The 53885-nt window shown below is 67.4% G+C and carries 60 protein-coding genes, 1 tRNA gene and 1 pseudogene (2 of these 62 running past the window's edge); 24 read left to right on the top strand and 38 right to left on the bottom strand.

Annotated elements, in window-relative coordinates; genetic code table 11:
* The 4 genes from HLH48_RS07130 to HLH48_RS07145 all read right to left on the bottom strand — a co-directional run.
* Window positions 1-45: the beginning of a hypothetical protein gene (locus tag HLH48_RS07130; RefSeq protein ID WP_182996804.1), read on the bottom strand. The gene continues 705 nt to the left of window position 1, outside the view; 45 of the gene's 750 nt are visible here — the first part of the coding sequence; the start codon lies at window positions 43-45; its stop codon lies beyond the left edge, outside the window.
* Between the two features lie 193 nt (window positions 46-238).
* Complete coding sequence (locus HLH48_RS07135) at window positions 239-469, bottom strand: hypothetical protein (protein ID WP_182996805.1); 231 nt, start codon at window positions 467-469, stop codon at window positions 239-241.
* The gene (locus HLH48_RS07140) at window positions 466-810 is read right to left on the bottom strand and encodes a hypothetical protein (protein WP_182996806.1); all 345 of its coding nucleotides are present in this window, start codon (window positions 808-810) and stop codon (window positions 466-468) included. Before HLH48_RS07140 ends, HLH48_RS07135 begins: the two co-directional genes overlap by 4 nt.
* Window positions 811-971: 161 nt before the next feature.
* Window positions 972-1142: a hypothetical protein gene (locus HLH48_RS07145; RefSeq protein WP_182996807.1), complete on the bottom strand. Its 171-nt coding sequence runs from the start codon at window positions 1140-1142 to the stop codon at window positions 972-974.
* A gap of 180 nt (window positions 1143-1322) precedes the next feature.
* On the opposite strand from HLH48_RS07145, the gene HLH48_RS07150 reads away from it, so the two are divergent.
* Complete coding sequence (locus HLH48_RS07150; RefSeq protein WP_182996808.1) at window positions 1323-1586, top strand: helix-turn-helix domain-containing protein; 264 nt, start codon at window positions 1323-1325, stop codon at window positions 1584-1586.
* Window positions 1587-1590: 4 nt separating this feature from the next.
* Window positions 1591-2019, top strand: coding sequence for a type II toxin-antitoxin system PemK/MazF family toxin (locus HLH48_RS07155; protein ID WP_182996809.1), 429 nt, complete (start codon window positions 1591-1593; stop codon window positions 2017-2019).
* A 257-nt stretch (window positions 2020-2276) separates the two neighbouring features.
* Here the strand turns inward: HLH48_RS07155 and HLH48_RS07160 are convergent, their stop codons facing one another.
* The 5 genes from HLH48_RS07160 to HLH48_RS07180 form a co-directional block, all read right to left on the bottom strand.
* Window positions 2277-2840 (bottom strand): hypothetical protein, encoded by a 564-nt coding sequence (locus tag HLH48_RS07160; RefSeq protein WP_182996810.1) that lies wholly within the window; start codon window positions 2838-2840, stop codon window positions 2277-2279.
* 251 nt (window positions 2841-3091) lie between these two features.
* On the bottom strand, window positions 3092-3556 hold the full coding sequence (locus HLH48_RS07165) for a helix-turn-helix domain-containing protein (RefSeq protein WP_220795030.1): 465 nt from the start codon (window positions 3554-3556) through the stop codon (window positions 3092-3094).
* Between the two features lie 100 nt (window positions 3557-3656).
* On the bottom strand, window positions 3657-4964 hold the full coding sequence (locus HLH48_RS07170; protein ID WP_182996811.1) for a tyrosine-type recombinase/integrase: 1308 nt from the start codon (window positions 4962-4964) through the stop codon (window positions 3657-3659).
* Between the two features lie 402 nt (window positions 4965-5366).
* A complete protein-coding gene (locus tag HLH48_RS07175; RefSeq protein ID WP_264812742.1) occupies window positions 5367-7922 on the bottom strand; it encodes an ABC transporter permease in 2556 nt (851 codons plus the stop codon).
* Window positions 7919-8680, bottom strand: a complete 762-nt coding sequence (locus HLH48_RS07180; RefSeq protein WP_182996812.1) for an ABC transporter ATP-binding protein — start codon at window positions 8678-8680, stop codon at window positions 7919-7921. The genes HLH48_RS07175 and HLH48_RS07180 overlap by 4 nt, the downstream gene beginning before the upstream one ends.
* Before the next feature lie 64 nt (window positions 8681-8744).
* Here HLH48_RS07180 and HLH48_RS07185 point away from each other — a divergent pair, with 64 nt between their 5' ends.
* The gene (locus HLH48_RS07185) at window positions 8745-9365 is read left to right on the top strand and encodes an arylesterase (RefSeq protein ID WP_182996813.1); all 621 of its coding nucleotides are present in this window, start codon (window positions 8745-8747) and stop codon (window positions 9363-9365) included.
* A gap of 158 nt (window positions 9366-9523) precedes the next feature.
* Here HLH48_RS07185 and HLH48_RS07190 read toward each other — a convergent pair.
* The 6 genes from HLH48_RS07190 to mnmE all read right to left on the bottom strand — a co-directional run bounded on the left by HLH48_RS07190 (window position 9524) and on the right by mnmE (window position 15211).
* A tRNA-Lys gene (locus HLH48_RS07190) sits at window positions 9524-9599 on the bottom strand.
* 85 nt (window positions 9600-9684) lie between these two features.
* Window positions 9685-10578 carry a ParB/RepB/Spo0J family partition protein gene (locus tag HLH48_RS07195; protein WP_182996814.1) on the bottom strand — a complete coding sequence of 298 codons (894 nt, stop codon included), beginning with the start codon at window positions 10576-10578 and terminating at the stop codon, window positions 9685-9687.
* Complete coding sequence (locus HLH48_RS07200) at window positions 10575-11417, bottom strand: ParA family protein (RefSeq protein WP_272502294.1); 843 nt, start codon at window positions 11415-11417, stop codon at window positions 10575-10577. The genes HLH48_RS07195 and HLH48_RS07200 overlap by 4 nt, the downstream gene beginning before the upstream one ends.
* Complete coding sequence (rsmG, locus tag HLH48_RS07205) at window positions 11383-12012, bottom strand: 16S rRNA (guanine(527)-N(7))-methyltransferase RsmG (RefSeq protein WP_182996815.1); 630 nt, start codon at window positions 12010-12012, stop codon at window positions 11383-11385. Before rsmG ends, HLH48_RS07200 begins: the two co-directional genes overlap by 35 nt.
* Complete coding sequence (gene mnmG, locus HLH48_RS07210) at window positions 12012-13874, bottom strand: tRNA uridine-5-carboxymethylaminomethyl(34) synthesis enzyme MnmG (protein ID WP_182996816.1); 1863 nt, start codon at window positions 13872-13874, stop codon at window positions 12012-12014. The genes rsmG and mnmG overlap by 1 nt, the downstream gene beginning before the upstream one ends.
* A 14-nt stretch (window positions 13875-13888) precedes the next feature.
* Window positions 13889-15211: a tRNA uridine-5-carboxymethylaminomethyl(34) synthesis GTPase MnmE gene (gene mnmE, locus HLH48_RS07215; RefSeq protein WP_182996817.1), complete on the bottom strand. Its 1323-nt coding sequence runs from the start codon at window positions 15209-15211 to the stop codon at window positions 13889-13891.
* A gap of 111 nt (window positions 15212-15322) precedes the next feature.
* On the opposite strand from mnmE, the gene HLH48_RS07220 reads away from it, so the two are divergent.
* Window positions 15323-15796, top strand: coding sequence for a methylated-DNA--[protein]-cysteine S-methyltransferase (locus HLH48_RS07220; RefSeq protein WP_182996904.1), 474 nt, complete (start codon window positions 15323-15325; stop codon window positions 15794-15796).
* 35 nt (window positions 15797-15831) lie between these two features.
* Window positions 15832-16803 carry a quinone oxidoreductase family protein gene (locus HLH48_RS07225; RefSeq protein WP_182996818.1) on the top strand — a complete coding sequence of 324 codons (972 nt, stop codon included), beginning with the start codon at window positions 15832-15834 and terminating at the stop codon, window positions 16801-16803.
* A gap of 69 nt (window positions 16804-16872) precedes the next feature.
* On the opposite strand, the gene rho is transcribed toward HLH48_RS07225, so the two are convergent.
* The gene (gene rho, locus HLH48_RS07230) at window positions 16873-18183 is read right to left on the bottom strand and encodes a transcription termination factor Rho (RefSeq protein WP_182996819.1); all 1311 of its coding nucleotides are present in this window, start codon (window positions 18181-18183) and stop codon (window positions 16873-16875) included.
* Between the two features lie 223 nt (window positions 18184-18406).
* Complete coding sequence (gene corA / locus HLH48_RS07235; protein WP_182996820.1) at window positions 18407-19381, bottom strand: magnesium/cobalt transporter CorA; 975 nt, start codon at window positions 19379-19381, stop codon at window positions 18407-18409.
* Window positions 19382-19553: 172 nt separating this feature from the next.
* Here corA and trpB point away from each other — a divergent pair, with 172 nt between their 5' ends.
* The 6 genes from trpB to HLH48_RS07265 all read left to right on the top strand — a co-directional run bounded on the left by trpB (window position 19554) and on the right by HLH48_RS07265 (window position 25612).
* Window positions 19554-20807 carry a tryptophan synthase subunit beta gene (trpB, locus tag HLH48_RS07240; protein WP_264812744.1) on the top strand — a complete coding sequence of 418 codons (1254 nt, stop codon included), beginning with the start codon at window positions 19554-19556 and terminating at the stop codon, window positions 20805-20807.
* Entirely contained in the window at window positions 20804-21622 is an 819-nt protein-coding gene (gene trpA / locus HLH48_RS07245; RefSeq protein WP_182996821.1) for a tryptophan synthase subunit alpha, read from the top strand. The genes trpB and trpA overlap by 4 nt, the downstream gene beginning before the upstream one ends.
* 218 nt (window positions 21623-21840) lie before the next feature.
* Window positions 21841-22716, top strand: a complete 876-nt coding sequence (gene accD / locus HLH48_RS07250) for an acetyl-CoA carboxylase, carboxyltransferase subunit beta (protein ID WP_182996822.1) — start codon at window positions 21841-21843, stop codon at window positions 22714-22716.
* Window positions 22717-22725: 9 nt separating this feature from the next.
* Window positions 22726-24039, top strand: a complete 1314-nt coding sequence (locus HLH48_RS07255; protein ID WP_182996823.1) for a bifunctional folylpolyglutamate synthase/dihydrofolate synthase — start codon at window positions 22726-22728, stop codon at window positions 24037-24039.
* Between the two features lie 155 nt (window positions 24040-24194).
* A complete protein-coding gene (locus HLH48_RS07260) occupies window positions 24195-25160 on the top strand; it encodes a nucleoside hydrolase (RefSeq protein WP_182996824.1) in 966 nt (321 codons plus the stop codon).
* A gap of 134 nt (window positions 25161-25294) precedes the next feature.
* The gene (locus HLH48_RS07265; RefSeq protein WP_182996825.1) at window positions 25295-25612 is read left to right on the top strand and encodes a hypothetical protein; all 318 of its coding nucleotides are present in this window, start codon (window positions 25295-25297) and stop codon (window positions 25610-25612) included.
* Between the two features lie 39 nt (window positions 25613-25651).
* On the opposite strand, the gene HLH48_RS07270 is transcribed toward HLH48_RS07265, so the two are convergent.
* From HLH48_RS07270 to HLH48_RS07285, 4 genes are all read right to left on the bottom strand, one after another.
* Complete coding sequence (locus HLH48_RS07270) at window positions 25652-26158, bottom strand: peptide deformylase (protein ID WP_182996826.1); 507 nt, start codon at window positions 26156-26158, stop codon at window positions 25652-25654.
* 7 nt (window positions 26159-26165) lie between these two features.
* The gene (locus tag HLH48_RS07275; RefSeq protein WP_182996827.1) at window positions 26166-27164 is read right to left on the bottom strand and encodes an asparaginase; all 999 of its coding nucleotides are present in this window, start codon (window positions 27162-27164) and stop codon (window positions 26166-26168) included.
* 21 nt (window positions 27165-27185) lie between these two features.
* Entirely contained in the window at window positions 27186-27881 is a 696-nt protein-coding gene (locus tag HLH48_RS07280; protein ID WP_246387088.1) for a hypothetical protein, read from the bottom strand.
* 76 nt (window positions 27882-27957) lie between these two features.
* On the bottom strand, window positions 27958-28449 hold the full coding sequence (locus tag HLH48_RS07285) for a transcriptional repressor (RefSeq protein ID WP_182996829.1): 492 nt from the start codon (window positions 28447-28449) through the stop codon (window positions 27958-27960).
* Between the two features lie 154 nt (window positions 28450-28603).
* Here HLH48_RS07285 and HLH48_RS07290 point away from each other — a divergent pair, with 154 nt between their 5' ends.
* Genes HLH48_RS07290 through HLH48_RS07300 form a run of 3 tightly spaced genes read left to right on the top strand, consistent with a single transcriptional unit; the run spans window position 28604 to window position 31136 of the window.
* A complete protein-coding gene (locus tag HLH48_RS07290) occupies window positions 28604-29524 on the top strand; it encodes a metal ABC transporter solute-binding protein, Zn/Mn family (RefSeq protein ID WP_264812745.1) in 921 nt (306 codons plus the stop codon).
* A complete protein-coding gene (locus HLH48_RS07295) occupies window positions 29521-30330 on the top strand; it encodes a metal ABC transporter ATP-binding protein (RefSeq protein WP_182996830.1) in 810 nt (269 codons plus the stop codon). Before HLH48_RS07290 ends, HLH48_RS07295 begins: the two co-directional genes overlap by 4 nt.
* A gap of 2 nt (window positions 30331-30332) precedes the next feature.
* Window positions 30333-31136, top strand: coding sequence for a metal ABC transporter permease (locus tag HLH48_RS07300; RefSeq protein ID WP_182996907.1), 804 nt, complete (start codon window positions 30333-30335; stop codon window positions 31134-31136).
* A gap of 21 nt (window positions 31137-31157) precedes the next feature.
* On the opposite strand, the gene HLH48_RS23535 is transcribed toward HLH48_RS07300, so the two are convergent.
* Both HLH48_RS23535 and HLH48_RS07305 read right to left on the bottom strand, forming a co-directional pair.
* Entirely contained in the window at window positions 31158-31283 is a 126-nt protein-coding gene (locus tag HLH48_RS23535; protein WP_264812748.1) for a hypothetical protein, read from the bottom strand.
* Window positions 31284-31307: 24 nt separating this feature from the next.
* The gene (locus HLH48_RS07305; protein ID WP_182996831.1) at window positions 31308-31805 is read right to left on the bottom strand and encodes a flavin reductase; all 498 of its coding nucleotides are present in this window, start codon (window positions 31803-31805) and stop codon (window positions 31308-31310) included.
* Between the two features lie 106 nt (window positions 31806-31911).
* Here HLH48_RS07305 and HLH48_RS07310 point away from each other — a divergent pair, with 106 nt between their 5' ends.
* From HLH48_RS07310 to HLH48_RS07320, 3 genes are all read left to right on the top strand, one after another.
* Window positions 31912-32961, top strand: coding sequence for an enoyl-CoA hydratase/isomerase family protein (locus HLH48_RS07310; RefSeq protein ID WP_182996832.1), 1050 nt, complete (start codon window positions 31912-31914; stop codon window positions 32959-32961).
* Between the two features lie 52 nt (window positions 32962-33013).
* Window positions 33014-34435 (top strand): protein adenylyltransferase SelO, encoded by a 1422-nt coding sequence (locus tag HLH48_RS07315; RefSeq protein ID WP_182996833.1) that lies wholly within the window; start codon window positions 33014-33016, stop codon window positions 34433-34435.
* A gap of 93 nt (window positions 34436-34528) precedes the next feature.
* A complete protein-coding gene (locus HLH48_RS07320; RefSeq protein WP_182996834.1) occupies window positions 34529-35977 on the top strand; it encodes a sugar porter family MFS transporter in 1449 nt (482 codons plus the stop codon).
* Between the two features lie 45 nt (window positions 35978-36022).
* On the opposite strand, the gene HLH48_RS07325 is transcribed toward HLH48_RS07320, so the two are convergent.
* A complete protein-coding gene (locus HLH48_RS07325) occupies window positions 36023-36445 on the bottom strand; it encodes a TetR/AcrR family transcriptional regulator (protein WP_182996835.1) in 423 nt (140 codons plus the stop codon).
* An 11-nt stretch (window positions 36446-36456) separates the two neighbouring features.
* Between HLH48_RS07325 and HLH48_RS07330 the strand changes: the two genes are divergently transcribed.
* Window positions 36457-37389 (top strand): NADP-dependent oxidoreductase, encoded by a 933-nt coding sequence (locus HLH48_RS07330; RefSeq protein WP_182996836.1) that lies wholly within the window; start codon window positions 36457-36459, stop codon window positions 37387-37389.
* A 233-nt stretch (window positions 37390-37622) separates the two neighbouring features.
* Here HLH48_RS07330 and HLH48_RS23765 read toward each other — a convergent pair.
* A pseudogene (locus HLH48_RS23765) lies at window positions 37623-37829 on the bottom strand (aldo/keto reductase); the annotation flags it as partial.
* Between the two features lie 503 nt (window positions 37830-38332).
* Between HLH48_RS23765 and HLH48_RS07340 the strand changes: the two are divergent.
* Window positions 38333-39082, top strand: coding sequence for a sulfotransferase family protein (locus HLH48_RS07340; RefSeq protein WP_182996838.1), 750 nt, complete (start codon window positions 38333-38335; stop codon window positions 39080-39082).
* 77 nt (window positions 39083-39159) lie between these two features.
* On the opposite strand, the gene acuI is transcribed toward HLH48_RS07340, so the two are convergent.
* The 3 genes from acuI to HLH48_RS07355 form a co-directional block, all read right to left on the bottom strand.
* Window positions 39160-40161, bottom strand: a complete 1002-nt coding sequence (gene acuI, locus HLH48_RS07345; protein ID WP_182996839.1) for an acrylyl-CoA reductase (NADPH) — start codon at window positions 40159-40161, stop codon at window positions 39160-39162.
* 53 nt (window positions 40162-40214) lie between these two features.
* Complete coding sequence (gene acuR / locus HLH48_RS07350) at window positions 40215-40847, bottom strand: acrylate utilization transcriptional regulator AcuR (protein WP_182996840.1); 633 nt, start codon at window positions 40845-40847, stop codon at window positions 40215-40217.
* Between the two features lie 76 nt (window positions 40848-40923).
* Window positions 40924-41310, bottom strand: coding sequence for a winged helix-turn-helix transcriptional regulator (locus HLH48_RS07355; RefSeq protein ID WP_182996841.1), 387 nt, complete (start codon window positions 41308-41310; stop codon window positions 40924-40926).
* Window positions 41311-41410: 100 nt separating this feature from the next.
* Between HLH48_RS07355 and HLH48_RS07360 the strand changes: the two genes are divergently transcribed.
* Complete coding sequence (locus HLH48_RS07360) at window positions 41411-42430, top strand: zinc-binding alcohol dehydrogenase family protein (RefSeq protein WP_182996842.1); 1020 nt, start codon at window positions 41411-41413, stop codon at window positions 42428-42430.
* Between the two features lie 85 nt (window positions 42431-42515).
* The gene (locus HLH48_RS07365; RefSeq protein WP_182996843.1) at window positions 42516-42917 is read left to right on the top strand and encodes a cupin domain-containing protein; all 402 of its coding nucleotides are present in this window, start codon (window positions 42516-42518) and stop codon (window positions 42915-42917) included.
* A gap of 32 nt (window positions 42918-42949) precedes the next feature.
* On the opposite strand, the gene HLH48_RS07370 is transcribed toward HLH48_RS07365, so the two are convergent.
* The 7 genes from HLH48_RS07370 to HLH48_RS07400 all read right to left on the bottom strand — a co-directional run bounded on the left by HLH48_RS07370 (window position 42950) and on the right by HLH48_RS07400 (window position 46683).
* A complete protein-coding gene (locus tag HLH48_RS07370) occupies window positions 42950-43642 on the bottom strand; it encodes a DUF4410 domain-containing protein (RefSeq protein WP_182996844.1) in 693 nt (230 codons plus the stop codon).
* Window positions 43639-44013, bottom strand: coding sequence for a hypothetical protein (locus tag HLH48_RS07375; protein WP_182996845.1), 375 nt, complete (start codon window positions 44011-44013; stop codon window positions 43639-43641). The genes HLH48_RS07370 and HLH48_RS07375 overlap by 4 nt, the downstream gene beginning before the upstream one ends.
* Before the next feature lie 50 nt (window positions 44014-44063).
* Complete coding sequence (locus HLH48_RS07380; protein ID WP_182996846.1) at window positions 44064-44423, bottom strand: EF-hand domain-containing protein; 360 nt, start codon at window positions 44421-44423, stop codon at window positions 44064-44066.
* 72 nt (window positions 44424-44495) lie between these two features.
* Window positions 44496-45023 carry a glycine zipper family protein gene (locus HLH48_RS07385; RefSeq protein ID WP_182996847.1) on the bottom strand — a complete coding sequence of 176 codons (528 nt, stop codon included), beginning with the start codon at window positions 45021-45023 and terminating at the stop codon, window positions 44496-44498.
* A gap of 117 nt (window positions 45024-45140) precedes the next feature.
* On the bottom strand, window positions 45141-45593 hold the full coding sequence (locus HLH48_RS07390; RefSeq protein ID WP_182996848.1) for a periplasmic heavy metal sensor: 453 nt from the start codon (window positions 45591-45593) through the stop codon (window positions 45141-45143).
* Window positions 45593-46102, bottom strand: coding sequence for a hypothetical protein (locus HLH48_RS07395; protein ID WP_182996849.1), 510 nt, complete (start codon window positions 46100-46102; stop codon window positions 45593-45595). The genes HLH48_RS07390 and HLH48_RS07395 overlap by 1 nt, the downstream gene beginning before the upstream one ends.
* On the bottom strand, window positions 46099-46683 hold the full coding sequence (locus tag HLH48_RS07400; protein WP_246387091.1) for a sigma-70 family RNA polymerase sigma factor: 585 nt from the start codon (window positions 46681-46683) through the stop codon (window positions 46099-46101). The genes HLH48_RS07395 and HLH48_RS07400 overlap by 4 nt, the downstream gene beginning before the upstream one ends.
* A gap of 285 nt (window positions 46684-46968) precedes the next feature.
* Between HLH48_RS07400 and HLH48_RS07405 the strand changes: the two genes are divergently transcribed.
* A complete protein-coding gene (locus tag HLH48_RS07405; protein ID WP_246387094.1) occupies window positions 46969-48339 on the top strand; it encodes an ATP-binding protein in 1371 nt (456 codons plus the stop codon).
* Window positions 48340-48449: 110 nt separating this feature from the next.
* On the opposite strand, the gene HLH48_RS07410 is transcribed toward HLH48_RS07405, so the two are convergent.
* On the bottom strand, window positions 48450-50399 hold the full coding sequence (locus HLH48_RS07410; protein WP_182996851.1) for a S9 family peptidase: 1950 nt from the start codon (window positions 50397-50399) through the stop codon (window positions 48450-48452).
* A 335-nt stretch (window positions 50400-50734) separates the two neighbouring features.
* Here HLH48_RS07410 and HLH48_RS07415 point away from each other — a divergent pair, with 335 nt between their 5' ends.
* Window positions 50735-51316, top strand: a complete 582-nt coding sequence (locus HLH48_RS07415; RefSeq protein WP_182996909.1) for a DedA family protein — start codon at window positions 50735-50737, stop codon at window positions 51314-51316.
* Window positions 51313-52260: an SDR family oxidoreductase gene (locus HLH48_RS07420; RefSeq protein WP_182996852.1), complete on the top strand. Its 948-nt coding sequence runs from the start codon at window positions 51313-51315 to the stop codon at window positions 52258-52260. The genes HLH48_RS07415 and HLH48_RS07420 overlap by 4 nt, the downstream gene beginning before the upstream one ends.
* Window positions 52261-52342: 82 nt before the next feature.
* Here HLH48_RS07420 and trmB read toward each other — a convergent pair whose 3' ends face one another.
* Both trmB and metK read right to left on the bottom strand, forming a co-directional pair.
* Window positions 52343-53077 (bottom strand): tRNA (guanine(46)-N(7))-methyltransferase TrmB, encoded by a 735-nt coding sequence (gene trmB, locus HLH48_RS07425; RefSeq protein WP_182996853.1) that lies wholly within the window; start codon window positions 53075-53077, stop codon window positions 52343-52345.
* A gap of 19 nt (window positions 53078-53096) precedes the next feature.
* Window positions 53097-53885 carry the 3' portion of a methionine adenosyltransferase gene (gene metK / locus HLH48_RS07430; protein ID WP_182996854.1) on the bottom strand. It continues 399 nt past the right edge of the window, so 789 of the gene's 1188 nt are visible here — the last part of the coding sequence; its start codon lies off the right edge, out of view — the gene reads right to left on this strand; the stop codon is at window positions 53097-53099.

A 53885-nucleotide genomic window follows, 5' to 3' on the forward strand; every position in this document is an offset into this window, starting at 1 on the left:
TTCCGTCAGTCGCGCCGAGAGGGGCGGCGTTTCGTCTTCATCCATTTCCGCCCCACGACGGCCGCCCCCACGTATGATCGGGTGCGGCGCGGCGGGCCAGTCGTGGGGTCCCGGCGTTCGGCGGCCAAACCTAGCCGCGCCGGCGCTGAGCATCGCGCCGCTGGACAGCCGCCGCAAGCACAAAGACGGAACATCGCCGGCATGGCGGTGGGGGCGCATCAGATCGTCGGGGCGGCAATCATCTGTCCGCTGCCATGTCATTGATGATGGCGCAGCGTTGTTCAATCTGATGGCCGGCCCACGATACCGCGCAGCCCAGTGCGGAGAAATCGGCTTCGCTGGGTGAGCCGATCGTCTGCGCTGCCGCGTTTCCTGCCCACCGCAGGAGGGTGGCGAGGCTGGACAGATCATTGCTCACGCGCTCGATATTCTCGATGTGCTGAGCTGAATAGACGAACTTCCGCTTCATGAGCCGACCTCCATTCGCAGCAGGTCGGCGCAGAGGGACCAGGCCAGAGATTTCTGCACATCAATATCGGACGGCGGTTCGGAGGGCGGCATCATGGTTCCGTCCCGCCTGGTCCATTTCCTTTCGTCAATTTCGCGCATCAGGACGCGGGCTTTGGCTTGCAGACCGGACAGGCCATGTGCTGGCAGGTTGGCAACCCGTTCGGCATGCGCCCATATCCGGTCAATGGTCGCCTCCTGGTCCGCCATGAGCGCCGGCGGTGGGATCACCATACGGGTGGCCGGGTGGGTTTCCGAAGCCAGATAGGCGGCGAAATATCCCGCTGCCTCGGCCACCAGCATATCATCCGACCCCGCCGGGGCAGGCCGGGCAGATGCAGGCCTGAGCGGCCCGACAGCGGTGGCGACGGAGGCAATGCACCCCGACATGAGGTGCCGGCGGGACGGCACGATTGCGCCCAGGCCGGTCCTCGGGCGATGGCGGCCATCGTGGTGGAGGGCGGTCATCGCACTGTCTCCACCGCATAGGCATGGCCGGAGGCCACGGGATCGGAGGTGCCCAGGCCGACGACGGCCAGGGCGATCAAGAAGGGAACGATCAGCGCCACCAGGATATGGGCGCGTGGCTCCGCTGCCCGCGTGGACGCGGGTGTGCTATGGGCGTTCTCAGCCATTGCCGAACCTCAGCTTCGGTTGTGGTCAGGCTGGCTTCGGTGTTGGCGCACCGCTGTCAGCCGCTTTTGATTGGCAAAATGCCCAACCTCAATTAGGGTGATTGATCTAGGTTGTCACGTCAATCAAAAAGATTGAGGCTTGTGGAGATAACAACAGCACAATGCCGTGGCGCTCGCGCCATGCTCGGCATTAGCCAAACGGAACTCGCCGCAGCGGCCGCTGTTTCGCGGCAGACGGTGGTGGATTTTGAGCGTGGCGCACGTACGCCCTATCCGAACAATCTGACAGCCATTCGTGCGGCCCTTGAAGCCGCCGGCGTCGAATTCATCCCGGAAAACGGAGGTGGAGCGGGTGTAAGGCTGAAGAGGGGCGCGTACACTGTCCAGGCGGCGCCCGGCGGGAGCGATCCTGACGATTTGAAGGCCGGGAAGGCAGAAGTTTAGGCATATGGCGGTCGAGAAGGCACCTAACCTCGGGCAAATTGTCCTGTGTGATTTCAGCGCGGGTTTCAAAGAGCCAGAAATGGTGAAGCGCCGCCCGGTGGTTGTCATCAGCCCCCCGATATCCTGGCGCCCGGGCTTATGCACCGTCGTTGCCCTCAGCACCACGCCCCCCGATCCGGCCCGCCCCTATCATTGTCGGCTGGTGCTCGATCCGCTTCCGCCCAGCCCTTGGGATAGCCCGGAAGTATGGGTGAAGGCCGACCTTATCATGACCGTGGGGTTTCACCGGCTGGATTTGATCCGGTGCGGACGCAATCCAGCCAGCGGGAAAAGGCAGTATTATACGAAATGCCTTTCGAAAGAGCAGCTTGCAACCGTCAGGAAATGTGTCCTGCATGGGCTGGGGCTTTTCGGATTGACAAAGCACCTTTGACGCACAAATAAACCATTGTGCGCTGCTCTCCAGCCGCAAGGCGGATCAGCATCTAAGACCCCGTAAGGGGCCGCTGTACAACCGGGTCATAACAAGCCTATGTGCAGCGCGGAGCAAGGGCCGGCCCTCGGGTCGGCCCTTTGTCGTCTCTGGCACCTCCATGCTGAAATGGGATGCGACCCTGTTTCAACTATCTGGAATTTCCGGAGAGTTCAGACCGAGGGCGCGCAGGCCCAAGGCGGACTGAAGGGCGAAGATCATCCATCCGACGGGTGATGCGATGACGGCGCGATGGGAACATGGTCCAGAAAGGCCGCAGGAAGGCCGGAGCGGGCCATGGCGCGGTTCTGCGCTACCCGGCGTTCGTTTGCGCGTGCAACCCCTTCCTGCGCCGTCTGTAGCCGGCTGGTGAGGTGTTCGATGGCGTCCTGCCGCATATCCAGCATTTCGGGCCGCCAGATCGTGCGTTCGCGGGCCAGACAGGCTTCGGCTTCCAGCAGCTCGGCCGCGATCCGGTCCCGTTCGGCTTCGGCGTCCAGGCATGCTTGCTCTGCCCGCGCCAGGACCGTTCGTGCGGCGTGGACGATCCGCCAGGCGAGCAGGAGTTCCAGCAGCGTCGTGGTCTCGCCAGCGGCCAGACGGGCCAGATTGAGGTCGGGCCGCAGGATACCGGGCGGCACGCCCAGCATGGCCGCCACCGTCTCGACATGCCGACGCGGGACACGCTTCCACTCACTGACTGACTGGGGCGTGATGGCACCACAGGCCGCCGCGATTTGGCTGATGTCCCCCCACCGCCGGAAGATCGGATACCCCATCATCAGGCGCCACGGCGCTTCGGGGCCACGTTGCCTAGGGGGATTCGGAGGCGCTGACTGGCGGGCTGCGCTGGACATGAGCCCGTTGTCGCAAACCCGAGGCGCGGTGGTGCATGGCCATCGGTGGTGGGCAGGGCGTTATTCAGGAGCGGGGCCAACACAACCTGTAAGAAAGCCTTACAGGTTCGGCAGGGGCGGCTCCCGCTCAGGGTAAAGGACACAGGCATCCAGCAGGGCGACGAAGGCCATGTGGCTCAGTAACCCATGCCGAGTTCCTGAGCCTCCGCAGCCAGCGCATCCATGGCGTCATCCGAGGTCGTGTTGCGGGCTTCCATGTAGGCCAGGAGGTCCTGCAACTGGATGCGGCGGTGCGTCCCGACCTTCTTGAAGGGCAGTTTGTCCTGTTCCAGCAGGCTGACCAGATAGGGACGCGACACATTCAGCAGGTCCGCCGCCTGTTGGGTTGTCAGCTCGGCATGCCGGGGCATGACCGCGACCGACCGTCCTTCGGCGAGTTGGGCCATCATGTCCGTCAGAAGCCGGACGGCGGCTGCCGGCAGGACGAAGGTCTGCCGTTCACCCGTATCCGCCTGGGCATCCACCTGAACGCAACCATTGCCGCTGAGCTTGGCCAGGGCGCGACTGGCTTCCTGCGCCGCCAGGCGGTCGGCATCCGACACAAATCCGGGCTCTACAGCCTTCAGCATAGACATCGCCATGGTTCATCCCCTCCGGCCTCATGTATGGGTCAAATTGGCCTAAACGCAATAAACGAAAGAGCGATGAAGGATAGCGTTTCATCACCCGTCGCTGCCCAGGTCATGGCCGCAACGGCACCACATTGTCGGCCGTGCCACTGGCGGTTCCCGCCGATACGGCCAGCACATGCCGCGCCCAGCTATCCAGCGCCGCCGCCCGCTCGGCTTCGAATTCGTGACGCTGGTAGACCGCCGCCACGCCCTTGATGGCTCCACCCACATGGTTCAGCACGCGATCGGCGACATGGTGACCGATCCCCAGGCGCGCCATGACCGTCACCCCGGTCCGCCGCAAGTCATGCAACCGCCAATCCGGCCCTGGCGTGGGCTGGGCTTCTTTTCCCGCTGGGGTGTCCTCTGCTGCCGCCATCGCCTTTTGCAGCCGCACCTTGGCTTTGGAGAAGCCACTGATGGGCGTCCGGCCATTCGTGGTGAAGACATAGGGTGACAGAGAGCCGGTCTTCGGATCGGTCTGCCTGGGCAGGTCAGCAAGGACACGCCGGGCGGCTTCCGAGAGATGGACGATATGCGCCCGACCGTTCTTCGCCCGCGCGGCCGGCAACGTCCAGGTGGTCAGGTCAGGGTCCAGTTCGGCCCAGGTCATGGCTGCCACTTCGTCGCGGCGTTGCAGCGTCAGGGTCAGCAGGTGGACGAATGGGCCGAACGGGTAAGGCAGCCGGCCGGCGGCATTCCACAATGTCGCCAACTCCAGGTCCGTCAGCACGCGGTCGCGTGAAACCTCTTCGCCTTCCACGATCACGCTGGCGAAGACGTTGGCCGACACGAACTGCCGCTTCTGCGCCCAGGTGAACATGGCGCGCCCGTAGGCATGGAGCCGGCGAGCCATGATTGGGTGAGCTGACGCGATGTCATCCAGGCGCGCTTGGATTTCCCCCGTGGCGATTGAGCGGGCGGGGCGATTCTTCATGACAGCGAAGGCCGATAGCAGCCTGTCCGGCGCATCCTTGCGGTAGGAGGCGCTCTTCTCGCGTAGGGCCCCATCCCGCCATCGTTCGACCAATACCCGGAAGGTCAGGGCGTCGGCGGCGGTCTCAGCCTTCTGGCGCACTCGCTCTTCCTTTGCGGCCAGGGCGAGGGCCTTTCTTTCCCCAGCTGGATCGCCCCCTTCCCTCGCCCGGCCACGCGCGGCCTCGGCCATCTTCCGGGCCTGGGGCGGTGTCAATTCGCCGTATGGACCCAGGACCATGCGCCTGACGCGCCCGGCGAACCGATATTGGAACAGGATGACCTTTGATCCTGTCTCGGTCACCCGGACCGCGAACCCAGGCAGCGAATCGTCCATGAACATGGCGTCCCGCTTCCCCGGCGGGCAGGCCAAGGCGTCGATTTCCCGTTTTGTCAGCTTCATGCGACCGCCCGGAACACCTTGGAACACCTTTCAAAACCAAAGGTGTTCCGGTGTTCCTTGGAAAAAACACAATAAATACAATATATTACTATGTGTGGAACACCTAGAACACCTAGAACACCTATATTTAAGTGTTCCCCATATTCATTCATACGAGGGGCCTCCGCGTCGGTTTTCCGGACTCAATCCGGACTCATTTGAAAGCGTAATCCCGGCGATTCGTTGCATCTGGTTGCGTGAACCACCTTGGCAACCCATTGTTTAACCTGTTGTTACTGCGCCTCTTTGCGGCTGACTGCATCTTAGCAGTATTTCGGGACGCCTGAATGGCATTCAGGAGGTCGTCGGTTCGATTCCGATTGGCTCCACCAATCCTTCCGGCCCTTTTTTCCAGACAATCCTTCAGCGTGTCCTGCCTTGCAGCGGTTGCAGCGCGCGGTGCCAGACCAGCATCGCGCAGAGCGTCGTGGTTACCAGGGTTCCGGCCATCATGCTCCCTACCGCGGTCCAGTCCGCCGTCCATGGCAGGTGCAGGATCCGGCGCGTGACCAGCCAGGCGGCCGTGCTGCCCAGCAGGATGGCCGAGAGGCCGGCCGTCAGTCCCAGCAATGTGAATTCGATCAGCCAGATCGTGCGGATCTGGCGTGGGCCGGCCCCCACCGCCTGAAGAATGGCGGCGTTGGCGACCCGCTGTCGCCAGCCGGCGGCCAGGGTAGCCGCCAGGACCAGCGCGCCGGATGCCAGGATGATCGAGGCGGCGACGCTGAGCGCCGTGGCGATCTGCCCGGCCAGCGCGGCCAGGCGGGCCAGTACGTCGGCGACCCGGATGCCGGTGACGCCCGGCAGCGCGTCCGTGATGGCAGCCAGTGTCGCCGCGTCCTGATCGGCGCGGCCGTCGGTGGCCAGGGTGGCGACGAAGGTGTGGGGGGCGTGCGAGAGCAGGCCTGGCGAGGCGACGAACGCGAAATTGAGTTGGAGCGATCGCCACGCGACGGTGCGCAGGTTTGCGACCCGGACATCGATCGCGCGGCCCAGTACGTTCAGCCGGACGGTCGAGCCGACATGCACGCCCCAGCCCTGGGCCAGCCCGGCATCCAGCGACAGCAGGGGTGGCCCGCTATAATCGGACGGCCACCATGTGCCTTCGGCCAGTTTTGTGCCGGGCGGCGGCGTGCCCGCCACGGTGAGCCCGTGATCGCCGCGCAATGCCCAGCGGGTCTGCGGCGTGGCATCGACCTGTTCGGCCGGTACGCCGTTGACCGCGACGACGCGCGTGCGCATCGAAGGCAGTTGCTGGACCGCCCGAACCGATGGCTGGGCGCGCGCCAGAGTGTCGAACCGGGCCAGGTCGCCGGGCTGGATATCGATGAAATAGAAGGCGGGGGCGTCATGCGGCATCTGGTCGCGCAATTGCGCCATCATGGCGCCCTCGGTCAGCAGGATGGCCGCCATGGCGGACAGTCCGGCGCCCAGTGCCGTCACCATGTGCGTGGCGTTTGCCTGGCGATGGGCCAGGAGGGCCAGGGCGAGCCTCGGTACGCCGCGCGCCGTATCCAGCCTGGCCAGCAGCACCGATACGCCCTGGCGCAGTATCGTTCCTGCCAGGACCAGGATGGCGACGGCCGTCAGGACGACGGCCAGGAAACCCGCTGCGAAGGGCAGGCTGTCCGCCAGTTGGACGGTCAGGGCACCCGCCAGGATCACGCACGGGATCAGGACCGCGCCGACGCGCGGCGAGCGTATGTGGACCGACCCCCGCCGGGCCTGATCGCGGAACAGCGAGGCCGGGCTGGTTGCGCAGGCCCGCGCTAGCGGCAGGACCACCGAGAGCAGGGCGACCAGCACGCCGAACAGGCCGGCCGTCAGCACGGGTGGAAGGGGCGGCATCGCATGCGTCTCGATCGGTAGCAATCCGCCGAGCATCCGTGCGGCCAGCGGCGGGAGAAGCAGGGCCGCGACCATGCCGGCGGCGATGCCGAGGCCGCACAGGGCGGCGATCTGGAGACCGAATATACGCCGGATCAATGGCCCCGGGGCCCCCAGGCAACGCAGGATGGCGATGGTCCGCCCCCGTCCGTCCAGCCAGGAGGTGACGCCGGTCGAAACGCCCAGGCCCCCCAGCAGCAGGGCGCTCAATCCGATCAATGACAGGAACCGGGCCATCTGGTCCACGGTGCGGGTCAAGGCGGGGGCCGCGTCGGCTTCGCCGCGGATATGCCAGCCCTGATCGGGGAAGCGGGCGGCGATCGCGGCGGCCAGAGCGTGGGCCCTTGCCGGACGGTCGGTTGCCCGGCCGCCCAGCGCCAGGCGGAGCGCGTGGGTGACCAGTGCCCCCGGCTGCATCAATCCTGCCTGGTCCAGGGCCGATCGGGTGATCATGACCGTGGGGGCGAGCATCACCGTGGCCGCGCCGTCCGGGGTGCGGTCCAGGCTGCCCGCCAGGCGGAACCGAGCGGTGCCGATCCGCAGGATTGTTCCGGTCGTGAGGCCCAGCCGGTCGATGACCAGCGGGTCGGCCAGCAGGGCGGGGATGCCATTATCAGGCGCCAGGGCGCGATCCAGCGGTGCCTGGGGGGTGATGGCGAGCGTTCCGACCAGCGGATAGGCGTCATCGACCGCCGAAAGCTCGACCAGCATCCGGCTGTCTTCCCTGCCCGCGCCGCGCGGGGCGTAGAGCATCGAGCGCATGCGCGCCACGCGCGAGACGCGGGCGCCGTGGACGGTCGCGAAATCGGCCAGTTCGGGCGGCAGCGGGTCACTACTTTCGATCGACAGGTCACCGCCCAGCAGGGTGCGCTGTTCGCCGGCGATGCCGTCGCGGATCATGTCGCGCAGGCTGCCGACCGTGCCGATCGTGGCTACCCCCAGCGCCAGGCAGGCCAGTACGACGCGCATGCCGCCGATCCCGCCGCGCAGGTCGCGCCAGGCCAGCCGGGCGGCCAGGCGCCACCGGGTCACGATGCGGGCTCCCGCACCGGGAGGTCGGCCACGACGCGCCCGTCATCGACCCGCAGGCGGCGGTGGCACCGCGCGGCGAGGGCCGGGTCGTGGGTGATCAATATGAGCGTGGTGTTATAGCGCCGTTGCAGGCTGAACAGCAGGTCCATCACCGTGGCGCCCGTGCGGCTGTCCAGATTGCCCGTCGGTTCGTCGGCCAGCAGCAGGCGTGGCCGGGTAACGAAGGCGCGGGCCAGCGCCACGCGCTGTTGCTCGCCGCCCGAGAGTTCACCCGGCAGATGGTCAAGCCGGTGTGCCAGGCCCACCGCGTCGAGCGCCGCGCGGGCGGCGGTCGCGCCGTCGGGCCGGCAGGCCAGTTCCAGCGGCACCAGCACGTTTTCCAGCGCCGTCATGGTGGGAATGAGTTGGAACGACTGGAAGACGATGCCCATCGTCTGGCGCCGGAACCGTGCCAGGGCGTCCTCGCCGAGGTCGCCCAGCGTGGTGCCTGCGATGCGGATCATGCCGCGCGTCGGGCGTTCCAGCCCCGCCAGCAGCATCAGCAGCGATGTTTTGCCGGATCCGGACGGGCCGATCACCCCCAGGGCCTCGCCCTCGGCCACGCGCAGGCTGACATCGTGCAGGATCGTCAGTGCCCCGTGCCCGGCCGCGCCGTCCCGCCGTGGATTGACCGCATTGGCACGGGCCGGCACTGTCAGCCATAGGTCCTGTGCCTCGACCAGCGTCGTCCGTCCATCGGGGAGCCCGTCGCCGTCCATGCGTTTTCCTTCCCGCCGGGTATGGTCCTGCCTGCACGCTACACGGTGTGGGGATAGGGCCCGAATGATTTTTCCACTTCTGCTGGCCTGTCTGTGGGCCGTCTTCGCGCCATCCGTTTTCGCGGCCGATCGGCCGGTGCGGATTCTGGCGCTGGGTGATTCCCTGACCGCCGGATATGGGCTGGCGCATGCGGACGGATTCGTGCCGCGCCTTCAGGCGGCATTGGATGCGCGTGGCGATGCGATCACCATCCTCGATGGCGGCGTTTCAGGCGATACCAGCACCGATGCGCTGGCGCGGCTGGACTGGGCCCTGGGCGACAAGCCCGACGCGGTGATCGTGGAACTGGGCGGCAATGACGGGTTGCGCGGGCTGGACCCGGCACGGATGGAACAGAACCTGACGGCGATTCTCGACCGGTTGCGGCAGGCCCATCTGCCGGTGCTGCTGTCGGGAATGTATGCGCCGCCCAATATGGGCGCGGGTTACGGCCAGTCCTTCCGCGCGGTGTTCGAGCGGCTGTCGCACCGGCCGGGTATTCTGTGGGATCCGTTCTTCCTTGATGGCGTGGCGGCGCATCCGGCGTTGGAACAGGCGGACCATATACATCCCAACCCCGCCGGGGTGGCCGTGATCGTGGCGCGGATGGTGCCTTTGGTGGAGACATTGGCGCGTGGGACGTGAGCGTTCTTTTTTGAAAAAAGAACCAAAAAACTTTTGATTCGGTCAGGAGCTTTGTGCTTGGGACAGACGATGTTCCTGAACCGGTGAAAGTCTTTTTGTTTCTTTTTCTTCAGAAAAAGAAGAGCAGACCGATCTGTTCGGGATTTTCGGAGGCTCCATGGTGGGCGCACAAGGACTCGAACCTTGGACCCGCTGATTAAGAGTCAGCTGCTCTACCAACTGAGCTATGCGCCCATGGAGTGTCCCTCTCGGGTGACGCGCTTCTAACAGCGTCGGGATGGCAGGGCAAGCGGTTTTATCGAAAAAATGTTCTGCATTCTCAGTTATTCAGGCGTGCAAGCACGGTATCGAACTGATCCAGCGACTGATAAAGGATGCGGATCGCCCCGCCCCTGCCGTCGAAGGAGATCTGGACCTTCAGGCCCAGCCGGGTCGACAGGTCGCGTTCCAGGACCTGGATTTCTGGGTTCTTGCGTTCGGTGGCCGCGACCGGGGCTGGGGCCTCGGCCTTGCGGACGGCCTTCTGGACCAGGGCTTCGGTCTGGCGGACATTCAGTCCCTGCTCCAGCACCGTCTTCAGCGCCGCCACGGGGTCGGGGTGGCCCAGGAGCGCGCGGGCGTGGCCGGCTGACAGCCGGCCATCGCGCAGGGCGGCGCGGACAGGTTGCGGCAGGTTGAGAAGCCGCACCATGTTGGCGACGTGAGAGCGGGATTTGCCCAGCGCGCCGGCCAGTTCTTCCTGCGTCAGGCCGTAATCCTGCAACAGCCGTTGCAGGCCCTCGGCCTCTTCGACCGCGTTCAGGTCGGCGCGTTGCAGGTTTTCGACCAGCGCGGCGGCCATGGCATCGCCGTCATCGAGTGTGCGGATATGGACCGGGACTTCGTGCAGTGCCACGATCTGCGCCGCGCGCCAGCGGCGTTCGCCGGCGATGATCTGGTAATGGCCGGTGCGGTCGGGATGCGGGCGAACCAGGATCGGTTGCAGGATGCCGCGGGTGCGGATCGAATCCGCCAGTTCGGCCAGGGCTTCGGGTTCCATCACCTGGCGCGGCTGGAATGGCCCCGGCTCCAGCAGATCGACCCCCAGCGTGCCGGCGCGGTCCTGCTCCGTCCGGCCTGAGACGCGGGCGATGGCGGCCGGGGCCTGGTCGCCCAGCAGGGCCGCCAGGCCCCGGCCGAGGCGCGGACGGGACTGGTCTTTCTTCGTGCTCATGCCCGTGCCTTCTTCTTCCCGGGTGTCTTCAGGCTGTTCCGGGCGATCACTTCATCTGCCAGGGCCTGGTAGGCCATGGCGCCGCTGGATCGGCTGTCATAGGCCATGACCGAGCGCCCGTGGCTCTGCGCCTCGGAGATGCGGATATTGCGCGGGATCAGGGTTTCCATCACCTGTTCGCCGAAGAAGCTGCGCGCGTCGGCGGCGACCAGTTCCGACAGATTGTTACGCCGGTCGTACATCGTCAGCACGATGCCCGCGACATGCAGGTCGGAATTGAAGGCGCGGCGTACCCGGTCCACGGTACGGACCAGTTGGCTGATGCCTTCCAGCGCGAAGAATTCGCATTGCAGGGGCACGATCACGCCGTCCGATGCCACCAGCGCATTCAATGTCAGCAGGCCGAGGCTGGGCGGGCAGTCGATCAGGATGACGTCGAAACCGCTGCCGGCGCGGGAGAGCGCGTCGCGCAGGCGGAATTCGCGCCGGTCCGCCATGACCAGTTCAAGCTCCGCGCCGGCCAGTTCGGTGTCGGCGGCGACGATCCTGAGCCCCGGAATTTCGGTATCCTGGGACAGGTCGGCCATCGGAACATCGTCCATCAGCAGGGCATAGGTGCCCTGGCGCCTGGCGTCGTAGCCGATGCCCAGGCCGGTCGAGGCATTGCCCTGCGGGTCGAGATCGATCAGCAGGACGGACAGGCCATGTTCGGCCAGCCCGGCTGCCAGGTTGATGGCCGTGGTCGTTTTGCCCACGCCGCCCTTCTGGTTGGCGAGGGCGAGAATGCAGGAAGCGCGCGCGGCGTCAGGAGCCCGTTGCGCGTTCTGAGTGTCTGACACGCGTGATTTCACCCAGTTTGAGAATGGTACCGTCCGCGTTGGTGCGGCTTGGCAATCGGGATACAGCCATGTGCCAGTCGGCGGCGGCCGAGGTCAACTCATCGTCGACATTTCTGCCTTTGAGGAACAGGCAAAACCCGTCGGGCGCCAGGAGGCGGCTGCTCCATTCCAGCAATTGCGGCAGGGCGGCCAGCGCGCGGGCGGTGACGACCTGGACCGGCGGAATGTCGATGTCCTCGATCCTGCGCGCCAGTACGGTGACGCGCGCGCCCGCCGCCCGGGCGGCTTCGCGCAGGAAGGCGGCCTTGCGCTGGTCGGACTCGATCAGCGTGACGTCGGCATTGGTTGCGATGGCGATGATCAGGCCGGGAAAGCCGCCGCCAGAACCCAGATCGGCCAGACGCGCGCCAGGCGGGACCAGCGCGGCCAGTTGCAGGGAGTCGGCGATATGGCGGTCCCACAGATGCGGCAGGTCGCGGGGCGAGACCAGATTGATGCGGGCGTTCCAGCGGGTCAGGATTGCGGCGAACCGGTCGAGCCGGTGGCGTAGAGCCTCCGACATGTCGATGGGGCCTTCGCGTTTCACGTGAAACATCAGGCCACCTGCCTGATATGGGCCAGCAGTGCCATCAGCGCCGAGGGGGTGACGCCAGGGATACGTTGCGCGGCGCTGAAGCTGGCGGGCCGGGCCGAGGAAAGTCGTTCCTGCATTTCGCTGCTCAGGCCGCCGATATGGTGGTAGTCCAGGTTCGGAGGGAGCGTGATACGGGTTTCGGCTTCCAATTGCCGGATTTCACGCGCCTGGCGAACCAGATAGCCGCTGTAGCGGGCCTCGGTTTCGACATGACGGCGGATGCGTGGCGGGAGGTCGTCGAACCAGGGGGCGATCCGGGCCACCTGATCTGGTGTGGCGGCGGTTGCCAGCACGTCCAGCAGCGTGCGGCGGCGGCCGTCGGCCGAAACGGCGATACCGGCCTGCTGCAATCCGTCGGGCAGGAAGCTTTCCTGCCCCGCGCGATGCATGGCCTGGTCGATGGCGGTGCTGTCGGCCTGGAACAGGCGGGTGCGTTCGGCGCCCACGCAGCCCCAGCCGATACCCAGGCCGGTCAGGCGCAGGTCGGCATTGTCGGCGCGCAGGCTGAGCCGGTATTCCGAGCGCGAGGTGAACATCCGATAGGGTTCAGACACGCCCTGGGTTGTCAGGTCGTCGATCATCACCCCGAGATAGGCGGTGCCGCGATCGACGGTTACGCCCTGCCCGCCCCCCGCGCGCCGCGCCGCGTTCAGGCCTGCGAGGATGCCCTGGGCGCCGGCTTCCTCGTAGCCGGTGGTGCCGTTGATCTGGCCGGCGAGGAACAGGCGCGGCAGGGCGATCAGTTCCAGTGTCGGGGTCAGGGCGCGCGGATCGACGTAATCATATTCCACGGCATAGCCCGGCCTGACGATGCGGCAGCGTTCCAGGCCGGGGATGGAATGGATCATCTGTTCCTGAATATCCGGCGGCAGGCTGGTGGAGATGCCGTTGGGATAGACCAGATCGCCGCATTCGTTGCCCGGCAGGGCTTCGGGTTCGAGAAAGATCTGGTGGCTGTCGCGTTCGGCGAAGCGCACCACCTTGTCCTCGATCGACGGACAATAGCGCGGGCCGCGCCCGGCGATGGCCCCGCCATAGACGGCGGAAAGATGCAGATGGTCGCGGATCAGGGCGTGGGTTCGCGCCGTGGTGGCGGTGACCCGGCAGGAGATCTGCGGATTGTTTATCGCCGAGGTCAGGCGGCTGAACGGTTCGGGTTCGGCGTCGCCCTTGTCTTCGGCCAGATTGTCCCAGTCGATCGTCGTGCGGTCCAGTCGCGCAGGGGTGCCGGTCTTCAGTCGGCCCATCGGCAGGCCCAGGGCCTGCAAGCGCTCGCCCAGCGCCTGGGACGATGCTTCGCCGACGCGGCCGGCGGGGTGGCTGTCATGGCCGACATGGATCATGCCGCGCAGGAAGGTGCCGGCGGTCAGCACGACCGCGCCGGCGACAAGGCGGCGCCCGTCCTCGCACACCACGCCCGCGACCTGGCCGGCGGCATCGACGATCAGGTCGCCCGCCCCGCCTTCCGCGATGTCCAGGTTGTCGGTTTCGGCCAGCAGGTCCTGGATGGCGTGCCGGTAGAGCGAGCGATCGGCCTGGGCACGCGGGCCGTGGACGGCGGGGCCCTTGGAGCGGTTCAGCAGTTTGAAATGGATCCCGGCGCGGTCGGCGGCGCGGCCCATCAGCCCGTCCAGTGCGTCGATCTCGCGCACCAGATGGCCCTTGCCGATGCCGCCGATGGCCGGGTTGCAGGACATGGCGCCGATCGTGTCGCGCCGATGCGTCAGCAGCAGCGTGCGCGCGCCGGACCGGGCGGCCACCGCTGCCGCCTCGCATCCCGCATGGCCGCCGCCGATGACGATGACGTCGTATTTATCAGACACCTTTGTCCGCTCCCTTATTTGCCGATGCAGAACTGGCTGAAGACGGTATCCAGCAGATCCTCGACTCCGACCGCGCCGGTCAGACGCCCCAGCGCGCGCATCGCTAGCCGCATCTCTTCGCCCCGCATCTCGGGCCAGTGCATATCCAGTGCGGCGGCCAGATGGCCAGCGCTTTCTTCAATCGCCGCGCGATGGCGCGCCCGGGTCAAGGGCGGACCGGCCTGTGCGGCGGTCAGCGCGCGCGCGCGGTTGGCCAGGGTCTCGGTCAAGTGCGCCAGTCCACTGCCCGTGTGGACGCTAATGGTCTGGGTGTCGGGCCGGTTGGTCGTTGGAGGTGAGATGTCGATCTTGTTACGGACCAGGATGGCATCGGCCGGCAGGTTTACGGGTGGGGTATCGCCGTCGAACATGCCGATCACGCAATCGGCCTGTTTCACGTGAAACAGTGCGCGGCGTACGCCCTCGGCCTCGATTTCGTCGTCGGTTTCGCGCAGGCCGGCGGTGTCGATCAGGGTCACCGGCACGTCGCCAAGCACCGCGCGGACCTCGATCGCGTCGCGCGTGGTGCCGGCGCGCGGTGAGACGATGGCCACATCCCGCTCGGCCAGCCAGTTCAGCAGGCTGGACTTGCCGACATTGGGGGCGCCGACAATGGCAAATAGCAGGCCCCGGCGTAGCCGCTCGCCGCGTCCGCCATCGTCCAGATGGGTGCGCATCTCACGCGTCAAACTGCGCAACTCATCCAGCAGCGCCTGTTCGACGGCGGGTGGCAGATCCTCGTCGGGGAAATCGATCAGGGCCTCCTGATGCGCGAGCACGATGCGCAGTCGCGCCGCCCAGCCATCATACAGGCGGCTGAGCGTGCCGTCGGCCTGGTCCAGCGCCTGGCGCCGTTGGGCTTCGGTTTCCGCGTCGATCAGGTCCGCGATGCCTTCGGCCTCGACCAGGTCCAGTCGGCCGTTGAGGAACGCGCGACGAGTGAATTCACCCGGTTCGGCCGGGCGGGCGCCCAGCGCTACCAGCGCGTCGGCCGTGGCGGCGATGACGGCCGGCCCGGCATGGAGATGGAGTTCCGCGCTGTCTTCGCCGGTATAGCTGTCGGGGCCGGGAAACCACAGGACCAATGCCCGGTCGAGCAGGATCGGCGTGCCGTCGCCAGCGGTGTGCCGTAATCCGCGGAGCGTGGCCCGGCGCGGGGCCGGCAGCGTCCCGCACAGTCGGCGCAGCATTGCGTCGCATCCCGCACCGGTCAGGCGCATGACCGCGATGGCCGCGCGCCCTGCCCCGCTGGCGAGGGCGAAGATCGGTGCGTCGGGAGGGGTCCGTTCGGGGGGCATCGGATCTGTTCCTGTCGTCGGCCTGTGTGTGGTCGATCCTCTTGCATGTCGCAACCTGCGGCGGAAGAGTACAGAATGACGGACGAGGATCACAAAGGGACGGACGACCGCATGCCGCAACTTTCGATGCATTCGCCCATCGGCGACCTGACCCTGACCGAGGAAGATGGTGCGATCGTCGCACTGGATTGGGGGTGGGGCCGCGATCAGGACGAAACGCCGTTGCTGCGGCAGGCCTGCGATCGGCTCGACGCCTATTTCGACGGTGCGCCCGACGATTTCGCCGACCTGCCGCTTGCGCCGCATGGTACGCCGTATCGTCAGGCCGTATGGCAGGCATTGCGCGCGATTCCGTTGGGCGAAACCCGCACCTATCGCGATCTGGCCCGGCAGGTCGGCGGGTCGCCACGGTCCATCGGGCAGGCCAACGGGGCCAATCCGATTCCGATCCTGATCCCGTGCCATCGCGTCGTCTCCACCCAGGGGCTGGGCGGGTATTCCGGCGATGGCGGGCTGTCCGACAAGATCTATCTGCTGGACCTGGAGCGGGCCCCGATCCCCGCCCGAACGAGCCAGGATGCCTGACGCGGCCGGACGGTACAGCAAAAGGAAGACTGGCGATGTATAGGGCTATTCGCATCCATGGTTACGGCGGCCCCGAGGTCCTGCAACTGGAGACGTTGCCCACGCCCGTTCCCGGCCGGGGCGAGATCCTGATCCGGCAGGAGGCGATCGGCGTCAATTACATCGACATCTATTTCCGCACCGGCCTGTACAAGGTGCCCGCGCTGCCGGCCATCCTGGGCATGGAGGGAGCGGGAATCGTCCTGGCCGTCGGTGCCGATGTGACCGATTTCGAGCCCGGCGACCGTGTGGCCTATCCCACTTCCCTGGGCGGTTATGGCGAGTGCCGTACCATTGCGGCCGACCGTATCGTGCCGCTGCCGCCGGATATCCCGTTCGACGTGGCAGCCGGCGGCATGCAGCGTGGTCTGACGGCCCGTATGCTGCTGCGCGAGGTTTATGCGGTGCGCCCTGGCGAGACGATCCTGGTCCATGCGGCGGCCGGGGGTGTCGGGTTGCTGATGTGCCAATGGGCGCGGCATCTTGGCGTGCGAACGATCGGGGTGGTGTCGAGCGAGGAAAAAGGCGAACTGGCGCGGCGGAATGGCGCGTCCGATATCCTGATCGGGTATGACAATCTGGCTGCGCGGGTGCGCAAGCTGACCGATGGTGCCATGGTGCCGGTCGTTTATGACAGCGTTGGCAAGGATACGTTCGTTGCCAGTCTCGATTGCCTGGCGCCACGTGGGCTGATGGTCAGTTATGGCAATTCATCGGGCGAGGTTGCCGGCATTTCGGTCCGCATGCTGGCGACGCGCGGCAGCCTGTATCTGACACGACCGGGACTGACGACCTATATCGCCCAGCGCGGGGCCCTGCTGGGCGGGGCCAGGGACGTGTTCGATCTGATCGCGCAGGGGGTGTTGAGGGTGCATATTGGACAGCGCTTTGCGCTGGCGGATGCGGGGGCGGCGCAGACGGCGCTGGAAACCCGGGCGACGACCGGGAGTACGATCCTGCTCCCCTGACGGAAGATGGTTCTTTTCGTCGGGGAGAAGAACAGGAGCCGGATTGCGCCGGCCCCTGCCCTCTGGCCTTCAGGTATTCATCGCGTCGAAGAAATCCCTGTTGGTCTTGCTGTATTTCAGCTTGTCCAGCAGGAAGTCCATCGCGTCCATGGTGCCCATCGGGGCCAGGATGCGGCGCAGGACCCACATCTTCGACAGTTCCGAGCGCTCGACCAGCAATTCTTCCTTGCGGGTGCCGCTCTTGGTGATGTCGATGGCCGGGAAGGTGCGCTTGTCGGCCAGCTTGCGGTCGAGGATGAGTTCCGAGTTGCCGGTGCCCTTGAATTCCTCGAAGATGACCTCGTCCATGCGGCTGCCGGTATCGATCAGCGCCGTGGCGATGATGGTCAGCGATCCGCCTTCCTCGATATTGCGCGCGGCGCCGAAGAAGCGCTTGGGGCGTTGCAGGGCGTTGGCGTCGACACCGCCGGTCAGCACCTTGCCCGATGAAGGGACCACGGTGTTGTAGGCACGCGCCAGGCGGGTGATGGAATCCAGCAGGATGACCACGTCGCGCTTGTGCTCGACCAGCCGCTTCGCCTTCTCCAGCACCATTTCCGTGACCTGGACGTGCCGGGTCGCGGGTTCGTCGAAGGTCGAGGACACGACTTCGCCGCGCACCGAGCGCGCCATGTCGGTCACTTCCTCGGGCCGCTCGTCGATCAGCAGCACGATCAGGAAGACTTCCGGGTGGTTGGCGGAGATCGACGAGGCGATGCTTTGCAGCATCACGGTCTTGCCGGTGCGCGGCGGGGCGACGATCAGGGCGCGCTGGCCCATGCCGATCGGCGAGACCAGGTCGATCACCCTCGGGGTGAAATCCTTGGTCTGGCCCTTGCCGCCCTTGCCGCCCTTGCCACTTTTCTCGGGCTCGCCGCCGACCGCGTCGCTCTCGACTTCCATCTTCAGCCGACGCTCGGGATAGAGCGGCGTCAGATTGTCGAAATTGATGCGATGACGGACCGCCTCGGGCGGTTCGAAATTGATGGTATTGACCTTGAGCAGCGCAAAATAGCGTTCACCATCGCGTGGGGCGCGGATCTGCCCCTCGACCGTGTCGCCGGTTCGCAGCCCGAAACGCCGTACCTGGCTCGGGGAGATATAGATGTCGTCCGGGCCGGGCAGGTAATTCGCCTCGGGCGAGCGCAGGAAACCGAACCCGTCGGGCAGGATTTCCAGCGTCCCCTCGCCATGGATGGCCTGGTCGTTGTCGGCCAGCGTCTTGAGGATGGCGAACATCATGTCCTGCTTGCGCAGCGACGATGCGTTCTCGATTTGCAGGCTTTCGGCGTAGGCCAGAAGGTCCGCGGGGGTTTTGGCCTTGAGTTCGGCGAGATGCATTCAGGTTGCCTTGAATGGGCAGGTCATAGAAGGGGGGAAAACGATCGGCCTGGCGATCAGCGCATCAGTGCGCCTGCCATAAGAACCGGACAAACCGGAAAGCGGCCAGCAACGTTCCATGCGGAGGGATCGACCAGTGGGCGAACGCCCACCAGCGACGGCGGGATAGTAAGGACATTGCCGCCCATGGTCAAGGCATCTGCCAGGGGATGACGGGAGCCTGCTAGCGGCCCCGTGCCAGCCATCCCCGGTGCCTGAACCACAGCAGCGGGATAATGATCGTCGCGGCCATCAGGGCCAGCGAATACCAGTAGCCGTATTTCCATTTCAACTCGGGCATCTCGTGGAAGTTCATGCCGTAGATCCCGGCGACCAACGTCGGCGCGACGCCGATGAAACTGACCACGGTCAGGATCTTCATGCCGTTATTCTGCTCGATGCTGATGAAGCCGAGCGTGGCATCCAGCAGGAACTGGACCTTGTTGGAGATCTGGGACACGAAATCGTTCAGCGACACGATGTCGCGCGCCACCGTGCTCATCCGGTCGCGCAGCTTTTCCGACAGGTCGTGCTTCTTGTTTTCGCTGACGAAGATCGCGATCCGTTCCATGCCCAGCAGGCTGTCGCGTACCGACGATGCGAGATCGCCCGACCGCCCCACCCGGCGGAGCAGCGCCCGCAGCATCTGGTCGGCCCGGCCGGCCTGGCGCGGCTGGTCCGCCTGGAACACGTCGCGCGACAACGTATCCAGCGACTGGCCCAGATGCTCCAGAATGTCAGCCATGCGGTCGACCACCGCCTCCAGCAGCAGGACGGAGACCTCGTCTCCGCTGAAAATCTCCTTGCTGCCGGTGATCTGCTTCGCGATCAGGTCGAACGACGAGAATTCGGTGAAGCGGATCGTCAGCAGCCGGTCGCGCATCAGTACGAAGCCGACCGGCGAGACGAAGAAATCGTCCTGCACCCGGCGCACCAGCGGTGTCGACAGGTAGACGGCATCGTCTTCCATGAACAGGCGCGAAGAGCTTTCGATTTCCTCCAGGTCGGCGCGGGTCGGGATGCGCTGGCCGGTGATCCGGGCCGCCAGGGCCTGTTCATCCGGCGTCGGGTCCAGCAGATCCAGCCACGCGACGCCGGTGGCGTCGGTATCGGTAACGATCGGCCGTGGCGGCTGGCCGGGACAATGGGTAACAAACATGGATGCTGTCTTTCTCCGCTTCCCCGGCCTCGTTCCGGTATCGGGGGGGGCATCGCGCCTGTCAAATCGCCTGGTGCCTTCGGCGGGATGGTAACGAGAGGAGACTGGTAATTTTCCGTCATGCGGTCCAGAACACCCGATATCCTGTATCTAATCGGGTCCGGAGAATGACGTGAGCGCAGCACATACCAATGAAGCAGCATGCGGCACGGCGGAGACCCGGCCCAACAGCCTGCGCGCCGGTCCCGACCCGCGCGGCCGCTTCGGCATCTATGGCGGGCGGTTCGTGGCCGAGACGCTGATGCCCCTGGTCCTGGAACTGGATGCGGCCTATGCGGCCGCCAAGGCCGACCCGGCCTTTCGCAGCGAACTGGACTATTACCTGAAGGATTATGTGGGCCGTCCCAGCCCGCTCTGGTTTGCCAGGCGCCTGACCGAGGAACTGGGCGGTGCGCGCATCTACATGAAGCGCGAGGAACTGAACCATACCGGCTCGCACAAGCTCAACAACGTCATGGGCCAGATTTTGCTGGCCCGGCGCATGGGCCGCAGCCGCATCGTGGCCGAGACGGGGGCCGGCCAGCACGGGGTCGCCACCGCGACCGTCTGTGCGCTGTTCGGGCTGAAATGCACCATCTACATGGGGGCGACCGACGTCGAGCGGCAGAAGCCCAACGTGTTCCGCATGCGTCTTCTGGGGGCGGAGGTCGTTCCCGTGACCTCCGGCGCCGGCACGTTGAAGGACGCGATGAACGAGGCGATGCGCGACTGGGTGACCAATGTCCGCGACACCTATTTCCTGGTCGGGACGGTGGCCGGTCCCCACCCCTATCCGCAGATGGTCCGGGACTTCCAGTCGGTGATCGGCGACGAGACCCGGGTTCAGATGCTGGCGGCCGAAGGCAGGCTGCCGGATGTGATCGTGGCGGCCATCGGCGGCGGGTCGAATGCGATGGGCATCTTTCATCCCTTCCTCGACGACGCTTCGGTCCGTCTGATCGGGGTCGAGGCCGCGGGACGCGGTCTGAACAGCGGCGAGACCGCGGCCTCGATCCTGCGTGGACGGCCGGGCGTGCTGCATGGCAACCGCACCTACCTGCTACAGAATGAGGACGGGCAGATCGACGAGGCCCATTCGATCAGCGCCGGGCTGGATTACCCCGGCATCGGACCGGAGCATTCCTGGCTGGCCGATATCGGGCGCGTCGAGTATGTCGGCGCGACCGATGACCAGGCGCTGGAGGCCTTTCAGCTCTGCACCCGGACCGAAGGTATCATCCCGGCGCTGGAATCCGCCCACGCCCTGGCGCATGCGGCCGTCGTCGCGCCCACGCTCAGCCCCGAGACGCTGCTGGTGGTGAATATCTCCGGTCGGGGGGACAAGGACATCTTCACCGTCGCCGCACATCTGGGAGTGACATTGTGAGCCGCATCGCCCGCCGTTTCGCGGCCCTGAAGAAACAGGGGCGTGGAGCCCTGATCCCGTACCTGCAGGCCTGCGATCCGGATTACGATACCTCGCTGGCCCTGCTGCGCGCCATGCCGGGGGCTGGTGCCGACCTGATCGAGATCGGCGTGCCGTTCAGTGACCCCAGCGCCGATGGTCCGACCATTCAACTGGCGGCGCGACGCGGATTGAAGGCGGGATCCAGCATGGTGCGCGTGCTGGAAATGGTGGCCCGCTTCCGCGAGGACGATGGCGAGACGCCGATCATCCTGATGGGCTACCTGAACCCGATCGAGGCCTATGGCCATGCCCGCTTTTGCGCCGATGCCGCCCAGGCCGGGGTGGACGGGCTGATCGTTGTGGACATGCCGCCCGAGGAAGCCGACCTGCTGGATGGGCCGGCGACGGCGGCCGGGTTGGACCTCATTCGCCTGGTGGCCCCTACCACCGACGATGCGCGGCTGCCCGTGGTGTGCGGTCGGGCCTCGGGCTTTGTCTATTATGTCAGCATTACCGGAGTCACCGGCACCCGCACCGCCAGCAGCGACGAACTGGCGGCGGCCCTGCCGCGCCTGCGCGCCGCGACCGACCTGCCGGTGGCGATCGGGTTCGGCATCCGCTCGCCCGAACAGGCCGGCGCCGCCGTTCGCGCCGCCGATGCCGCCGTGGTGGCGTCGGCGTTGATCGCCACGCTGGAAGAGACGCTGGATGAGCAGGGGCGCGCGACCCCGGAGACGCTGCCGCGTGTGCTGGCGCAGCTTTCGGGGCTGGCTCGGGCCGTGCGGAACGCGTGAGGGCGTTTCTATTTTTTTGAAAAAAGAGCCAAAAAGCTTTTATCTGTTAACGAGTTAACTCCTTGAGTCCGGAATCGGGCCCCGAAGGTTGCCGGCCTTTGGCGGCGTTCGGGGGAGAGACCCGATCCTTGATGGAACCATCTGGCATTTGCCGTCTTCCGCTTGTAAGAAGGCAGGTTTCCGGGGCCGGTACGCGCCCTGTGTGATGGAGTGATGTGATGAGCTGGCTGACCGACTATGTCCGCCCCAAGATCCGCGGCCTGCTCAAGCGCGAGGTGCCGGACAATCTGTGGACCAACTGCGAATCCTGCAGCCAGATGATTCTGGTGAAGGATCTGCGGAAGAACCTGAATGTCTGCCCGCATTGCGGCCATCACATGCGCGCGACGGTGGCCGAGCGGTTTGCCTGGACGTTCGACGAGGGCGCCTGTACGCGCATCGACCTGCCGAAGGTCGTGGCGGATCCGCTCTCGTTCCGTGACCGCAAGCGCTATACCGACCGGCTGAAGGACGAACGCGCGAAGTCGCAACTGGACGAATCCATGGCCGTCGCCCACGGTAAGATCGGCGGCCACGATGCGGTGGTGGCCGTGATGGCCTTCGAGTTCATCGCCGGGACCATGGGCGCGGCGCTGGGCGAGGCCTTCGTGGCGGCGGCGCGGCTGGCGATCCTGCAAAAGGCGCCGCTGGTCGTCTTTACCGCCTCGGGCGGCGCGCGCATGCAGGAAGGCGTGATCAGCCTGATGCAGATGCCGCGCACCACGGTGGCGGTACAGATGCTGCGCGATGCCGGGCTGCCCTATATCGTCGTCTTGACCAACCCCACCACCGGCGGCGTCACGGCTTCGTTCGCCATGCTGGGCGACGTGCAGATCAGCGAGCCCAATGCCCTGATCGGCTTCGCCGGGCCGCGCGTGATCGAGGATACGGTGCGCGAGAAACTGCCCGAGGGCTTCCAGCGCGCGGAATATCTGCTGGATCACGGCATGATCGACATGGTGACCAGACGCGCCGACCTGCCGGCCATGCTGGGCCGCCTGATCGGCCTGTTGAACCATCGGCAGATCGCCGCCCCGCTGCGTCCGGCGGCCTGATTCACGCCGATGAGCATCTCGCCGAGCGCGTTGGGGCCGGAATTCGTCGGCCGGCCCGGCATGGTGCTGGAGCGGCTGAACCAGCTCTATCCGGCCCTGATCGACCTGTCGCTGGGCCGGCTGGAGGCCCTGCTGGGGCGGTTGGGCCATCCGGAACGGCGTCTGCCGCCGGTGATCCATGTCGCCGGCACCAACGGCAAGGGCAGTACCTGCGCCAATCTGCGCGCCATCGGAGAGGCTGCCGGCTGGCCGGTGCATGTCATGACCTCGCCGCATCTGGTGGACGTGACGGAACGTTTTCGCGTCGCCGGGCGCATCGTTTCGACCGACGAACTGGTGGCGGTGCTGGAGGACATCGAGCGCGTCAATGATGGCGCGCCGATCACGGTGTTCGAGGTACTGACCGCCGCCGGGCTTGTCCTGTTCGCCTGCCATCCCGCCCGTCTGGCGGTGATCGAGGTCGGGCTGGGCGGCCGTTTCGACGCCACCAATGTGCTGGCACGGCCCGCCGCCTGCGCGATCGCCTCGATTTCCATGGATCATGAGGCCTTTCTGGGCGATAGCCTGGCCGCCATCGCCGGCGAGAAGGCCGGGATCATGAAGCCCGGTGTGCCGGCGGTGACGGGCCATCAGGCGCCCGACGCCATGGCCGTGCTGCGGGCCCGGGCGGCGGAATGCGGTGCGCGCCTGCTTGAGCGCGATGCCGATTGGCAGATCGCGGCGGCAGGCGCGGGCCTGCGCTATGCCGACGCGCAGGGTGTGCTCGAATTGCCGATGCCGGGCCTGCCCGGCCCGCATCAGGTGGATAATGCCGGGTTGGCGGTGGCTGCGTTGCGCGCCAGCGGATTGGCGGTGCCGGACGAGGCGTGGGCGGGGATCGCCCGTACCGAATGGCCGGCACGCCTGCAACGGCTGGGTGGCGCGCTGGCCGCCCTGCTGCCGCCAGGGTGGGAAGTGTGGCTGGATGGCGGGCATAATCCCGGCGCCGGACTGGCGCTGGCCGATATGCTGGCCGGCTGGTCTGATCGCCCGGTGCATCTGGTGGTCGGCATGAAGCAGACCAAGGACGCCGCCGGTTTTCTCGCCCCCCTGCTGGCGCAGGCCGCCAGCGTTCAGGCCGTGGCGGAACCGGGCCAGCATCTGGCGCTGCCGGTCGAGGAGATTGTGGCAGCCGCCGCGGGCCGCGCTGTTCCCGGCCCGACCGTGCGGGCCGCGCTGGCACGTCTGGCCGAAAGCGGGGCTGGTCCGGGGCGGGTGGTGATCTGCGGCAGCCTGTACCTGGCTGGGGTTGTCCTGGCGCAGGACGGGTGGGTCGCGCGGTAGGTCAAGACCTTCTTTTTCTGAAGAAAAAGAAGCAAAAAGACTTTTGATCCGGTCAGGTGCCGTGTGCTGGGGACGGACGATGTCCCTGAACGAATCAAGGTTTTTTGGTTCTTTTTTCAAAAAAGAACATCTCTTCGCCCTCCGAGGATCTTCCCATGACCCACCGCCACAAAGTCATCTTCGACACGGACCCCGGTGTGGACGACGCGATGGCGTTGTATTTCCTGACGCGGCGGCCGGAATTCGACCTGCTGGCCGTGACCACGGTACATGGCAACCTGGATGTCGGGACCGTCACGCGCAATGCGCTGTGGCTGGTCGAGCGACTGGGGCTGGATGTGCCGGTCGGCAGGGGCGCGGCCACGCCGCTGGCGCGGCCGGGAGGGGCCGGGGCGCCGCATGTGCATGGGGCGGGCGGGCTGGGCGACCTGACGCCGCCGGCGCATCTGGCGCGCACGGTCGATCCGCGCCCGGGCTGGCAGGTGATCGTCGATCTGGTGCGCGCCCACCCGCATGAGGTCACGCTGATCGCCGTCGGGCCGCTGACTAACCTGGCTCTGGCGTTGCGGCATGATCCGGCCATTGCCGGGCTGGTGGCCGGGGTCAGCCTGATGGGTGGCGCGTTCGGCACCCATGGCTATAGCGGCAATATGTCGCCGGTGGCCGAAGCCAATATCCTGTCGGACCCCGAGGCGGCGGATCTGGTGATGACTGCGCGGTGGAAGGTCACGATCCTGGGGCTGGACGTGACGCAACAGGTGGTGATGGATGCCGCCTATCTGGACCGGCTGGGCGAACAAGGCGGGCCGGACGGGGCGTTCCTGCGCGCCGTGTCGCGTTTTTATCAGGGGTTTCACGAGCAGTCGCGCGGACTGGCCGGTATCTTCGCCCATGACAGCCTGGCGGTGATCCAGGTTCTGGCGCCGCATCTGTTCACCCTGCGGCGCGGGCCGGTCCGGGTGGTGTGCGGGGGGCTGGCAGACGGCCAGACGATCCAGAAGCCGGTCGGTATGCCTGGGCCGCCGGCACCGGCCTGGGACGCGGCGCCGCCATGCGCGGTTGCGGTGGATGTCGATGTGGCCGGTGTGCTGGCGTTGTATGCGGATACGTTTATCGTGTGAGGGTTTGATCGGGATCGGGAAAAATCGGTTCTTTTTTGAAAAATTTAATTCGGTCGGGAGCCTTTTGCTAGAAACACACGATTCCCCTGGACGGATCAACATCTTTTACTTCATTTGTGAAGAGGGAGGCCCGAATGGGTGATGTGGTGATTGTAGCCTATCGGCCAAAGCCCGGTCAGGAACAGAAGCTTCTGGAACTGACCCGCAATCATGTGCCGGCACTTCGCCGCCTTGGGCTTGCCACGGATCGCCCGACGCTGGCCATGCGCTCCCGGGAGGGGATCATCGTCGAAATCTTCGAGTGGCAGGAAGGCGCCCTTCAGACGGCCCATGCCCATCCGGATGTTCTGGCGATGTGGGAACGCTATGCGGCCGTTTGCGACTATGTGCCCCTGCATGAGCTGCCAGAAAGCCGCGATATGTTCGCACAATTCGAACCTATCGATCTCTGACAGGGTGCGTTTTGTCGTGCGGGGTGCTTGCCTGCGATCTTATCGTGAATTGGCCCGTCTGAGTTTTTCATAACGGGCGACCAGTCGGGTGCGGCGCAGGGGGGAGAGGCGCTGGGTCCAGAATATTCCGTTCAACTGGTCGATTTCGTGCTGGTGGCAGATCGCGCGCAGACCTTCGGCGTCCTCGATCCGTTCGCGGCCGTCGAGGTCAAGATAGCGCACGCGCACCCTGGCCGGGCGCTCGATCTGTTCGACGACGCCCGGCATGGAGACGCTGCCTTCCTCGTGGAGGATCGTTTCGTCGGATGCCCATAGGATGTCTGGATTGATATAGGTGCGGGGGCCTGTTTCGTCGCGCAGGTCCAGGACCGCGACGCGCAGCGCCACGCCGATATGTGGCGCCGTGATGCCGATGCCGGGGGCGGCGCGCATCGTGTCGAGCATGTCGGCGGCCAGTGCGTGAAGCTTGGTATCGAATTCTGTGACCGGCTCGGCCATCCTGCGCAGATGCGGGTCTGGAAACAGGAGGATCGGGCGCGCGGTCATTCTGCCGTCAGATAAAGGTGGCGGCGCGGACCCGGCCCACCGTCAGGCCGTTCCAGTTGCGCAGATCGTGGGTTGCCAATTGATGCAGCACCGTATGGTCGCGTGCCTCCGGGCCCAGGAAGCGCATCAGCAGGGCGGCCATCGCGACTTCGGCCGCGCGGGGGGCGCCGTCATGGCATTTCACGGCGATGCCCAGCCCCTGCTCCGGCAGGCTGGCGGCCATGATGCCCTCGGCGCCCATCTTGCTGAAGATTGCGGGGCCCAGTGCCTGCATGAGCACGGTGTCGAAGCGCCCGCTGCCCCCGACCATGAAGGGGGCATGGGCCACGGCCGCGCGCAGCCTTGCCGCCGCGCGCGCGCGTTCGGGGCCCAGTCCCCGGCCGGTGCCGAAACGCGCGAAGCCATGGGCCAGGGCGCGCAGCGGAATGGCGTAGGTCGGGATCGAGCAGCCGTCGATGCCGCGATTATCCTCGCCGTGGGCGGCGTCCGTCACGTCGGCGAGCGCCGCCGTGACCTCGCGCATGATCGGATGGGTGGGGTGGATATAGCCCGTCAGGTCCTCGTCGCGGTCGCAGGCCAGGCAGACGAAGCCGGCATGCTTGCCGGAACAATTATTGTGCAGGGCGTTGGGCGCGCCGCCCGCGCGGGCCAGCGCGTGGGCGGCGGCGGCGTTGGTCGGCCAGTGGGTGCCGCATTCCAGGCAGGCGGCATCGCGCCCGGCCCGCTCCAGCATCCGCGCCGCGACCGTGACGTGCGCCGGCTCGCCATTATGCGAGGCGCAGGCCAGCGCCAGGGCCTCGTCGTCCAGGCCAAGCCGGTCGGCGGCGCCGCTTTCGACCAGGGGCAAGGCCAGGAAGGCCTTGACCGCCGAACGCGGATAGGTCGGCCGCGCGATATCCCCCAGCGCGAACACCACGTTACCGTCGGCATCGACCACCACGGCGGTGCCGGCATGGCGGGATTCGACGCGGCCGCCGCGTTCGACTTCGGCGATTGCTGTTTCCATTGGCGGGGGCGTCCTCGGGGGTCAGGTGTTGCCGGTCAGGAAGTAACCGGGGCTGCCCGAACTGCGGGTGGAATCCGGATCGTCCTCGATCAGGTCGTCGATCATGAAGCGCTTCATGCGCAGCACGGCGACATCGACCGTGCCGGTGTCATCGTCGTCGGCCAGCAGGGCCAGCCAATAGGGCACGCCGCCCCGTTCGGTCAGCAGCAGGGGATGGCGGCGGCTGATGCTGATGCCGTCGCGCAGGATGGCTTCGGCGTTCTCTTCGGTGGTGATGTGATACAGATAGCTGTCGGCCGGGTCCGAGGCCTGGAGGCCGCGATAATGGATTCGGGCCAGTTGCAGGCTCTCGGCGTCCAGATGCGTGACCTGCCGGCGGGGGGGCGGGGCGGTAGGCGGGGGTGCCGCGAACAGGTCGTTCTGCCCGGTGTCGGCGGGCTCGCGCGCCGGGCGGGGCGCGCGGGGCCGGCGGGGAGTCGGGTGGGAAGACGGACGGGCGGACGCGGGTTCGGGCAGCGGCAGTTCGGCGGTATCCGGGCGGATGCGGGCCATGTCGAAATTCCGTCGCAGGGTGACGATGGGGTCGGGGTCGGGCAGGCTTTCCGCCAGGATCCGCCGGCCGCGCCGCCGCCAGAACAGGGCCAGGGCCTGGGGGCCGTTCCGGGCCGCGATCCGAGCCTGCCGGTGCCCCTGCCCGTCGTTGATCCGGAAGATCATGCATCCTGAATCCGGGGTTGCCAGGCCGGTCGGCCTGGCCCTGTAGCCGTTTTTTACCATAGTCCTCAGCCGTGTCTTATAGCGCCGCGCCGCCGAGGCAGGCGGCGCACAGTCCTTCGGCCTCGACGGTCGAATGGCGCACCATGAAACCGATCTGCCGTGTGGCGTGGATCAGGGCGTGCAGGATGCCGTGATCGTCCAGCTCCGTCACCTGGCCGCAGCCGGTGCAGATCAGAAATTGCGCCGCGTGGGGGTGTCCGGCCTCGGCATGGCTGCCATCGAGCGCGTGGGTACAGCCCACGAAGGCCGACAGGCGCTCGATCTTGTGGATCAGCCCCTCTTCGAGCAGGAAATCCAGCGCGCGATAGACGGTGGGTGGTGCCGCGCCCTTCTTGTCGGCGCGCAGCCCGTCCAGCAGGTCGTAGGCCCCGACCGGGCGCGCGGCCTCCAGCACCAGGCCCAGCACCTGGCGGCGCAGATCGGTCAGCCGCGAACCGTGCGCGGCGCAGAGCCGCTCGGCGGCGTTCAGCCGTGTCTCGGTCTTTTCGGCGAAAATCGTCCCAGCCATGCCTGCCGCGCCATGCTCCCGCTCTGTCCGGAAAGCCTGCCGGCAGGCCCCCCCCTGGTTTCCATACGCCGGAAAGCGCGTTATATGAAGGCTTCAAATATGTTACATTATAACGTATGTTGATCCGATATTCCTCCTGATGACGGCCTGCCCAGTGCCTGCTGACCTTGTTTTTTCCCTTCATTTCGTCCGCTCGCGCGTGATCCGCGCGTGGTTGATGGCTGTCCTGCTGGTGGCGTCGGCCACCGGGGCGGCCCGTGCCGACAGTCCGATCGCCATTGTCGCCGCCGAGGCGGTCTGGGGCGATATCGCGCGCCAGGTCGGGGGGGAGGACGCGGCGGTCACCAGCATCCTGACCAACCCCGCCACCGACCCCCATGCGTTCGAGGCCAGCCCGATGGACGGGCGGCGGCTGGGTAGCGCGCGGATCGTGATCGCCAATGGCGGCGGGTACGACGGATGGATCGACCGGCTGGTGACGGAGGGCGGAGACGCCGACCGGCCGGCGGTGCTGAACGTCGCGGCGCTGGTCGGGTGGCGGGATGGCGACAATGTTCATTTCTGGTACGACCTGTCGATGGTGCGTGCCGTCGCGACGGCGATCGCGCAGGATTGCGCGGCGATCCGCCCCGATCGTCGCGCGGCGTTGCAGGCGCGCCTGCAACGGTTTCTGGACGGGCTGGTGCCGCTTCAGCGGCGGATCGACCTGTTGCGGAGCCGCTATCAGGGGGTGCCGGTCGCCGCGTCCGAGCCGATCTTCGGCCTGATGACGGGGCAGATCGGCCTGGCGATGCACGATGCGGCGTTTCAGCGCGCGGTCATGAACGGCACCGACCCCGGGCCGTTCGAGGTTGCCGGGTTCGAGCGGGACCTGACGGCGCGGCGGGTGCGGCTGCTGATCCTGAACGAGCAGACGGCGGGCCCGGCGACCGAGCGGCTGGTGCAACTGGCGCGGGAGGCCGGCATTCCGGTGCTGCGCGTGGGCGAGAGCCTGCCGCCGGGCCTGTCGTACCAGGACTGGATCGCCGGAATCCTGGACCGGCTGGACCGGGCGTTGAGCGGCGGGCCGGCATGAGCGGCGATGCGTCCCCTGCCCCGCCGCCGGTCAGCATGGCGCATGTCACGCTGCGCGTCGGCGACCGTGCGATCCTGTCCGATGTCAGCCTGACGGTGCCCGCCGGGGCCTTTGTCGGCGTGCTGGGGCCGAATGGCGCGGGCAAGAGCAGCCTGATGCGCGCGATCCTGGGGGTTGCGCCGGTCTCGGGCGGGCGGATCGCGGTCTTTGGCCGGCGGGTGGGCCGGGGCAACCAGGATATCGGCTATCTGCCGCAATTCCCCGCCCGTTCGGCACCGCGCCTGAACGGGCGCAGCGTCATCGCCGCCGCGCTGCATGGCGAGCGGTGGGGATTGCCGTGCGACTGGCGGCCCGGCCGCCATCGCCGCCACGACGCAGCGGAGATCGACCGGGTGCTGGAACTGGTGGGGGCCACGCATCTGGCGCGCCGGCCGATCGACCATCTTTCGGGCGGCGAGCGGCAGCGGCTGCTGCTGGCGCAGGCCCTGCTGGGGCGGCCCCGGCTGCTGCTGCTGGACGAGCCGCTGGCCAGCCTGGACCCGCATCGGGCGCGGGAGGTCGTGGCGCTGGTGGATGCGATCCGCCGCCAGCTCGGGATCGCGGTGCTGTTTTCGACCCATGACATCAACCCGCTGCTGGGGGTGATGGACCGGGTGCTGTATGTGGGGCGCGGCGCGGCGCGGCTGGGCATGGTGGACGAGGTGGTGACCGGGCCGGTGCTGAGTGCCCTCTATGGCATGCCGGTCGAGGTGATCCGGGCGAACGGGCGCATCTTCGTCCTCGCCGACGGGGTGGTGCAGTCGTGAGCATGTTCGCCTTCGAATTCATGCGCCATGCCTTTGCCGCGACCGGGATCGTCGCGATCCTGTCGGGGCTGGTCGGCTATTTCATGGTGCTGCGGGGCGAGAGCTTTGCCGGGCACGCGCTGTCGCATGTCGGCTTCGCGGGGGCGACCGGCGCGCTGCTGGTCGGCATGCCGCCCTTCTGGGGCCTGACGGGCGCCACGGTGCTGGCCGGCGTGGCCATGGGGCTGGGCGGACGCGGCACCATGCAGGGGCGCGACGTGGCAATCGGGCTGGTGCTGTCCTGCATGCTGGGCTGCGGGTTGCTGTTCCTGCATTTCCTGACGACGTCGGCTACCCGCGCCACCGCGCTGCTGTTCGGCAACGTGCTGGGAGTGGACCGGTCGATGCTGGGCTGGCTGCTGGTGCCGGGCGTGGCGTGCGTGCTGGCCATGGCGGCGCTGTCGCGGCCGCTGCTGTTCGCCAGCCTGCAGCCCGAGACGGCGGAGGCCCGGGGCGTGCCGTTGCGCGCGGTGTCCACCCTCTTCCTGGCCATCGTCGCGGTGGTGACGGCGGAGTGCGTGCAGATTACCGGCGTGCTGCTGGTCTTCGCGCTGATGGTCGGGCCGGCGGCGACGGCGCAGCGCCTGACGGCCTCGCCGGGCTGGGGGATCGGGCTTTCGGTGGTGCTGGCGGTCGGCGCGGGCTGGGGCGGGCTGGCGCTGTCATGGTGGACCGACTGCCCGACCTCGTTCTGGATCAGCGCGCTGAGCACGGCCGGCTACCTGGCCGCCAGGGCCTGGAGCGGGGCGGGAGGCCGGGCCGTCTGACGCCGGAGCCCGGCCGGGCTTTCAGGCCGGCAGGGTCCAGCACCACCAGGCCATCAGCGCCAGGACGACGGCCAGCCCGGCATGCAGGACGAGCAGCGCGCGGCCGTCGATGACGGGGGGATTGGCCAGGCGGTGGCGTGGGGACATGGGGTGGGACTCCGGGTCAGGCGGTCAATGCTCGCGGCCGCCATGGGGCAGCATGTGATAGGCGCGGTTGAAATAGACCAGCCCGCCGACCGGCGCGCCGATGCGGATGGCCTCGACCACGCCGAACAGGACGCTGTGGGTGCCGACCTCGACCACGCGGTCGAGCGTGCAGTCGAAGGAGGCCACGGCTTCCTCGAGGACCGGGGCGCCCGTGGCCAGCGTCGTCCAGTGACCGACGGTGAAGCGTTCGTACATGTCCAGCGGGCCGGCGAAGGTGCCGGAAATATCGCGCTGGCCGGCGGACAGGACGTTGATGCAGAGCGGGCTGCCGGCATGAAAGGCGGCGCGCGCGCGCGACGCGCGGTTCATGCAGACCAGCAGGGTGGGCGGGGCGTCGCTGACCGAGCACACGGCTGAGGCGGTGAAGCCCACCGGGTCGTCCAGCGTGCCGGTCGTGACCACGTTGACCGCGGCACCCAGCCGCGCCATCGCGTCCCGGTAGGTCTGGGAATCCACACTCATGTCCGCGCCTTTCCTGCCCTCGCCCATTCCCCTAGGGGGCGATGGCTTCATCATCAATCATTCTCGCATAGTATCACGCCGGCGGAAACGGAAGGAACGCATCATCATGCAGGCTGACGCGGTGGACGACACGCTGCTGATCTCGCGCCAGGGGCGGCTGGGGCGGCTCACGGTCAATCGCCCCAAGGCATTGAACGCGCTGGATATCACGCTCTATCGCCGGATCGCCGCCGCGCTGGCGGCCTGGCGGGACGACCCGGCGGTCGAAACCGTGCTGATCGACAGTTCCAGCCCCCGGGCGTTTTCGGCGGGCGGGGACCTGCGGGCCCTGTACGCCCTGGCGCGGGAGGAGGGGCCCGACGCGGCGGCGCGCGTCTTTCGCGCGGGATATCGGCTGGTTTCGGTGCTGGCGGGATATCCCAAGCCGGTGGTGTCGTTCATGGACGGGATCACCATGGGCGGCGGGGTCGGGCTGGGGGCGCATGTGCGCCATCGGATCGTGACCGAGCGCAGCGTGGTCGCGATGCCGGAGGTGGCGATCGGGCTGACGCCCGACGCCGGCGGGTCGTACCTGCTGTCGCGCGCGCCCGGGCTGTACGGGCTGCGGCTGGCCCTGACCGGAGGGCGGATGCAGGGGGGACAGGCGGTGGTCGCGGGATTCGCCGACCGGATGCTGGCGGCGTCGGACCTGCCGGACCTGGCCGCCGCCCTGGCCCGCCGGCCGCCGGGGGAAGTGGTGGACCTGGCCCCGGCCGCCCCCCGCGCGGTCCAGGAGGACATGACGGCGATCAATGCGCTCTATGACGCGCCGGACGTGGCCACGCTGCGCGAGCGGCTGGCGCGCAGCGATGCGCCCTGGGCGGCGGAGGACCGGGAGGCGCTGGCGCGGGCCTCGCCACTGTCGCTGCTGGTCACGTTCCGCGCCTGGCATGCGGCGCGGCGCCTGCCCGACCTGAACAGCGTGCTGGAGCAGGAATATCGCCTGATCGGCAACCTGATCCGCCTGCACGACTTCATCGAGGGCGTGCGGGCCAAGATCGTCGACAAGGACGACGCGCCGCGCTGGCAGGAAGGCGCGGGCGAGGCGGCCGCCGAGGCCTGCTTCATGCCGCGCGCCGATACGCTGGACCTGCCGGTCTTTCCCGAACCCGTGTGACCCGCCGCCGTTTCGTGCTTTGCCCCCTCTTTCGATCGCAGGTTTCTGATCCATGCCGTTTTCCGCAGCCTATCACCCCGCCCGCGCGCATCTGACGCTGGGGGATGCGTTCTATGACCCCGTCGAGGCGGCGCGCTTTCCCGCGCATATCCTGCGCTTCCGCAACCAGGATGCGGCGGCGCGGATCGGGCTGGATACGCTGACCGACACCGAGTGGGTCGATCATCTGGGGCGCTTCGTGCCGCTGCCCGGCGGGCTGCCGACGCCGCTGGCGCTGCGGTATCACGGCCACCAGTTCCGCCAGTACAATCCCGACCTGGGCGATGGGCGGGGCTTTCTGTTCGCGCAGATGCGCGACGCGCGCGACGGCAGGCTGCTGGATATCGGCACCAAGGGCAGCGGCCGCACGCCGTGGTCGCGCGGCGGAGACGGGCGGCTGACCCTGAAGGGCGGCGTGCGCGAGATCCTGGCCAGCGAGATGCTGGACGCGCAGGGCGTGAGTACCTCGCGGACGCTGAGCGTGATCGAGACCGGCGAGGCGTTGCACCGGGGGGACGAGCCCTCGCCCACCCGGTCGTGCGTGCTGGCGCGGCTGAGCCATTCGCATATCCGCGTGGGAACCTTCCAGCGCCTTGCCGCGCTGGAAGACCAGGCCAGCCTGGCGCGGCTGGTCGATTATGTGATGGCCACCTACTTCCCCGACCGCCATGGCGGGGGCCGTGCGGCGGTGTCGCTGTACGACATCGTCTGCACCCGCGTGGCACGTCTGGCGGCGCAGTGGATGGGGGCGGGATTCGTGCATGGCGTGCTGAACACGGACAATATCAACATCACCGGCGAGAGTTTCGATTATGGCCCGTGGCGCTTCCTGCCGCGCTACGATCCCGCCTTCATCGCCGCCTATTTCGACCGGTCCGGCCTGTATGCGTTCGGGCGGCAGCCCGAGGCCGTGCTGTGGACCCTGGCACGGCTGGCGGAATGCCTGATCCCGCTGGCGGAAATCGAAGAGCTTCAGAAGATCTTCGACGATTTCCCGGATCGTTATGAAATGGAGATGAACGGGGTCATCGTGAAACGGCTTGGTTTGTCTTCACTTTCCAGAAATGACGATCGTGATCTGGCGAAGGAGACATGGGCGTTTCTGGAACGATCGGGAATTGGATTTGAAAATTTGTTCTTCGACTGGTATGGTGGATCACAGAGCGGGCGTCGGGCCCTGGACGGACCCAATGCCCGTTTTTATGCGGGTGCGGAATTCGAGCCGCTGCGGCAGCGGATCGATGCCTATTCTCCGCGAGCGGATCTGGACCTTTCCAGTCCGTATTTTTCCCGATCCGCTCCCTGCACCCTGCTGATCGATGCGGTGGAGCGGATATGGCAGCCGATCGCCGACCGGGACGACTGGAGCATGCTCGATGACACGCTCGCGTCGATCCGGGAGATGAAGGCTGCCCTCTCGCCTGCCGCCCGATGACGGCGCGGTTCGGGAGAAGACCGGCATGGCCATCCGGGGTGCCCGCGGAGCATGGGCGGTCCTGGGCAGATTTTTCCGAAAAGGACGACAGGAATGCAGAATTTCTCGCCGCAACCCACCAGCCTGGCGCATGTGTCCGAATACGAGATTTCGGATAATGCGCGGCTGACCCTCTGGCTCGCAGCCGCCGTGGCCGCCATCTGTGGCGGCCTCTACGGCTACGACACCGGTATCATTTCCGGCGCCCTGCTGCTGATTACGCGGGATTTCCACCTCGGCAGCACGCAGCAGGAACTCGTCGCCTCGGCGATCCTGGCCGGTGCGGTGATCGGCGCGGTGGGCACCGGCTGGCTGTCCGAACGGTTCGGGCGCCGCACCACCGTCATGATCGTCACCGCCGTGTTCGTGACGGGGGCGGTGGCGTGTTCGGTGGCGCCCGATGTCGGCATGCTGATCGTCGCGCGTATCTATCTGGGCCTGGGCGTCGGCGGATCGACGCAGGTGGTGCCGATGTACATCTCGGAACTGGCGCCGGCGTCAAAGCGCGGGCGGCTGGTGACGCTGTTCAACGTGGCGATCGGGATCGGGATCTTTCTTGCCAATATCGTCGGGTTTGCGATGCGCGACGCATGGGGCTGGCGGCCGATGATCGCGATCGCGGCGGGGCCGGCGCTGTTCGTGTTCGTCGCCATGTTCTTCCTGCCGCGCAGCCCGCGCTGGACGGCGGAGAACGAGGGGCTGGAGGCGGCGATCGGCGAACTGACGAAGGTCCGGACCACGCATCGCGAAATTCATAGGGAAATCGGGAAGATTCACGCGGCGGCGTCGAACGTTTCCGACGACCAGCGGGGGTGGCGCGGCCTGTCGCAGCCCTGGGTGCGGCCGGCCCTGGTCGCGGCGTTCGGCGTTGCCTTCTTCACCCAGTGCGGCGGGCTGGAGATGATGATCTATTATGCGCCCACCTTCCTGTCGGATGCCGGATTCGGCCATTCGGCGGCGCTGCTGGCCAGCGTGGGGGTCGCGATCGTGTATCTGGTGATGACGCTGACAGGATCGCTGGTCGTCGATCGTATCGGGCGCCGGCGGCTGATGCTGATCATGGGGCCGGGGTCGGTGCTCAGCCTGATCGGGCTGGGGCTGATGTTCATGATGCATCCCGACAAGGGCAGTGTCGGAAGCTGGATGACCATCGTCTTCCTGCTGCTGTTCATGATGTTCAATTCGGGCGGCATCCAGGTCGTCGGCTGGCTGCTGGGGGCCGAGATGTTCCCGCTGCCGATGCGCGGCACCGCGACCAGCCTGCATGCGGCCACGCTGTGGGGCAGCAACCTGCTGGTGACCAGCACGGCGCTGACGCTGGTGCAGACGATCTCGCTGGGGGGGACGATGTGGTTCTATGCCGGGGTCAACCTGGCGTCGGTGCTGTTCGTCTATTTCCTGGTGCCGGAAACGCGCGGGGCCTCGCTGGAGGATATCGAGAAGGCGTTGCAGGAAGGGCGCTTTCGCCCGCGCCGGGGGCAGACCGCCATCGTGGAGCGGTAGGCGTCGGGGCGGCGCCCCCATAGCGGGGGCGATCCGCGCGGATGCTTACGCCGTCCGACCTCCCGGGGTCTGGCGTCGACCGCGTGACCCATGGCCGTCATGGCCAGTTGGGCGAGGAGACCGGCCGTGCGATCCGCGATGCCGCGCGCGCAGGGCGGCCGTCAGGGCCGCCATGACGGCGCGGGTCTTCGTCTCCGCGCGCTCCTGGAGCGTGGGGTGGGCTGCGATGATGACCCGGCGGGATGCCGACAAAGCGCGGTTCTCGACGAACAGGGGTTCGACCGACCGACAGGCGCGCAGCAGGACCTCCCACGGACGGAGCGCGGCCGGGGCGTCGGACACGGCATTGGTGAGCGCCGCGATGAACACATCCTCGCCGCCGAACAGTACCTCTCGCTTGTCGGGGAAATGCCGGAAGAAGGTGCGTTGGGTGACGCCGGCCTCCGCCGCGATGTCCGCCGCATGCAAAGCCTGCCGAGATGCGCGCTCTCCGCGCCCGGCGCTACGGCGAACCGCTTGACGTGCTCCAGGTCGATGTCGTGCCCGTTCCGATCCCGGCGCCGGGACAAATTCGGGTTCGCGTCCATGCCTGCGCGTTCAATCCGGCGGATTGGGCGGTGTGCGGGGGGTTCATTCCCCTGCCGCCGCCCCGCGGCATCGGGTTCGACGTATCGGGGATCGTCGATGCCATCGGCGATCGCGTCTTCGGCGTGCCGGATTATATCGCCTTCGACACCGCGGGGGCCGCCGAACATGCGGTCCTGAAAGTGTGGGTTGCCGTGCCCGAGGGGCTGGACCTGCTGCATGCCGCGACGCTGCCCATGGCGGTTGAGACCGCGACGCGGAGCATCGACCTTCTGGGATTGAGCGCGGGCCAGACGCTGGTCGTGAATGGTGGCGGGACGATGACCGGCTTCGCCGCCGTCCAGATCGCGCTGCTGCGTGGCGCGCATGTCATCGCCACCGCCGGCGAGACCTTTGCTGCGCGATTGCGGGGACTTGGCGCGCGGGTGACGCCCTATGGCGACGGTATGGTCGAGCGTGTCCGCGACATGGCCGGCGCTGCGCCGGATTTCGTCCTGCATACCGCGCGGGTCGAAGGCGTGCTGCCTGATCTGGTCAGGATCGTGGACGGCGATCCAGGGCGTGTCATGAGTTTCAGCGATTTCGACGAAGGCGGGATAGGCGTTCGTACCACGGGACGGGAGAAGGGCGTGGTCCATCGGTATGACGTGCTCGCGGAGTATGCCCGGCTGGCCGCCGAGGGACGGTTTACGATTCCGATCGCGCGCATCTTCACCTGGGAGGATTGGCGGGATGCGGTCGCGACCAGCATGAGCGGGCGTGCGCACGGCAAGCTGGTGTTTGCGATCGATCCATCGGCATCTTCCCGCGCGCGGCGGGGGCATTAACATATTCTGGCCGGGTAGTGCGTCGAACGGATTCATGTTGTGGTAATCGTCGATAGAGTGGAAGTCGCGTCGCATGAAAGCTCCGATCGGCGCAGAGGCTGCCAGCGTCTTCAACACCGCCTGATCGGCTTTGGATTGCCAGATATCGATGGATATACGGTGACCTTTCGTATGGAGCGGTACCGTGGAATCCGAGCGGATGTCAATTCTGCGTTGCGTAAATATTAAGTTCATTACCAGGCATAATCCTCTGGTGCTGATTTATGCTCCGGGGACAGAAGATCCAATTTTTCCAATATGTGTCGATCCAATTTCAGATCCGAAGCGCGAAAGCATTGCCGGAGTTGATCCGTCGTTCTCGGACCGATGACAGGTGCCGTGACGGCGGGTTGATGCAACAGCCAAGCCACTGCCACATCTGATGGTTCGCGACCGGGCTCGGCGGCAAGGGCCGCATGTACCGAGTGCTATCGCGGGGACATTCGAATCCAATTGGTCGTTGTGACTGTTCAAACCACCGTTGAGCATCAGCGCCTTCGACTTGGCTATGGCTTGGCATCCCCGCACTGGCGTCTCAGAATCCAGCGAGATCGGACACGATCCAAGAGGACGTTGACTTATGACGGCAGGGACTGTGGGGGACACGGCGTCATCCGGTCATTTGCCTATTATATTTCATTTTCGCAATATCATGTGGCTATTCGATACGAATGGAGACGCTCTGGCCCGCTTGAATGGGATATGATCGTTCTGTTCATGCATATTGCATGATGTCATCTGCAAAAAAGCATACTGAATGATCCATTTTTATCAACCATTCCATATGGCCGGGATGGCCTTGCGCTCTTGCATGGTCGCGGCGATGGGGATGAAAGGGCCGGGCCTGCGTGGCGGAAGAACGGATAGGCCGCCTGCCCGGCGGGATGACCGGGGCGGGCCGTCCTTGCGCCGTCGGGGCGCGCGGCCGATCTTCATGCTGCATATTCCGAAAACTGCCGGGTCTTCCGTCAATGTCCTGATGTCGGGCCTTGCGGACAGTGTGGCGCATCTGGAAAGCAAGCCCGCGTTGAAAGCGATGATCGCCGAGGGATCGGTCGATGTCGATTATGCGTCGGGGCATGTGTATCTGGACGATATGCGGCATCTGACCAAAGGGCGAAACTGGTTCACCTTCACCATCCTGAGAGAGCCGATCGCGCAGACGGTGTCTCATATAAAATGGGTCAAGTCATTCGGAGCGCCGTCGCGGATGGTGTCCTGGAGAGGATATTCGCCGGGCGAGTGCCGCCTGTTCAGGGCGCTGTATGGGACGGATCTCGATGACGTCGACAAGCTTGGCTATATTTTCCGCCGGAACGAGCTGGCCGCGCATTTTTTCGACAATTGCCAGACGCGGTACCTCGCCGGTCGGCGCGACCGGCCTTTGCGGGAAAGCGATTACCGTGATGCGATCGCCGGGTTGGCGTCGCTGGACCATGTCGGGCTGTGCGAGCGCGTCGAAGACACTCTGTCGGCCGTGCTGCAATCCGCCGGCTGGGGGGCGTTGCCCGTGCCGGTGCCCAGAACCAACCAGGCCAGGATACAGGGCGGCCCCGACCTGGATGACCCGCGCGTCTGGTCGTTCTATGCGAATCTGACCCGTTTCGATCGGCGCCTCTATGACCATTGCCGTATCCTTGAGGGAGCCGCCTGACCGTTGGCGCCCTGCCGGCCCTTCGGGAAAGGGTCCGCATGCTTTCTTGCGATCGACGAGCATGTTGCCGAGCGCGGTCAGCCGTCCTGCGCCATCGTGACGATGACGCGCCCATGCGTTGTGCCGTCGAGCAGCGCGCGGGCGGTATCGGGGACTTCGGCGAGGGCGATCTGCCGCGTCATCAGGTCCAGGCGCTGGGGATCGATCAGCTCGGCCAGGCGGTTCCAGGCGGTCATGCGCCGGTCGCGGGGGCATTGGACGCTGTCGATTCCGATCAGCGACACGCCGCGCAGGATGAACGGGGCCACCGTGGCGGGGAAATCCATGCCGCCTGCCAGGCCGCAGGCCGTCACCACGCCGCCCGGCATCATGCCCGCGCACAGATTGGCCAGGACCCGGCCGCCGGCGACATCGACCGCGCCCGCCCAGCGCGCGCGCTCCAGCGGCTTTCCGACGTTGGTGAACGCATCGCGCGGCAGGATCGCGGCGGCGCCCAATGCTTCCAGATACGTGCCTTCCCGCGGTCGGCCGGTGATCGCCTCGACCGTGTAGCCGAGCCTGGACAGCAGCATCAGCGCGATGCTGCCCACGCCGCCCGAGGCGCCGGAGACCACGATCGGCTCGCTTTCGGGATGAACGCCTTCGCGCTCCAGCGCCATGACGCAGAGCATGGCGGTGTAGCCGGCCGTTCCGATGGCCATCGCCTGGCGCGTCGAGAGGCCGGCGGGCAGCGGCACCAGCCAGTCGCCCCGCACGCGTGCCCTGCCCGCCAGTCCGCCCCAATGCGACTCGCCCACGCCCCAGCCGTTCAGGACGACCCGATCGCCGGGCGACAGGGCGGGATCGTCCGATTGCGTGACGGTGCCCGCGAAATCGATGCCCGGAACCATGGGGAAGCGACGGACGATCGGCCCCCGGCCGGTGATCGCCAGGGCGTCCTTGTAATTCAGGGTCGACCATTCGACCCGCACCGTCACGTCGCCTTCCGGCAGTGCGTCCTCCGTCATCCGGCGCAGGGCGACATGCTGTGCGCCGGATGCGTCCTTTTCGATCAACAGAGCCTGGAACTGCGTATCCATGAAGGGTCTCCCGGATTGGACCGATCGTTTATGAAATGACGGAGAAAAGCGGCTTATCGTGGCGGGGATGTGTGTTCCGCCGCGATCAGGGTCAGGAATCCATCCTCGAAGGCCCGGAGCGGGGCCGTGCTGCGTTCGAGGCGCGCGCGCAGCACCGCGCCCTCCCACCCCGTCCAGAAGAAGCGCGCCCAGGCCCGCGCGCGGGTGGGATCGATCGGCAGGAGGCAGGCCGTCAGCCGGTCTTCCCATCCCGTCAGGACATCGCGGAGCGCCGTCCGGTAGGTATCGGGCAGGGCGCCCAGTTCCTGCCCGAGAGTGCCGACCAGGCACCCGCGCCGGAAGCCGTGCCGCTCCATCCCCCGGCAGGCGTCCGCGATGAAGTGTCGCAGCCTTTCGGCGGGGGGCGCGCTGTCGTCCTTCAGCCAGCGCGCCAGTTTCGTATTGAAATAGGCGGCATAGGCTTCGATCAGGACGAGGCCGAATGCCTCCTTGCTCGGAAAATAGTAATAGAACGACCCTTTGGGCACCTGCGCCCGCGCCAGCAGTTCCTCCAGCCCGGAGGCCACGAAGCCCTTTTCGGTCAGCGCCGCGACGCCTTCCCGGATCAGGGTCTGCCGGGTCTCGGAATAGCCGTCTTCCGATTTCGGCGGGCGGCCACGGCGGCGGTGTTGAGCCACGGATGTCATGGAGGGTTTTGTAGACCGATCGTCTGGTAAATTGCGCGCCGTTTTCCGGGCGGGACGTTCACATCGTCGTCAGCGGTCATCCGCCGGCGGGCGCGGCCTCCGGCTCCGTCTCGCGCTGGGTGTCCGTTCCGAAGCGGGTATGGGTATCGCCCCACTGTTTCAGCGCCGTGATGACGGGTTCCAGAGTCCGGCCGCGTTCGGTCAGGCTGTATTCCACTTTCGGCGGCACTTCGGCGTAGACCGTCCGCAGGACGAAGCCGTCCTGTTCCAGTTCGCGCAATTGTGCCGTGAGCATGCGCTGGGTGACGGTGGGCAGGCGCTTGCGGAGGGCGTTGAAGCGCATCGTTCCGTGCAGGAGATGGAAAAGGATCACGCCTTTCCACTTCCCGTCGATCAGTTCGAGCGTCGCTTCCACGGCGCAACCGGGGCTGCAATCCAGCCGTTTGTGACGGATACGGGGCATGACGGTATCATTTCCGATACTATGAGCGTTTTATGTGCGTTCTTGCGCGTGGGGAGCATAGCGCCTCACATTTGTGCCGTTCAACGATGGAGCGGACATCATGCGTGCCGTTGGTTATCAATCCCCCCTGCCGATCGACGACCCCGATGCGTTGCAGGACATCGAACTTCCCGAACCCGTGCCGGGCGGCCGGGATCTCCTGGTCGAGATCCGGGCGGTTTCGGTCAATCCCGTGGATACCAAGGTGCGGAGGAGCGCCGTGCCCGAACCCGGCCAATGGCGGGTGCTCGGCTGGGACGCCGCGGGAATCGTGAAGGCGACGGGGCCGGATGTCCGTCACTTCGCGGTGGGGGACGACGTCTTCTATGCCGGCGCGTTGCAGCGTTCGGGGACGAATGCCCAGTTCCACCTGGTCGACGAGCGGATCGTGGGCCGCAAGCCGGCATCGCTGGACTGGGCGCAGGCCGCCGCGCTGCCGCTGACCGCGATCACGGCGTGGGAGATGATGTTCGACCGGCTCGAACTCCGCCGGCCCGTCGCCGGGACCGTGCCGTCGCTGCTGATCGTCGGCGGCGCGGGGGGCGTCGGGTCGATCGCGATCCAGCTTGCCCGCGCGCTGACGGACCTCGCGGTCATTGCCACGGCGTCGCGCTCCGAGACGCGGGAATGGGTCCGCGCCCTGGGCGCGCATCATGTGATCGATCATCGGAACGGCCTCGCCGACCAGGTGGCGCGCCTGCCGACGGGGGCGCCCGGCTTCGTGTTCTCCACCACGCAGACCTGCCGGCATTATGCCGATATCGTGACGTTGCTGGCGCCGCAGGGACGTTTCGGGCTGACCGACGATCCGGACGAACTCGATGCGCTGCCGCTCAAACGCAAGAGCCTGTCGCTGCATTGGGAACTCATGTTCACGCGCTCCATGTTCGAAACGGCGGACATGGCCGAACAGGGCGTGGTGCTGAACGAGATCGCGGCGCTGGTGGATCGCGGGCGCATCCGCACGACGCTGGGCGAAAACATGGGCCCGATCAATGCGGGCAACCTGCGGCGTGCGCACGCGCTGATCGAAAGCGGGCGGGCGAAGGGGAAGATCGTACTCGCCGGCTTCGGGGCGTGAGGAGGACCGACATGGACGGGATATCATCGGATAAGGCGCGGTGCCGGTGTGCGGCCGGCGGGAAGACCGGCGGGAAGACGGGCGCATGAGCGGCGGCCGCTTCGACCTCGGCGCCATCGCGGCGGCGTTTCCGGACGCGGCCGACACGATGCTGCTGGACACGTATCTGACGGATTCCGCGTCGCGCAGCATCCGGGTCTTTCGTGTCTATCGCGGCGTACCGGCCCATTATCATACGCAATGCGACGAGATCCTGCATGTGCTTGCCGGCGAGGGCACGTTCTGGATCGACGACCCGGCGAACGAGGCGGCCTTCGCGCCGGGCCATCTGCTCGTCTTCCCCCGGCGCGCCGTCCATGCCCTGCCGCGCATCGTGCGCGACCCCGTGGTGTTCCTGGCCATCGACACGCCGCGCCGGGCGGAGGACGACATAACCTTCGTCGATCCGGACGATGGGTCCGCCGCCGAATTCATTGCGAGGATATGAGGATATGACGGCGTGACGCCCGGCATCCCCGATCATTCGGCAGTCTCCTGGCCGGCGGTTTCGCCCTGTGCCTCCTCGGGCGGCAGCCATCGGTTTGTCCGGTAATATTCCGTCATTTTCCCGACGATGGCGCCGGCCGTCCTGTCGGCGTCCTCGTGGCCGTCGCTCAATGCCTCCCTGGCGATGGCGTGCGCGCTGTGGATGCCGAAGCCGATCGGGTTCCAGGCGCTGACGATGACGCCGGGCATGGAACCGCTGTCGGCCTTGACGGTAAAATCCAGAAGGCTGGTCGCCTGTGCGCCGCGTTCGTCATACAGGACGACGTGGGAGCGCAGGCGGCTCTTGCCCGTTCCGAAACCGACCAGTTCGCGCTCCCAGGCATTGCCGGACTGGAGCGTGCCGATATCGACCACCAGCGCAAGGTCGCTGCCGTTGGGGTGTGGCGTGGGTTCCGACGGATCGGCGGGATAGGCGACGATATGGGCCTTTTCCAGGCTTTTCGCCAGACCGGCGGCCAGGGCCTGCATGGTGCGATCCAGGCGCCGCGCATTCTGCGTCGTCCGGGGCTGGCTGGTCGTCACCCTGACCGCGACCGGAGCGACAGGCTGGCTGTCGGTCACGGTGACGGGGTGCTGGACCTGGGCGCCGGCGCACGATGCGAGGAACAGCAGTGCGCCGGGCGCCGGGAGGCGTGCCGCGGCGCCCCATATGCGACGGGGCGTCATGGTGTCGGGCGCGCCGGATACATATAGACCGGCGCGGGCGCGACGAGGACCGCGGGTGGATAGACGACCGGCCTCGGTGCGACATAGACCGAATATGGATAACCGTAAGGATAGGGATACGGATAGGGACGCGCCGCCGCGCCGATCGCGGCACCCGCCGCGACGCCGGCCGCGACGGCGCCTGCCCCGCGCCAGGAGACGTAGCAGCACGGACCGACAAAGGGGCGGCCATAGGGGCCGGGCGTATGCACCGCGGCCACGCCGCCATGCGGCCCCCAGACGGCTGTCGTTCCCGCCCCGGCCGGGGCGGCGAGCGCGATGGATGCCACGATGCCGATCGCACCGCCCAGCGCATGAGAGAGTTTGGGCATTGCCTGCCTCCGATATTCTGGATTTCTCTTGTTTTCGTCGGGAGTTTTCATCAGGATTGCGGGTGCCAGTCGTCGGGCGTCAGGTATCCCTTGCCGCCTTCATCCATCTGGCTGAATTTTTCGTCGAGCCGTGCCTTCTGGTCCTCGGGCGAGAGCCGGCTGAACATGGCGGCGCGCATGCCGCCGGCCGACGCCATCCGGGCCCTGGCGAACGATTCGAATTCATCCCGCGAGACATGGCCGTCATGATTCGTGTCGGCGGCCTGGAAGCCGGCCATGCGGCGGCCCTCGGAACCGTCCTGCGCGAAAACCCTGTCGCTGAGCGCCGGTCCGGCCACGCCCAGGATGAGCGGCGACAGGAGAGCGAATGCGCCGATCCTGGTCGCCAGGTTTCTGAAAGCATCGGACATGCTGATCTCCGTTCGGTTGTCCGCTGCTGTTACGGACGGGGAATCGGAATACGACGGGGGGGACGGTATTTTTTACGGACCGACCGGTACCGGGTACAGCAGGGCCGGCGGGCCGTAGACCATCGGTGGGGGCGGCAATTGCTCGCCATGGCCGACCATGCATTGGGCATATGCGCCGTCATACCGGCGCTGGAGCGCCTGGCCGGTCTGCCGCGCCCGGCCCGCCCCGATGACCGACCCCAGCAGCAGGCCGCTGCCTGCCCCGATCGCCGCGCCGTTGCCCGCGTCGCCGGCCACGCTGCCGAGCAGGGCACCCGACGCGGCGCCGATGCCGGTGCCCAGGACGGCGCTTTTCAGGCCGCTCGACGCGGCGCTCTGGGACGGCGTTTCGCCTGTCTGCATCTGTGCATAGAGACGGCATTGGGCGTCGTTCCGCTGGAACATCGCGAAACTTTCGCCGGGACGCGGCATGATCGTGAAGCTGGGCGCGACCGGAGCGGGTGGCGCGCAGGCGGCGAGTGTGAGGGCGCCGAACGCGGGGATCGCGGTTCGACCGCGAAGGAAGCGTGACGCGCGGAAGAAGAATTGTCCTGGCAGCATGAAGCCTGACCCATCGGAACGGAGGGAGAACGACGGTCGCTCCGGCGACCATGCGTTCTACGGACGACGGATCGGTGCCCCCCGGAATGGGTCTTTAAAAATCAGCTTGGATAATCGTCAGAGATCCGGTTTCTGGTGCGGTGCGGCATCGACCAGCGCGCGGCGGCCCTGTGGGGACAGGCGGCCCAGGGCTTCGACCAGGGCGTCGCTGAACGTGCCGACGAAGACATTCCACGCGGCGCGCCATTGTTGCATGGCGGCGCGGGTCGCTTCCGGATCGAAATGGGGCGCCAGCAACTGACGGTCGATTTCCGCGCGGGCGCGGGCGAGGTTTTCCTGTGCCTGGGCGTAGCGTGGCGCTTCCTGGCGCAGCACCGTGCGGAATGCCTCCGCGTCCCGCGCGTCGAGCCGGGAGGTCATATGTTGCAGCACGCGCATGAGAACGGGCGCGTTCCCCTGGCGATGGCGCAGATATTGACCGCCGACGACCGCGACGAGAAAGAGGTTCAGCAGCAGCGAGCCGACCACAAGCCACCGGCGCGCCCGGCCGTTCGCATCGAAAAAGATCATCAGCCGCCACCACTCACTGGAATCACGAGGAACATGTTGAGCGGGTCGCCCGCCCCGCCGGACGATTGCATCCATCCCAGCCACAGGCCGGCCGTTACCGCGCAGGCGCAGCCGAGGACCAGTCCCGCGCGGCGGAAGACGAGGAGGCCGCCCGCCATTGCCGCCCAGGCGGGGTAGGCCGCCGACCGGCGGGACATGATGTGCCGCCATCCGCGCGGCAGGCGCGTTTTCGCGCCCTGCCCGGCGATCCGCCCGGCCACGCCCGCGCGCAGGCGCGCCAGGGCGGCCTGCGGGTCTTCATGCGCGCTCCGGGCTTGAAGCTCGGCGTCCTGGGCGTCGAACGCTCGGGCGATGGCGGCATCCACGTCCTGCTGCTCCCGCAAGACGGCATGCGCCTGCGGAGACTGTGCGAGCAGCGCTTCCGCCGGTCCGCGATCGGCCGGGGGCCAGCGGGACAGGTCGGCGCCGTAGCTCTCCGCCAGGAAGAGGAATCGTTTCTGCGTCATCATGTGCGGTGCCTCCCCTGCGTGTGTCCGTTCCTGGCCAGCGTTTCCTTCAGCAGCGCGCGTCCGCGCGCGAGCAGCCGTTCCACCGCCTTGGCCGAAAGACCCATCCGGCGCGCCGCTTCCGCGCCGGACAGGCCTTCGTCATAGACCAGCGCCATCGCCGCGCGTTGCCTGGGCGGTACCGCCTGGAGCGCATCGACCAGCGCATGGCGTTCCTGCGCCGCCTCCAGGCGGCTTTCGGCGGACGGTCCGTCGTCGGTCATGTCGAACCCCTCGGGCAGTGGCTCCGGCCGTTTCCTGCGGGCGAGATCGATGCTGAGATTGACGATGACCCGATAGAGCCAGGTGGTGAACCGGGCGCGCGAACCGTCGAAATCGGGCGCGTGGCGCCATGCCCGCACGAACGCGTCCTGCACCAGATCTTCCGCCGCCTCGATATCGCGGGTCAGGCGGGTGGCCGTGCGCAGGGCGTACGGGCCGTGCCGCAGCACGATCTGGTCGAACGCGTCGCGGTCGCCCATGCCCGACCAGCGCAGGAGGTCGTCATCGGATGCCTCGCCGTAGCGCCGTCGCTCATCCGCCATCGACCGGTACCCTGTCCGTCCGGGGTTCGGCGACGCGTATTCGGCGCGCTGCGCGCCGATCACCCTTCTGAAGCGCCATCCTGTCATGCCATTCCGCCGTGTCCGCTGTCGGAGATGATACGGCGGGCATGCGGCCATCCCCCCGGGATCGTGGTGTAAAATTCTTCGGCGATTTTTTTTCTGCTCCCGAGGCGGGGGGACGTGCCGTGCGGACCGTAACAGGGGCATGACAGATGCTCATCCTGCCTCGGTGGTCCGTGGCGCGACAAGACCGGAATGGTCCGCATGAGATTCCCCCGACCGGGATCGCTGCGCGGGCAGATGACGCTTCTGCTCGGCGGCAGTTCCGCCGTCATGCTGGCAATCGCGGCGGCGGCGTTCCTGACGCTGCGCGCGGAGGAGCCGATGCCGCCGCCCGGTCCGTGGCCCGATGCCATCGGCATCGGCACCACGCTGCGCGCGATCGCGGCGGTTCCGGTGCCGGACCAGGCCGCCATCGCGTCGGCGCTGTCTTCGCCCGACCTGATCGTCGTGTTGAATGCCGATGTGCCGTGTCCGCCGGAGACGGAAGGTTTCGCGACGCGGACCCTGCGGCATGCGCTCCATGCTCTGGAGATGCAGGCCATGCCGGCCCCCCTGGTCATGAACTGCGCGAGCGATGCCTGGCGGCCGGGATTCACCCTTGCCCGCTTCGACGACCCGAAGGTGACGTTTCTGGTCCGCAATTATGCCCGTGTCGGCGGGCCGGGCATGATGCTGGCGACGTTGCCGATCATGCTGTGGATCGGCACGATCGCCGCCGCCATCGCCGTGCTGCTGCTGTGGTCGGCATGGTCCGTCCGTCGTCCGCTGGGGCTGCTGGCGGATGCCGTATCGCAGTACGAAGCGCAGGACCGGCCCGCGCCGATCGCGGAGGCCGGGCCAGCGGAGGTCCGGGGCGTCATGCGCGCCTTCAACGTGCTTCAGGAGCGTCTTGCCCGATCCAGCGAAGTGCGGATCCGTGCCTTGATGGGTGTCGCGCATGACCTGCGCACGCCGCTGACGCGCCTGGCCCTGCGGGTGGAAATGGGTGACGAATATCTGCGCCGGGAAGGCATGAAACGCGATATCGGCCTGATGAAGCGCATGCTGGACAATGCCATGTCGCTGTTCCGGGGCTATGACGAAACGGAAGACTGGCAGGTCGTGGACCTCGTGGCCCTCGCGCGGGAGGTGAGCGCCGATTTCGTGGCGGTGGACCGCGCGGTGCGGACCCTGACCGGATATCCGATCCTGCTGCGCTGCCAGCCATTGGCCATGACGCGGGTGCTCGGCAACCTGATCGAGAACGGATGCCGCCATGCGCATAACGTCTCCGTCGCCTTGCGCGAGGACGAGTGCGCGGTGGTTCTGGAGGTGAGCGACGATGGGCCGGGGATGTCTTCACGCCAGCGGCGGGCGGTATTGCTGGGAGAGGCGCGGAACGTTCCGGATCGCGCCGGGGGCGACGGGCATCTGGGCCTCGGCCTGCCGATCGTCGCCGAGATCGTTCGCCGGCATCAGGGGCAACTGGACCTGCGCGACGCGCATCCCTCCGGCCTGATCGTGCGCATCGTGCTGCCGCGCGCGGCAGGCGGTGGCGCGATGTCCATCGCCCCGGCGCGATCGGGCGCGTGAGGGATGATGACGGGCGAGGGTCGCGGCCGTCTTTCAGGCGTCGCCGGGCGGAAAGAACGGCACCCATGCGATCTCATGCGCGGCGCAGCGTTGATGTAGGGCATCGATGCCTACTCCTCTGCCAGAACCACCCGTTCCTGCACGTCGGGGACGGTAAAGCCGAAGATCCGGCCGTAGAAATCCAGTTCCAGTTCCAGCGCGCGGCGAACCGTTTCCTCGCGCCGGAAGCCGTGGGCTTCGCCTTCGAAGGTGTAATGGGCGTGGGGGATGCGGTTGGCGGCCAGGGCGTCGGCCATGGCCCGGGCCTGCGCGGGGGGGACCACGGCGTCGGCGAGGCCGTGCAGGAACAGGACCGGGGTGCGGATGGCGTCGGCCCGGGTCAGGGGGGAGCGGACGAGGTAGGTGGCCTCGGCCGCGGGCCACAGGCCGACCAGGCTGTCGAGATAGCGGGATTCGAATTTGTGGGTTTCCTGCGCCAGGGCGCGCAGGTCGGTGACGCCGTAGAGGCTGGCGCCGGCGGCGAACAGGTCGGAGTTCGCGAGGGCCAGCAGGACGGTCAGGCCGCCGGCGCTGCTGCCGCGAATGGCGATGCGGGCGGGGTCGACGCGGCCGGTTTCGATCAGGTGGCGGCAGGCGGCGATGCAGTCCTCCACGTCCGCGATGCCCCACTGCCCTTCCAGTTCGCGGCGATAGGCGCGGCCGAAGCCGGTCGAGCCGCGATAATTGACGTCGACCACCGCGAAGCCCCGGCTGGTCCACCACTGCACCTTGTAGGCGAAGGCGCTGCCGGCGCGGCCGGTCGGCCCGCCATGGGCCATGACGATCAGCGGCGGTCTTTCGTCCGCCGGGCCCTGGAAGCGGCTGTTGGCGGGGGGATAGAAGAAGGCGTGGCCGGTGTGCCGCCCGTCGGGCAGGGGAAAGCGGATGGTCTCGGCGCGGGCGATGTCGCCCGGGGCGAGATCGAGCGTGGCGGCGGCGCGCAGCACCCGCGACGGCGCGTTCATGCGGCCGAGCCGTATGGCGGGGGCGTCGTCCGGCGGGGTGTCGAGCCAGGCGAATGACCCGTCGGCCAGGAGCGACGGGCATTGCGCGGGGTGGCCCAGCGCCACCGGGCGGGCGACCGGGCCGGTGAGGTGCAGGGTGCGGGGCGCGCCGTCTTCGATGGCGATGGCCAGGATGGTGCCGTCGGGCAGCGGAAGGTAGCTGCGCTGGCCGAAGACCCAGTGCGGCAGGCCGATTTCGGCCTGCATCGGCGCGATGGCCTCCGCCGCGCCGTCGGGCACCGTCCAGCGGAGCAGGTTCCACCAGCCGTCGCGGTCGGAGGCGGCCAGCAGCGTCGCGGGGCCGGCCCAGGACGGCTCGATGACCGAGGCGTCGCCTTCCGCCAGCGTCCGGAGATCGGCCAGCGCGGTGTGGCCGTCGCGCGTGGTCAGCCCGGCCAGCCGCAGGCGCGTGGCGTCCCACGGCATGGCGGGATGGTCCCATTCGATCCAGGCCAGCCAGGCGCCGTCGGGCGACGGGCGGGGGGAGCTGACGAAATCGGGGCCGGAGACCAGCACCTGGCCGGGCTGGGTCGCCGGGTCGGCATCGCCGTCGGTGGCGAAGGCGACCAGGGTGGAGGTGGGCTCGCCGGGTGCGCGATGGTCCTCGCGCACGCAGAACAGGGTCGCGCCGTCGGGCGAGAAGGCGAAATCGGCGAAGCGCAGGCCGGGGACCGTGCAGAGTACGCGTGGGGCCCTGCCCGGGGGGACGATCCAGACGCTGCCGTCCGGCCGGTGGCTGAAGGCGATGCGGCCGGCCGCCGCGACATAGGCGCCGCCGCCATATTCGTGGGCGCGGGTGCCGATATCGAACGGGGGCGGTGTGACGTCGCTGATGCCGCCGGCTGCCGTCCAGCGGACCAGCACGGTGCGTCCGGCCTCGGCGGGGCGGGTTTCCAGCCAGTAGACTGCCTCGCCGTCGGCCTGCACGTTGCCCAGCCCGAGGGTCTTTCCGGCGACGAGCGCTGTCGTCACGGGCGAGGGCCAGGTGCCGTAGGGGCGGATGGCGGGGTCGGTCATGCGGGGCTCCTGTCCCGGGTGGGCGGATCGTGTCTTGATCGGGCGCCAGGTGGGGCGCGGCGCGGATGCCCTGCCCCGGAAGCGCACGCGATCAGGATCAGGTCGGCCACGGAATTCTCCGTCTCTTCAGCGGCCGGCAGGGTAGCCCGGGCGGGCGGGGACATGAAGGGAGGATCTGCCGGCGGGGCGGCCATTCCGCCTCTTGACTTGACAGCGCGCCGACCAGACGGTTCCTCACCCCCTTGGCTTTCCTATTGGACGGGTTCGGTCCGCTGCTCCATTCCTTCGAATCCCTTTTCGTGCATTACGGCTATGGCGTGATCGCGGTGGTCGTCATGCTTGAGAGCATGGGGCTGCCCCTGCCGGCCGAAACGCTCATCATCTCCTCGGCGCTGTACTGCGCCGCGACGCATCGGCTGGATATCGCCTGGGTGACGGTGGCGGCGGTCGGCGGTGCCATCATGGGCGATAATTTCGGCTATCTGATCGGGAATATCTACGGCCATCGCCTGCTGGAACGCCATGGCGCCAAGGTGGGGCTGAACGAGCGGCGCCTGTTGCTGGGGCGCTATCTGTTCCGCCGCCATGGCGGCAAGGTGGTGTTCTTCGGCCGCTTCATCGCCATCCTGCGCGTGTTCGTCGCCCTGCTGGCCGGGGCGAACCGCATGCCGTGGCATACGTTCCTCTTCTTCAACGCCCTGGGCGGCATCGGCTGGGCCGGCGGTTATGCGCTGGTCACGTATTATCTGGGGAACGAGGTGCTCAAGCTCTCCGGGCCGGTCGGGATCGCGCTGGGGGGGATCGCGGTCCTTGTCATCGGCGGCAGTTTTCTCTTCCTGAAGAAAAACGAGGTCAGGCTGACCGAGGAGGCCACCCGCGCCGCCGAACTGGAACAGAAGGGAAAGTCCAGGCCATGAACATTGCCGGAAAATGGACCATCGATCGGGCGCCGGACCTGACGGGCCGTACGGCCGTCGTGACCGGGGCGACCGGCGGTCTGGGCTATGAGGTCGCGCTGGGCCTGGCCACGCGCGGGGCGACCGTGCTGCTGACCGGGCGCGACGCGGCGCGCGGCGCGCGGGCGGTGGAGGCCCTGCGCGCCAGGGTGGGGGAGGCGCGGGCGGAGTTCCTGCCGCTGGACCTGGCCAGCCTGCGGTCGATCGCCGAGTTCGCGCGCGGCCTGAAGGAGCGGACCGATGCGCTCGACATCCTGGTGAACAATGCCGGGGTGATGGCCTCGCCCCGCAGGCAGGAAACGGCGGATGGGTTCGAATTGCAGTTCGGCACCAATTACCTCGGGCATTTCGCCCTGACCGGCCTTTTGCGCCCCCAGTTGCAGCGCGCGGCACAGGGGGGCCGGGTGGTCAGCGTGGCCAGTCTGGCGGCATGGCAGGGGCGGATCGTCTTCGACGACCTTCAGGGGCGGCATCGGTACAGCCCGTTCGCCGCCTACCAGCAGAGCAAGCTGGCCAACCTGATCTTCGCGCTGGAACTCAACCGGGTGGCCCAATCCAACGGTTGGCGGCTGCATTCCGTCGCCGCGCATCCGGGCTGGGCGCGGACCGATATCGCCGTCAGCCGGTCCTCGGCGCCGCAGGGCATCGTCGAGCGGGCGATGCGGCGTCTGGTGCGGGTCGGGTTTCGCGCCCTGGGCCAGTCGGCCGAGGCCGGGGCGCGGCCGATCCTGTTCGCCGCCGCCGCACCCGAGGCACGGGACGGCGGCTATTACGGGCCGGGCGGACGGGGCGAGCGGCGGGGCCAGGTGACGGAGGCGCGTATTCCGCCGCAGGCGCTGAACCTGTCGGTGGCGCGACGGCTGTGGAGCGTTTCGGAGCGGCTGACGGGGGTGGCGCTGTCCTGAGGCTCGGGGGCTTTGCCCCCGACCCCCCACCAAAGGCGGTGCCTTTGGAAACCAATCGGGAAAATAGGGCAGCGCCCCGGCCTTAACGCCGCGCGAACGTCCAGTAGAGCGGCTGGCGGCCGGCCTTCAACGCCTTGGCTTCGTAGCGCGTCGGCGGCCAGCCTTCGGGGCGGGTGGTGGCCGGGGGCGCGGTGTCGAACAGGCTTTGCGCGCCCATGACCTCTTCGACCCAGGCCTGGTAGGTGGGATCGTCGCTGGCGACGCGCCAGATGGCACCGGGTTTGAGCGCGCGGGCGACCAGGGCGATATTGGCCGGATGGACGAAGCGGCGCTTGGCGTGCCGCGCCTTGGGCCAGGGGTCGGGGAACATCAGGAACATCCGGTCGAGCGACCGTTCGGGCAGGGCGCGCAGCAGGATGCGCGCGTCTTCGTCCCAGATGCGCAGCAGGTCGGGGACGGGGGCCGTCGCCTCCTGCTCGTCGGGTACCAGGCGCGACAGCAGGGAGCAGAGGCCGTTCTCGAAGACCTCGCTGGCGATGTAGCCGACATTGGGATGGGCCGCGTGCTGCGCCAGCGAATGCTCGCCGCCGCCGAAACCGACTTCCAGCCAGATTTCGGCCGGTGCGCGGCCGAAGGCGCGCGCGGGGTCGTCCAGCTGGGCCCGGTCGAGGCGCAGGCGGGGCAGGGTTTCGTCGAGCAGGCGCTGCTGGCGCGGCCGAAGGGGGTGGCCGCGCTGGCGGCCGTAGAGCCGGTCCGGCGAGGCCTTGACGGCAATCCCCGCCGCGTCGGCGGGAATTGCCGTTTCGGGGCCTGTCATGGTGTCGCCGGTCGGGCGATCAGCGGTTGAACGCACCACGCAGCGCGTCCACCAGATCGGTCTGTTCCCAGGTGAAATTGTCGCGGGCGGCGTCGGGCGTGCGGCCGAAATGACCGTAGGCCGAGGTTTCGGTGTAGATCGGCCGGTTGAGGCGCAGGTGGCGGCGGATGCCGCGCGGCGTCAGGTTCATGACCTCGCGCAGCACGCGGCCCAGCTTTTCCTCGTCCACGTCGCGGCCGGTGCCGTCGAGGTCGACATAGACCGAGAGCGGGTGCGACACGCCGATGGCGTAGGAGATCTGCAACGTGCAGCGATCGGCCAGGCCGGCGGCGACCACGTTCTTGGCCAGGTAGCGGCAGGCATAGGCGGCCGAGCGATCGACCTTGGTCGGGTCCTTGCCGGAGAACGCGCCGCCGCCATGCGGCGCCGCGCCGCCGTAGGTGTCGACGATGATCTTGCGACCGGTCAGGCCGCAATCGCCGTCCGGGCCGCCGACGACGAACACGCCGGTCGGGTTGGCGTAGAATTCGTCATCCGGGCACATCCAGCCTTCGGGCAGCACGTCCACCACGATCTCGCGCAGGGCTTCGCGGATCGCGGTCTGGCTGGCGCCTTCGTCATGCTGGGTCGAGATGACGACCGAGGTGGCGCCGACCGGTCGGCCGTCGACATAGCGCAGCGTGACCTGGCTCTTGGCGTCGGGTTGCAGGGTGGCGACGCGGGCGTCGCCGGCCTTCCGCAGGTCGCGGATGCGGTGCAGGATGGCGTGGGAATAGAACAGCGGCGCCGGCATCAGCGTCTCGGTCTC

The organism is Gluconacetobacter sacchari (genome assembly GCF_014174255.1).
Taxonomy (GTDB): domain Bacteria; phylum Pseudomonadota; class Alphaproteobacteria; order Acetobacterales; family Acetobacteraceae; genus Gluconacetobacter; species Gluconacetobacter sacchari.

Bases quoted from the DNA above. Each gene is read 5' to 3' on its own strand.
- HLH48_RS07135 (WP_182996805.1), bottom strand. From the start codon at position 469: ATGAAGCGGAAGTTCGTCTATTCAGCTCAGCACATCGAGAATATCGAG.
- HLH48_RS07140 (WP_182996806.1), bottom strand. From the start codon at position 810: ATGCTGGTGGCCGAGGCAGCGGGATATTTCGCCGCCTATCTGGCTTCG.
- HLH48_RS07145 (WP_182996807.1), bottom strand. From the start codon at position 1,142: ATGGCTGAGAACGCCCATAGCACACCCGCGTCCACGCGGGCAGCGGAG.
- HLH48_RS07150 (WP_182996808.1), top strand. From the start codon at position 1,323: ATGCTCGGCATTAGCCAAACGGAACTCGCCGCAGCGGCCGCTGTTTCG.
- HLH48_RS07155 (WP_182996809.1), top strand. From the start codon at position 1,591: ATGGCGGTCGAGAAGGCACCTAACCTCGGGCAAATTGTCCTGTGTGAT.
- HLH48_RS07160 (WP_182996810.1), bottom strand. From the start codon at position 2,840: ATGATGGGGTATCCGATCTTCCGGCGGTGGGGGGACATCAGCCAAATC.
- HLH48_RS07165 (WP_220795030.1), bottom strand. From the start codon at position 3,556: ATGGCGATGTCTATGCTGAAGGCTGTAGAGCCCGGATTTGTGTCGGAT.
- HLH48_RS07170 (WP_182996811.1), bottom strand. From the start codon at position 4,964: ATGAAGCTGACAAAACGGGAAATCGACGCCTTGGCCTGCCCGCCGGGG.
- HLH48_RS07180 (WP_182996812.1), bottom strand. From the start codon at position 8,680: ATGGACGGCGACGGGCTCCCCGATGGACGGACGACGCTGGTCGAGGCA.
- HLH48_RS07185 (WP_182996813.1), top strand. From the start codon at position 8,745: ATGATTTTTCCACTTCTGCTGGCCTGTCTGTGGGCCGTCTTCGCGCCA.
- HLH48_RS07195 (WP_182996814.1), bottom strand. From the start codon at position 10,578: ATGAGCACGAAGAAAGACCAGTCCCGTCCGCGCCTCGGCCGGGGCCTG.
- rsmG (WP_182996815.1), bottom strand. From the start codon at position 12,012: ATGTTTCACGTGAAACGCGAAGGCCCCATCGACATGTCGGAGGCTCTA.
- mnmE (WP_182996817.1), bottom strand. From the start codon at position 15,211: ATGCCCCCCGAACGGACCCCTCCCGACGCACCGATCTTCGCCCTCGCC.
- HLH48_RS07220 (WP_182996904.1), top strand. From the start codon at position 15,323: ATGCCGCAACTTTCGATGCATTCGCCCATCGGCGACCTGACCCTGACC.
- HLH48_RS07225 (WP_182996818.1), top strand. From the start codon at position 15,832: ATGTATAGGGCTATTCGCATCCATGGTTACGGCGGCCCCGAGGTCCTG.
- rho (WP_182996819.1), bottom strand. From the start codon at position 18,183: ATGCATCTCGCCGAACTCAAGGCCAAAACCCCCGCGGACCTTCTGGCC.
- corA (WP_182996820.1), bottom strand. From the start codon at position 19,381: ATGTTTGTTACCCATTGTCCCGGCCAGCCGCCACGGCCGATCGTTACC.
- accD (WP_182996822.1), top strand. From the start codon at position 21,841: ATGAGCTGGCTGACCGACTATGTCCGCCCCAAGATCCGCGGCCTGCTC.
- HLH48_RS07255 (WP_182996823.1), top strand. From the start codon at position 22,726: ATGAGCATCTCGCCGAGCGCGTTGGGGCCGGAATTCGTCGGCCGGCCC.
- HLH48_RS07260 (WP_182996824.1), top strand. From the start codon at position 24,195: ATGACCCACCGCCACAAAGTCATCTTCGACACGGACCCCGGTGTGGAC.
- HLH48_RS07265 (WP_182996825.1), top strand. From the start codon at position 25,295: ATGGGTGATGTGGTGATTGTAGCCTATCGGCCAAAGCCCGGTCAGGAA.
- HLH48_RS07270 (WP_182996826.1), bottom strand. From the start codon at position 26,158: ATGACCGCGCGCCCGATCCTCCTGTTTCCAGACCCGCATCTGCGCAGG.
- HLH48_RS07275 (WP_182996827.1), bottom strand. From the start codon at position 27,164: ATGGAAACAGCAATCGCCGAAGTCGAACGCGGCGGCCGCGTCGAATCC.
- HLH48_RS07280 (WP_246387088.1), bottom strand. From the start codon at position 27,881: ATGATCTTCCGGATCAACGACGGGCAGGGGCACCGGCAGGCTCGGATC.
- HLH48_RS07285 (WP_182996829.1), bottom strand. From the start codon at position 28,449: ATGGCTGGGACGATTTTCGCCGAAAAGACCGAGACACGGCTGAACGCC.
- HLH48_RS07295 (WP_182996830.1), top strand. From the start codon at position 29,521: ATGAGCGGCGATGCGTCCCCTGCCCCGCCGCCGGTCAGCATGGCGCAT.
- HLH48_RS07300 (WP_182996907.1), top strand. From the start codon at position 30,333: ATGTTCGCCTTCGAATTCATGCGCCATGCCTTTGCCGCGACCGGGATC.
- HLH48_RS23535 (WP_264812748.1), bottom strand. From the start codon at position 31,283: ATGTCCCCACGCCACCGCCTGGCCAATCCCCCCGTCATCGACGGCCGC.
- HLH48_RS07305 (WP_182996831.1), bottom strand. From the start codon at position 31,805: ATGAGTGTGGATTCCCAGACCTACCGGGACGCGATGGCGCGGCTGGGT.
- HLH48_RS07310 (WP_182996832.1), top strand. From the start codon at position 31,912: ATGCAGGCTGACGCGGTGGACGACACGCTGCTGATCTCGCGCCAGGGG.
- HLH48_RS07315 (WP_182996833.1), top strand. From the start codon at position 33,014: ATGCCGTTTTCCGCAGCCTATCACCCCGCCCGCGCGCATCTGACGCTG.
- HLH48_RS07320 (WP_182996834.1), top strand. From the start codon at position 34,529: ATGCAGAATTTCTCGCCGCAACCCACCAGCCTGGCGCATGTGTCCGAA.
- HLH48_RS07330 (WP_182996836.1), top strand. From the start codon at position 36,457: ATGCGCGCTCTCCGCGCCCGGCGCTACGGCGAACCGCTTGACGTGCTC.
- acuI (WP_182996839.1), bottom strand. From the start codon at position 40,161: ATGGATACGCAGTTCCAGGCTCTGTTGATCGAAAAGGACGCATCCGGC.
- acuR (WP_182996840.1), bottom strand. From the start codon at position 40,847: ATGACATCCGTGGCTCAACACCGCCGCCGTGGCCGCCCGCCGAAATCG.
- HLH48_RS07355 (WP_182996841.1), bottom strand. From the start codon at position 41,310: ATGCCCCGTATCCGTCACAAACGGCTGGATTGCAGCCCCGGTTGCGCC.
- HLH48_RS07360 (WP_182996842.1), top strand. From the start codon at position 41,411: ATGCGTGCCGTTGGTTATCAATCCCCCCTGCCGATCGACGACCCCGAT.
- HLH48_RS07365 (WP_182996843.1), top strand. From the start codon at position 42,516: ATGAGCGGCGGCCGCTTCGACCTCGGCGCCATCGCGGCGGCGTTTCCG.
- HLH48_RS07370 (WP_182996844.1), bottom strand. From the start codon at position 43,642: ATGACGCCCCGTCGCATATGGGGCGCCGCGGCACGCCTCCCGGCGCCC.
- HLH48_RS07375 (WP_182996845.1), bottom strand. From the start codon at position 44,013: ATGCCCAAACTCTCTCATGCGCTGGGCGGTGCGATCGGCATCGTGGCA.
- HLH48_RS07380 (WP_182996846.1), bottom strand. From the start codon at position 44,423: ATGTCCGATGCTTTCAGAAACCTGGCGACCAGGATCGGCGCATTCGCT.
- HLH48_RS07385 (WP_182996847.1), bottom strand. From the start codon at position 45,023: ATGCTGCCAGGACAATTCTTCTTCCGCGCGTCACGCTTCCTTCGCGGT.
- HLH48_RS07390 (WP_182996848.1), bottom strand. From the start codon at position 45,593: ATGATCTTTTTCGATGCGAACGGCCGGGCGCGCCGGTGGCTTGTGGTC.
- HLH48_RS07395 (WP_182996849.1), bottom strand. From the start codon at position 46,102: ATGATGACGCAGAAACGATTCCTCTTCCTGGCGGAGAGCTACGGCGCC.
- HLH48_RS07400 (WP_246387091.1), bottom strand. From the start codon at position 46,683: ATGGCGGATGAGCGACGGCGCTACGGCGAGGCATCCGATGACGACCTC.
- HLH48_RS07405 (WP_246387094.1), top strand. From the start codon at position 46,969: ATGAGATTCCCCCGACCGGGATCGCTGCGCGGGCAGATGACGCTTCTG.
- HLH48_RS07410 (WP_182996851.1), bottom strand. From the start codon at position 50,399: ATGACCGACCCCGCCATCCGCCCCTACGGCACCTGGCCCTCGCCCGTG.
- HLH48_RS07415 (WP_182996909.1), top strand. From the start codon at position 50,735: ATGCTTGAGAGCATGGGGCTGCCCCTGCCGGCCGAAACGCTCATCATC.
- HLH48_RS07420 (WP_182996852.1), top strand. From the start codon at position 51,313: ATGAACATTGCCGGAAAATGGACCATCGATCGGGCGCCGGACCTGACG.
- trmB (WP_182996853.1), bottom strand. From the start codon at position 53,077: ATGACAGGCCCCGAAACGGCAATTCCCGCCGACGCGGCGGGGATTGCC.